We start from the raw sequence: 43,054 nt of genomic DNA on the forward strand, positions 1-43,054 counted from the left end.
GGTCCTCCGGCGGACAAGAAAACTGTCACCCATGCTATCGGTCCATTCTGTTACCTATCTATCCGGTTCGGACAAAAGCATCTTTCTCCCCGTCACTATACGGGGAGAAATGTCCGGCAAGACAATGAGGGGCGGCGCTACCCCTGGAAGAAATCATCATTTCCCCGCCGGGATCAACCTGAAATCCGGCAACTCCCGCAGCACCAGTTCGGGTCCAGCCGGCGAATAGACAACGAGGAGCTGCATCGGCCCATCGCCCGTGTTCAGTGTCGAATGGAAACGGCTTTCCGGCACATAGATGGTGCAGCCGGGGCCGACCTTGGCGACGACCGGATTGCCCTCCTCGTCCTCGACCATCTGCTCGCCATTGCCCGAAATAACGAAGATGATCTCTTCCGCGCCGGGATGGTTGTGGCGCGTGTGTCCCTTGCCTGAGGGCAGGTCGACGACACCGCCGGAAAAGCGCTCAGCGCCATTCACTTCAGGCGCCACCGTCAGCGACAGCTTGCCCCAGTCAAAGCCGAAGGCGCTCACGTCCTTCGGGTATACGAATACCTTGCTCTTGTCGGTCATGATCTCATCCCTTCTTTTTCTTCTGGTCGTGCAGCATGACGGCCTTGAAATCCGCCGTCTGCCTGGCGATCGCGGCTTCAGCCGGCAGCCGTTCCATCGAACTCGCGCCATAAAAGCCGTGCAGGCCCTTGCAGCGGTCGAGGATGTAGCGGGCATCATCCGGCATCGAGATCGGCCCGCCATGGCAAAGCAGGATGACATCCTTGCGCACCGAGCGCGCCGCGTTGGCGATGGCGTCGATCTCGACCACGCAGTCGTCGAGCGACTTGGCCGACGTGGCTCCGATCGAGCCGCCGGTCGTCACCCCCATATGGGCAACGACGATGTCGGCGCCGGCTTTTGTCATGGCGCGCGCCTCGTCGGGGTTGAAGACATAGGGCGTGGTCAGAAGATCGAGCTTGTGCGCCTCGGCGATCATGTCGACCTCCAGCCCGAAGCCCATGCCGGTTTCCTCAAAACTCTGGCGCATGCTGCCATCGAACAGGCCGATGGTCGGGAAATTCTGCACGCCTGAAAAGCCCATCGTCTTCAGCTCGGCAAGCAGCAACGGCATGATGACGAAGGGATCGGTGCCGTTGACACCGGCCAGCACCGGCGTCTTTTTGACCACCGGCAGCACCTCATAGGCCATTTCCTTGACGATCTCATTGGCGTTGCCATAGGCGAGCAGGCCGGCAGCCGAGCCGCGCCCGGCCATGCGGTAGCGGCCGGAATTGTAGATGATGATGAGGTCGATGCCGCCGGCTTCCTCGGCCTTGGCCGACAGGCCGGTGCCGGCGCCGCCCCCGACGATGGGCACGCCGTCGGCGATCATCGCCTTGAACTTCTTCAATATGTCTTTGCGCGGTATTGCGGGCATTTGTTGGCTCTCACTATCTGGCGATGTCGAGGAAGGCCGCGGTTGCGGCTTTGGCAAATTCCGGATCGTTGATGTGCAACGGCAGGCGTGTGACGCGGCGCGTGGCGCTCGGCCTAATGGTACGCTCGACGGCATCGAACAGCACGGCGTCGGCTTCGGCGTCGAAGAAGGCGCCGCCCTCGATATCGAGTGCCGAGACACCTTTTTCCGGTATCAGGAAATGTACGGGACCGCCGCAGCTGGAGAGCCGACCGCCGATCCATTCGCCGATGCTGCGGCATTCGTCCGCCGTGGTGCGCATCAGTGTGACGTTGGGATTGTGCTCGTAAAACAGCCGGCCCCTAAACTTCTCGGGAATGGTCGGCGGCGCCCAGAAATTGACCATGTCCAGCGCGCCGACCGAGCCGACATAGGGCAGCCCGGTGCGGGCGATAGCGCCGAAGCGGTCTTCCGTCGCAGGCAGCACGCCGCCGAGCAGCAGGTCGCAGACTTCCGTCGTGGTGATGTCGATGACGCCGGCGAGCAGGCCCGAGTCCGCGAGCTTCTCCATCGAGCGGCCGCCGGTGCCGGTGGCGTGGAAAACCATGCAGTCATAGTTGGCGCGCAACTGATCCGCGATGGCGGTCACGCAAGGCGTGGTGACGCCGAACATGGTGAGCCCGAGTGCCGGCTTGCCGGTGGCAGTCGGCGCCGGCTTTGCGGCCATGCCGGCGATCGCTTGCGCCGCGTTGTGCAGCACCGTGCGGGAGAGCCGGTTCAGTCCCGCCATATCGGTGACCGATGGCATCATGATGATGTCGGAGACGTCGACATAGGCCGCGGTGTCGCCGGAGGCGAGCGTCGAGACCATGATCTTGGGCAGCCCAAGCGGCAGCGCGCGCATGCCGGCAGTGATGATCGACGTGCCGCCACCGCCGCCAATGCCGATCACGCCCGATATGTCGCCGCGCGACCGAATGAAACTTGTGAAAGCGGCGCTCATGCGGGCCACTGCCGTGCCGCGATCATCGATGCCGAGCACGCCACTGGCTCCATCTGGATGATGCGCCGCGACCTCGCTGGCCGGGATATCGACCGGCACGGTGGCGCCGCGCGTTCCGATGTCGACGCGGGCAACCGAACTGCCGGTGGCGGCAATTGCGTCGGCCAGGAAGGCAAGTTCCTCGCCCTTGGTGTCGGCTGTGCCCACCACGTAGATGCGCTTCATCGCGTTTCTCCCGTCACCGGTCGACCGGCGCCGGGCCGCCTGTCGCCCTTTGCCGGCCTTTCGGTGGGCAAAGGTCATTGCAATTTTTTGAGACGCGCGTATCGTATTGACATGGAAGTCTCACGTCAACAAGCCGCTGGGAACGACGACGCCAACGAGGCTGCCGAACGCGGCCCGCGGGCCCGCACAAAACGGCTGATGCTGGAGACGGCGACGCGGCTGATGCAGGCGGGCGTCACCCCGTCTGTGAGCGAAGTGGCGGAGGTGGCGCAAGTGTCGCGCGCCACCGCCTATCGCTATTTCCCCAGCCAGGCAGCCCTGGTGCAGGCGGTGGTCGACGAGGGGCTTGGGCCGATCCTGACCTGGCAATCGACGTCCACCGATGCCGGGCGCCGCGTCGCCGAACTGTTCGACACCGCCATGCCGCGCATCGAGGCTTTCGAGGCAACTTTCAAGGCGGCGCTGAAACTGTCGCTCGACCAATGGGCGCAGCGGCAGGCGGGCACGTTGGACGGCGAGCCGCAATTCACGCGCGGTCATCGCGTCCAGCTGCTGAAGGACGCCATCGCACCGCTCAAGGGCCGGCTGCCGCCGCGCGAGTTCAAGCGACTGGCACAGGCGCTGTCGATGATGTTCGGCGTCGAAGTGCTGATCGTGCTGAAGGATATATGGGGGCTCGATAGCCGCGGCATGCGGTCGGTCGCGCAATGGGCGGCGGGCGCCCTTGTGCGCGCCGCGGTGGCGGAATCGACGGCTGAAACCGATGTGGCCCGGCCAGAGGCGTTGGCGAAATAGCGCCAATCTGGTTCGACCAGATTTCGATGCCCACTATTGATGTTAACCGGGATGGCAGTGCCGAAACAAGGCTCTTCTATATCAACGAGTAGGAAAATTCAGGGAAAACAGACGGATACATGAAGAATCCGGTTATACAAGCTCCGGTAGTGGTCCAAGAAAGAGCTTGACGGCTATCCAAAATTGGTAATACCAGATCAGGACAGAAAAAGCGGATCGAAAGTGAGAGCTGCGATCCATTTTCCGGCAAAGCGAGGAGGCTTGGAACCGGAAAGGTGCGATCTCGGGAGGAACTACCAGGGCCGGCTTCACCGCCGGCTCTCATGACAAGGTAGAATGCGCACAAGGGAGGAAATCATTATGCGCAAGACAATGACCAGCCTGCTTGCTGGTATCGGCTTAGTACTTGCCTGCGGAACGTCCGTCTACGCGCAGGACAAGGAGCTCACCATCTTTTGGGCGGAATGGGATCCGGCCAACTACCTGCAGGAACTCGGCAACGAGTACGAGAAGGAAACCGGCGTCAAGATCACGGTGGAAACCACGCCCTGGTCCGACTTCCAGACCAAGGCTTTCACCGAGTTCAACGCCCATGGCGACGCCTATGATATGGTCGTTGGCGACTCGCAATGGCTCGGCGCCGGCTCGACCGGCGGCCACTATGTCGACCTGACCGACTTCTTCAACAAGCACAAGCTTGGCGAAGTGATGGCGCCGGCAACGGTGAAATATTACGCCGAGTATCCGGGCGGCAGCAGCAAGTACTGGGCGATCCCGCTCGAAGGCGACGCTGTCGGCTGGTCCTATCGCAAGGACTGGTTCGAGGACCCGAAGGAAAAGGAAGCCTTCAAGGCCAAATACGGCTACGATCTCGACGTGCCGAAGGATTTCAAGGCGCTGCGCGACATCGCGGAGTTCTTCTATCGGCCGGATCAGAAGCGATACGGCATCGCCATCTACACCGACAATTCCTATGACGCGATGGCGATGGGCTTCGAAAACGCGCTGTTCTCCTTCGGCGGCGAACTGGGTGACTACAAGACCTACAAGGTCGACGGTTTCATCAACTCCGACAAGGCAATCGCCGCACTCGACGCCTACAAGGAACTCTACACGTTCACGCCTCCGGGCTGGGCCAAGTCGTTCTTCGTGGAGGACAATCAGGCGATCACCGAAAACCTGGCCGCGATGAGCATGAACTACTTCGCGTTCTTCCCCTCGCTGATCAACGAGGCGTCGAACCCGAACGCCAAGAACACCGGCTTCTTCGCCAATCCTCCAGGCCCGAACGGCGATCAGTTCGCCGCACTCGGCGGTCAGGGCATCTCGATCGTTTCCTACTCCAAGAAGCAGGAAGAGGCGACGAAGTTCCTTGAATGGTTCATCAAGGACGAGACCCAGAAGAAGTGGGCGGCGCTCGGCGGCTACACCTGCAGCGCTGCCGTGCTCAAGTCGGAGGAGTTCCAGAACGCCACGCCGTACAACAAGGCCTTCTACGAGACCATGTTCAAGGTGAAGGACTTCTGGGCGGTGCCGGAATATGCCGAGCTGCTGCAGCAGCTCAACCAGCGCGTCTATCCCTACATGATCGGCGGCGAAGGCACCGCCAAGGAAACGCTGGACGCGCTCGCAGGCGACTGGAACGCGACGTTCAAGAAATACGGCCGCGGCCAATAAGCAGCTTTTCTCGCGGAGGAGGCATCCGTGCCTCCTCCGTTCTTTTTTCCGAAACGGGAGCAGGGTCTTGGCGACCACGATGATCACCACGCTGGACACTTCCTCGCGGGCCGCTGCACGCGGCTTGAGCGACATGTCGATCCGCAACCTCTTCATAATCCCGACGATCCTGTTCCTGATCGTCTTCAACATTTTCCCGCTGATCTATTCGCTGGGCTATTCCTTCACCGATTTCCGCGCGTCGACCAACGCGCCGGCGAATTTCGTCGGGCTGCAGAATTATCGCGACCTGCTCAACGACCCCTATGTCTGGTCCAACTTCGCCATCACCGCGAAGTACGTCATCATCTCGGTCGCGGGTCAGCTGCTCGTCGGCTTCGGCGTGGCCATGCTGCTCAACCGGGATATTCCCCTCAAGGGTCTCATCACAACGCTGCTGCTGCTGCCGATGATGCTGTCGATGGCCGTCGTCGGTCTGTTCTGGAAACTGCTCTATGATCCGTCATGGGGGGTCATCAACTATGCGCTTGGCCTCGGCAATTTCGAGTGGCTGGCGGATCCCAAGATGGCGCTCTATGCGGTTGCGCTAACCGACATCTGGATGTGGTCGCCCTTCGTCATGCTGTTGTCGCTGGCCGGTCTTTCAGCGGTGCCGAAGCATCTCTACGAAGCAGCGGCGATCGACCGCGCCGGACCGTTCTACACCTTCTTCCGCATCACGCTGCCGCTGGTCGCGCCGATCCTGATGATCGCGGTCATCTTCCGCACCATGGAAGCGTTCAAGACCTTCGACCTCGCCTATATCCTGACCAGCCAGCCGACGGCCGAGCTGATCTCTATCCGGCTGTACAAGATGGCGTTCCAGGAATGGCAGACCGGGCGCTCCTGCGCGCTCGCCTACATCGTGCTGATCATGGTGCTGGCCATCACCAACATCTACGTCAAGTACCTCAACAAGGTGAAGGAGCGCTGAGATGGCCGCCGTCCGCACTTCTTCCGAAATAGGCTTCAATCGCGTCGCCATCGTCGCCGTCCTTTTGGTGACGATCATCTTCCTGGCGCCGATCTACTGGATCGCCTCGACGGCGTTCAAGCCGCGCAATCTTGCCACGACCATCCCGCCGACGGTGGTGTTCCAGCCCGAGATATCGCCGTTCGTCAAGCTGTTCACCAAGCGCTCGCAGATGCGCAACCCGCCGTCGCCGGAAGAGTATGCGGCGGCACCCTGGTGGGAACGTGTCGTGTTCGACGGCGGTGAAAAGATCGTGCGCGACGGCAAGGGCCAGGTGCAATGGTCCGGCTATCCGAGCCGCTTCATGAACTCGCTGATCATTGCCATCACCTCGACGGTGCTGGCTGTCGGCATGGGTACCTTCACCGCCTACGGCTTCTCGCGCTTCAAGGTGAAGGGGGAGGCGGATCTGCTCTTCTTCATCCTGTCGACGCGCATGCTGCCGCCGGTGGTGGTCGCGATCCCGATGTTCCTGATGTACCGGGCCGTCGGCCTCAACGATTCCCATATCGGGCTGATCATCCTTTATACCGCCTTCAACCTGTCCTTTTCGGTGTGGCTGATGAAGGGGTTCATGGACGAGATCCCGAAGGAGTATGAAGAGGCAGCGCTGGTCGACGGCTACACCCGCATGGAAGCCTTCTTCAAGATCGTGCTGCCGGAGGCCGCCACCGGCATCGCCGCGACTGCGGTTTTCTGCTTCATCACGGCGTGGAACGAGTATGCTTTCGCGCTGATCATGACCAACCGCCGCGCCCAGACGGCGCCGCCCTTCATCCCCAGCCAGGTCGGCGCCGGCCTGCCCGACTGGACGGTGATCGCCGCCGGAACCTTCCTGTTCCTGCTGCCGGTCGCAATCTTCACCTTCCTGCTCCGCAACCATTTGCTGCGCGGCATGTCCTTCGGAGCGATCCGCAAATGAGCTTTCGAGCCATCAACCAGAAATATCTCGAACCGGGGTCTCAGGTGCTGATGGTCCTCGGCATCATCGCGCTTTGCCAGCCGTGGAACCTGCTGCTGCACAGCTATGGCGTGACCATCATCCTGATCGGCCTGATCGGCTTCAACATCACCTCGAAGATCGCGCCGGCGGAGAAGGCCGGTACCGGCCAGGTGCGCAATCCGGGAGCAGAGCATTGACCCAGATTGAGCTTCGCGGCGTCCAGAAATTCTTCGGTGCGGTCCAGGTCATCAAGGACCTCAACCTCAAGATCGACGACAACGAGTTCATCGTGCTGCTCGGTCAGTCGGGTTGCGGCAAGACGACGACATTGAGGGCGGTTGCCGGGCTGGAGACGATCGACGGCGGTGACATCCTCATCGACGGCAAGCCGGTGCAACACCTCAAGGCCGCCGACCGCGACATCGCCATGGTGTTCCAGTCGTTCTCGCTTTACCCGCATATGAGCGTCTATGAGAACATTGCTTTTCCCTTGCGCGCGACGCGCAAGAGCAAGGCCGAGATCGATAGCGAGGTGCGCTCGGTCGCCAAGACGCTGCAGATCACGGAACTGCTGGCCAAGAAGCCGTCGGCGCTGTCGGGCGGCGACATGCAGCGTGTGGCCATCGGCCGGGCTCTGGTGCGGCGGCCGAAGGCGATGCTGATGGACGAGCCGATCGGCGCCCTCGACGCCAAGCTGCGCGAAGAGATGCGGGCCGAGATCAAGCGGCTGCACATCAAACAGGGCTCGACCACCATCTATGTCACGCACGACCAGATCGAGGCGATGAGCCTCGCCGACCGCATCGTGATCATGCATGAGGGCGTGCTGCAGCAGGTCGGTTCGCCCGACGAGGTCTATTCGCATCCGGCCAATCTGTTCGTGGCGCAGTTCGTCGGCAGCCCGGTGATGAACGTCGCCGACGCGGCGATCGCCGAGACCGCTTCGGCGGCCTCGGTCACCCTCGGTGGCGCTGCCGCCGGCTTCGAATTCCCGCGCACGCTTTTGTCCAAGCTCAACGGCCATGCCGGCGGCCAGCTTGCGCTCGGCATCCGGCCGGAAGGCGTGCTGGTGCGCCATGAAGCGGCGGAGGGTTTCGTGCCGGTCGAGACACAGATCGTCGAGCCGCTCGGCTCGTTTGACATTGTCGATCTCAAGGTCGGCTCCAAGATGCTGCGCGCGCGCACCAAGAGCGGCTTCGTCGGCGGCCCGGGCGAAAAGGTTTTCGCCAGGATCGATCCGGCGCAGGCACATTTCTTCGACACGGCAAGCGGCAAGTCGCTTGAGGTGAGGCTCTGATGGCTCATATCCAGCTCAAGAATATTTCCAAGAGCTTCGGCAACCACACCGCACTGACCGGGCTCGATCTCGAGATCGCCGATGGCGAGTTCTTCGTGCTGCTCGGCGAGACCGGCGCCGGCAAGACGACGACGCTGCGCATGATCGCGGGTCTGGAAAAGCCGACCGAGGGTCAGGTGTTCATCGACGGCGTCGACGTCGCCGACTGGGGTGCGGCCGAGCGCGACGTGGCGCTGGTGCTTCAGCAATATTCGCTCTATCCGCGCTATACGGTCCGCGAAAACCTCGAATTCCCGCTGAAGCCGAAGATACGTCGGCTGCCGGATGCCGAGATCAAGGACCGTGTTGCACGAGCGGCCAAGACACTGCGGATCGAGCATCTGCTCGACCGCAAGACCGACCGCCTTTCAGGCGGCGAAATGCAGCGCGTCTCTATCGGGCGCGCCATCGTGCGCAAGCCGCGCGTGTTCCTGATGGACGAACCGCTGTCGGCGCTCGACGCCAAACTGCGCGAGGCGCTGCGCACGGAACTGAAGAACCTGCAGATCCAGCTTGGCGCCACCTTTCTGTTCGTCACCCACGACCAGATCGAGGCGATGTCGATGGGCGACAAAGTGGGCGTGCTCAACCATGGCCGCATCATCCAGACCGGCACGCCGCACGAGATCTATAACAATCCGCGCGATACCTATGTGGCGAGCTTCGTCGGCTCGCCGCCGATGAACCTGATCGATGGCAAGCTGGTCAACGGCCGCGCGGTGATGGCGCCGCTGAATTTCGAACTGCCTTTCTCTGGGGGTGCCAAGGCGGGCGGTGCGACCGACGGTCGCCCGCTCGTCTTCGGTATTCGACCTGAGGATGTGTATCTTGAAAGCGGTGCGCCGGTCGAGGCACGCGTCCACGATGTTGAGAACCATGGCGTGGAAAAGATCCTGACTCTGCGGGTCGGCGACACGACGCTACGCGCCACGGTGCCGGCCAGAACCGATGTCCAGATCGAGCAGCCGGTGCGCTTTGCCTGGAATCAGGACAAGGTGGTGCTGTTCGACAAGGGCAGCGGCGTGAGCTTGCGGCACGCCAGCTAATTTAGACTACATCCACTCCCAGCTTGCGCAGCGGCCCATCACGGTTTTCGGGCCGCTGTTTTGGTGATGGCTGCAACGAAGCACTTGAGGCCTTCCTCGACATAGGTGGCCACCTCGATCGTCGGGTCAAAACTCCACCACAGCAGTGAGCCCTGCCAATGCGATGCCATCAGCAGGCCGATGTCGCGCGGGGTGTCGGGCGTTCCGGCCAAGCAAGCCGCAAGGGCCTCGCTCAGGAACGCTTTCCAGGCGCCGCCTCGCGCCCTGAGCACGGGGTCGCGCAGATCCTCGCGCAGGACGAGCAGGCCCTCGGCGTAGGCTTCGATGCCGCCGTAGCCCTGCGACAGCCCCACCAGCAATTCGATCGCGCCGGCCGGCGTTTTGGGAACGGTGGCTGCGAGTTCCCTCGTCTTGGCATCGAGGCCATCCCACGCTTGCAGCAAGGTGCGCTGCTTCAGCTGCGCCTTGTTGCCGAAACGCTGCACCAGTGTTGCGCCAGAGAGGCCGCACGCCTTTGCCAGCCGCTCGAAGGTGAGCGCCTCGGGTCCATGTTCGTGAATCAATCCCAACGCGGCTTCCAGCACCTGCTCGTCGGATTTGGTTTTTGGTCGCGTCACCTTGACATCTCAAATAACCGAATAATCATTTATATATAATGCGAGCGGCGTAAGCCAGATCGGTTTGGTCGATAGATTCGGTTGGGAGACTACCATGACGTTGCAAGGAAAGGTCGCCCTGGTCGCCGGCGCCACGCGTGGTGCCGGGCGGGGGATCGCGGTTGAACTCGGCGCCGCCGGCGCCACCGTCTATGTCACCGGGCGCACCACACGCAGCCAGCAATCCGACTATGCCCGGCCCGAAACCATCGAGGAGACGGCGGAGCTGGTTTGTTCGCATGGCGGCAAGGGCATTGCCGTGCAAGTCGATCATATGGTGACTGATGATGTGCGCAGTCTGGTCGAGCGCATCCGGGCCGAACAGGGTCGGCTCGACATTCTGGTCAACGATATCTGGGGCGGCGAAAAGCTGTTCGAGTGGAATAAGCCGGTCTGGGACCACAATCTGGAAAACGGCCTGCGCCTGTTGCGGCTCGGCATCGACACGCATCTGATCACCGCGCATCATGCGCTGCCGCTGATGATCGAGCGGCCGGGCGGGCTGCTGGTCGAGGTCACTGACGGCACCGCCGAGTACAATGCCGATCACTATCGGCTGTCGCCGTTCTACGATCTCGCCAAGGTCGCGGTGAACCGCATGGCATGGGCACACGCCAAAGATCTTGCTGCGCATGGCGCCACCTCGGTGTCGCTGACGCCCGGATGGCTGCGTTCCGAAATGATGCTGGAGGCGTTTGGCGTCACCGAAGACAATTGGCGCGACGCCACCGCCAACGTGCCGCATTTCGTCATTTCCGAAACGCCGCGCTTTGTCGGCCGCGCGGTCGCGTCGCTTGCGGCGGATCCGGATCGTGCGCGCTGGAACGGCCAGTCGCTGTCCAGCGGTGGGTTGGCGCAGATTTATGGTTTTACCGATCTCGACGGCTCACGCCCGGACGCCTGGCGCTATGTTCCGGAGGTACAGGACGCCGGCAAACCTGCCGATGCCGCGGGTTGCCGGTAAGCTTAGACCGAGCGGCCATCGAAGTCGAAAATCGACAGACCGACAGCATCAATATCCGCAACGCAGTTAAGGTTGACGTAGGCGCTGCGTTCGTTGCCCTGACTGACATCCTCGGCGAAGGGATGGATGCCGCAGGTCCGGCAGAAGCGATGCGCCAATACGTGATTGTTGAACGTATAGGTGCCGAGATCATCGCCCCATGCGAGCACCTTCAGGCTGTCATGCGGGATGGCGCATAACAGCACGCCCTTGCGCCTGCACATCGAACAATTGCACCGCACGGCGCCGGTCAGTTCGGCTTTGAATTCGAACGCTACCTTGCCGCAGTGGCAGCTGCCTTTGTACAGCATCAGTCTCTTCCTATCGCTGGCAGGTGCAAAGGCACGCTGTCCGGGTTATTCCTTCCGCTGACCTAGCGGCCCATATGCCTTAAAGACGCTCCACCTTGACGGAATCCGACATCGACATGCAATCAATCCGCGATCGTCTCGAGATCATCCTGTCACGTCTTGCCAGTTGCGCGGCAGGCGAGAAGGTGTTCACCAAACTCTATGCCGAGGCGGCGCGCGCAGCGGCCGAGGCCACCGATGCGCGCAAGAAGGCCGGCGTATCGCTCGGGCCGCTCGACGGCACCATCGTGTCGATCAAGGATCTGTTCGATGTCGCCGGCGAGCCGACCACGGCCGGGTCGCTGATGCTGAGGGACACCGCGCCCCGTCGGCACGACGCTGCGGTCGTCAGCCGTCTGCGCCAGGCCGGCGCCGTCATCATCGGCAAGACCAACATGACCGAATTCGCCTTCACCGCTATCGGCGACAACATGCACTACGGCACACCGGGCAATGCCGCCGACACCAGCCGCATTCCAGGCGGTTCGTCGTCGGGCGCCGCCGTGTCCGTTGGCGAGGGGACGAGCGACATTTCCATCGGCTCCGACACCGGCGGTTCGGTGCGCATCCCGGCATCGCTGAACGGCGTCGTCGGTTTCAAGCCGACGGCGCGGCGCGTGCCGCTGACTGGTGCCTATCCCCTTTCCGCGACGCTGGATTCGATCGGGCCGCTGGCGCTGAGTGTTGCTGCGTGTGCCCTGGCTGACGCCGCGATGACGGGCGAGCAGATGCCGCAACTGCACCTGCCGTTAGCGCTTGCCGGGCTTCGTGTCGGCATTCCGCGCGGCCTGCTTTTCGAAGACACGGAAACGGAGATTGCCGCCGCGTTCGATCGCAGCCTTGCCGGGATCCAGCAGGCAGGCGCGTGGCTCACGGACATTTCGATCGACGACCTCATTGCCGATCTGCGCCTGGCCACCAAACGCGGCTCGATCGCGGCCATGGAAGGTTCTGAAATCCATGCCGACTGGCTGGCGACGGGCGCATCGGTGCCGGTCGATCCCCATGTCAGCGGGCCGCTGTCGCGGGCGGCGGCCATACCGACGCCGGTTTATATCAGGGCAATGCGTCGTCGCGCGGCACTGTGCATAGCCATGGACGAGCGGTTGGGTTCGGTCGATGTGCTAGCTCTGCCGACCACGCCGGTGACAGCGCCGACTATCGTTTCGATGGCCGAGGATACGGCTCTGCGTGAACGCACCGAAGGTCTGCTGCTGCGCAATACCCAGGTCGCCAACCAGTTCGACCTCTGCGCGATCTCGCTGCCGATGCCCGGCATGACGCTGCCGGCCGGACTGATGCTGGTGGCGCGCAATGGCCACGACCACCATCTGCTGCGCATCGCGGCTGAAGTCGAGCGGCTGCTCCGATAGGCAGCGAGCCGTAGGTCGGCAGTCAACGTGCCGCGCAGCGCTTGCGCTCGCTTTTCTTGGAGGAGCGTTCGATTTTGGTAACGACCAGCATCGGCGGATCGTTCGGCTGGCCGCGATGCTGGATCGATCCTCGGACGACGAGTTTTCCAGCATAAAGCTTGTCGGAGAGGTCAGGTGCCGATCTGTCCAGCGGCGGCAATTCCGTAGTGTTGAGCTCCACGCCTTTAACGACATTGCCGGTGGTCAGATCCAGCGCATTGCCTGACGGGCAGGGCGCCATCATGCAGACGATCCCATTGCTGCAATAGACATAATCGCTGCTTTGTGCCGCCGCGAGCGAAGGTAAGGCCACGATCGACGACACTGCCAGAACCAGAGATGCGAAGCGAAAACCGGACATGGTTCACGCGTCCGCCGGGAACCGTCTGCGGTAATGCTCGACCACGTCGGGATTGCGCAGATTGACAGGCAGCCGGTTGGCCAGCACCAGCAAGGTCTCGCCGGCCGCGCCCACGCCCATGCGCATCATCGATTGCTCGGTAATCCCCGCCATATGCGGGGTGACGATAACATTGTCGAAACCGAAATAGGGATGGTTTGCCGGCAGCGGCTGCGTGGCAAAGACGTCGAGTGCGGCGCCGCCGATCCGGTCTTGGCGCAAGGCCTCGATCAGCGCCTCGTCGTCGATCACCGGTCCGCGCGAAATGTTGATCAAAAGCGCGTCCGGCTTCATGCGGGCAATGCGTTCGCGGCTGATCAGGCCGCGCGTTTCCGGCGTCAGCGGGCAGCAGAGCACGATGATGTCGCTCTGTTCGATCAGCGCATCGATCGACAGGAAGCCGATCCTGTCGGGTGCCGGCTGCATGCTGCGGGTCGTCGCCACGACGTCGAGGCCAAAGCCGTGCGCGGCGATATGGGCGACTGCCTGACCGATGGCGCCGAAGCCGATGATGCCGATGGTCTTGCCGGCAAGCTCGCTGGCATGGCTGGCGTGGTCGCGGCCGGCATTCCAGCCCTTGGCGCGCAAGTCGCGGTCGACCGAACGGAAGCGCCGAAGCAGGGCAAGGGCCGCGAACATCACATATTCAGCGACCGAACGCGCATTGACCGCCGGCACGTTGGCGACCAGCACGCCGGCCGCGGCCGCGGCCTCCATCGGCACCATGTCGAGCCCGGCGCCGTGGCGGACCGCGGCTCTGAGTTTCGTGGCGTTTTCGAACAGCGACGGCGGCAGCGGTGCGCGAACGATGATGACGTCGGCATGCTTCGCCTCGGCGGTCAGCGTTGCCGCATCGAGCGCTGAGGCGACGACGAGTTCACCGGCGCCCGCCAGCATTGCGGAGGCACGCGGATGCAGCGTGTGCGTCGACAGGATTCTGGGCATGGGGCTCTCGTGTTTGTCGCAAGGGAAAGCGCTGCGCGCTTCCCGGGAAAACCGTTTCACACTTTTCCTGGAGTTGCTCTAGGCTTTCTCAAATGCCAGGCTTTGCGCTTGCGCCTCCCGGCCCTCGATGATCCCCTTCCAGTAGCTTTCCGCGCCTTGCAGGTGGGCGCTCATCAGCGCCTGGGCGAGATTGCCGTCGCGACGCAGCAGCGCCTCGTAGATCTGGATATGCTCGGCATGCGAGCGCACTGAGCGCTCGGGATCGTTGAAGTAGATCGGCAGCCGCTGCTCGCCCATCAGGTAATAGACGCTGCAGATATTGTGGAAGACGCCGTTCTTGGTCGCCCGCACGATTTCGAGGTGGAATTCGCGGTCTTCCTTGGCGAGGCCTTCGCCGGCGGCGATGCACTCCTCCGAGGCTTTCAGGATCTCCCGCAGGCGTTCGAAATTCTCTTCGGTGGCACGCGAACAGGCAAGTTCGGCGGCCTTGATCTCGTGGATCTTGCGCAGTTCGACGGTCTCGTAGATCTGCACCGGATCGAGCGGCAGGCCCGCGCGGGCGAAAAGAGCCAAGGCTTCTACACTGGCCTGCCTGGTGTCGACATAGATGCCGGATTTGGCGCGGCGCTCGACGATGCGCATGGCCTCCAGAATGGCCAGCGCCTCGCGGATCTGGCCGCGGCTGACACCGAAATGCTCCGCCAGTTCGCGCTCCGAAGGCGTGCGGCCGGTCTCCTTGTCCGAATGGGCGAAGAGATAGGCGGCGAGTTCGGCGAGAAGGTTCTTTTCTTTCATCGTCAACCGCGTTGCGCGTGCGCCTCCAGGAACCGCTCCGAAATGGTGAATCCCAGACCCGGCTTTTCAGGGATCGCTATCATACCGTCCCTTGCTTCGACAGTCTCTTCGATAAGATCGTGGATCATCGGGTTGGCGCCGAGCGAATATTCAACGGTAAAACTGGCAGGCGAGGCCGCACAAACATGCAGGCCGGCGAAGAAGCATGGCGCGCCGGCCCACAGATGCGGGGCAAAGCGCAGATTGAAGGCACTGGCGATGGTGCCGATCTTCATCGCCTCGCTGATACCGCCGCAAAAGGCCGGATCCGGCTGGAAGATGTCGGCGGATTTCAGCACCGCGAGATCGCGGAAGGCGTAGCGCGTCGCTTCGCTTTCGCCGGTGGCGATCGGGATCGAGCCCGAGGCGCGCACCTCGGCCATACCAGCCTTGTCGTCGGCGATAACAGGCTCCTCGAACCAGGCGAGGTCGAGATCGCTGGCCAAGCTGATGAAGCGCTTGGCCTCGGCCACCGTATAGGTGCCGTGCGCGTCGACCATCAACTCGACGTCAGGACCGAGCGCCTGCCGTGCGGCGCGGACGCGGGCGGCGGAAATGTGCGGGGCGCCGTCCATGGCGCCGACGCGCATCTTCAGCGCCCTGAAGCCGCCTTTGGCGATGTAGGATTTGAGCTGCTCGCCGATAGCCTCGGCGGCAGCCCAGCCGCCGGAGGCGTAGGCCGGCATGCGGTCGAGCTTGCGGCCGCCGATGAGCCGCCACACCGGCTGTCCCAACGACTTCCCCAGAATATCCCAGAGCGCGATATCGACGGCGCTGATTGCCGCAATGCTCATGCCGCGCCGCGCCAGCTGCGGCATGGCATGGCCGGCGCGCGCGGCACTGTCATGGCGCACGCCGTTGTAGAGCATCTCCCAGATCATGCCGATGTCGGCGGGGTCGCGGCCGATCAGCTGCGGCCCGACCTCGTGATTCAGCATGTAGACCAGCGCACCATAGCTGCCGGCGCTGCCGGCGGCGTTCTTGCCCTCGCCCCAGCCGATCAGCCCGTCGTCAGTCTCAATGCGCAGGATGGCGGCGTCGAACGTCGTCACCTGGCCAAAGTCGCTGCGATGCTGCTTCGCGGCCTCAATCGGCACGCGGACCCACCACGCCTGGACCGTTTTGATGCGCATCCCGATCGGCTACTTGATCAGCGGCAGCAGCGTTTCGGCCGTGATGCGCATCTGGTCGGTGTAGAATTTCTCCGTCAGCACGCTGGAGCCGTGATCCTGGATGAACTTCAGCTGTTCGGGAGAAATGTCGACCGGATTCCGGTCGACCATGTCGGGATAGGGCGCGGCGGGTGTGCGGTCGACGGGCGCGACGAATTCGTTGGTCAGCGCGCCGTCATAGCCGACTTCCTTCAGCGTCTGCACGATCCGTGGCCAATCGATCTGGCCAAGGCCGGCGGCAAAGCGGTTGTTGTCGGCGACGTGGAAGTCGAACAGCCGTTTGCCGACCTGACGGATCGCGTCATGGACGTTAAATTCTTCCATATGGATGTGATAGGCGTCGAGGCAGACGCCGCATTCGGGGCTGACCGCATCGGCCAGGGCCAACGCCTGCGCGCCGCGGTTGAACAGATAGGTCTCGAAGCGGTTGAGCGGCTCGACCGCGATCTTGACGCCGACCTTCTTGGCATGGGTGAAGCATTCGCGGGTGGCGTCGACCACCCACTTCCATTCCTCTTCCTCGGTGCCGTCCGGCACCACTTTGCCGACGGTCGCGGGCACCAGCGTTATGATCTCGCCATCAAGTTCGCTGACCATGGTCAGCACGTCCTTGACGTACTGCACCGAGCGTTCGCGCTGGCCCTGGTCCCTGGCGGCAAGGTTGCGTTCGCCCAGCATCAGCGTCACCGACCCCCAGCAGCGGATGCCGTATTCTTTCAGCAGCGCGCGGGTCTCCTTGGTCTTGTATTGCTCGGGCTCGCCGGAAATCTCGATCGACTCGTAGCCGAATTTCTTGATGCGCTTCAGCGTCACCTCCAACGGTTCCGCGCGCATCCAGTTGTGCGTCGAAAGATGCATGGTCTATCCTTCCCAGAATTCGTCTGTGCCAGTTCGCCTGCGACGCGCCCCACAAGGCGCGTCGCGTGTTTCCTCCCCAAGGCGCTCCAGCGTTTTTGCGCAACTGGTTCGACCAATTGGGCCCTAATGGAGGTCTACAGCAATTTTTGTCGCGCGGCAAGAACCGCCGCCATGCGATATCGACATCTGTGTACCGTATTGATTATGCTGGTATATATCGCCAAAAATGGAATGCCCTGGCAGCTTTGCGCGTGAGTCAAATGGCTTGACCCATTTTCGGTATTTGGTAATACCAGAATGCCGATACGAGAATGCACATCACGAGAGACCAAAGAGGCTGGCCCTGCTTTCATCAGACGCTATGCTTTGTCCTTGGAAAAATGAATTGGGAGGATGCCGATGCCGTCGACAATGAAGGGTCCGGGGCTGTTTCTGGCGCAGTTCGCGGGGGATACCGCGCCGTTCAATTCGCTGGCCTCGATCACCAAATGGGCGGCCGGTCTCGGTTACAAGGGCGTGCAGATCCCGACCTGGGATGCACGCCTGTTCGACCTCAAGAAGGCGGCATCTTCCAAGACCTATTGCGACGAGGTGAAAGGCATCTGCGCGGATGCCGGCGTCGAGATCACCGAACTGTCGACGCATCTTCAAGGGCAGCTGGTGGCGGTGCACCCGGCCTATGATGCCCAGTTCGACGGCTTTGCACCGCCTGCGGTGCACAACAACCCCAAGGCCAGGCAGAAATGGGCGGTCGAACAGATGGAGTTCGGCGCCAAGGCCTCGAAGAATCTTGGCCTGAAAGCCTCGGTGACGTTTTCCGGCGCCCTAGCTTTCCCGTACCTCTATCCCTGGCCACAGCGGCCGGCCGGGCTGATCGAGGAGGCCTTCGCCGAGCTCGGCACACGCTGGAAGCCGATCCTGGACGTCTATGACGAAAACGGCGTCGATGTCGGCTACGAGATCCATCCTGGCGAGGACATCTTCGACGGCGCAACCTTCGAGATGTTCCTAGATGCGGTTGGCGGTCACAAGCGCTGCAACATCAACTACGACCCGTCACATTTCCTTTTGCAGCAGCTCGACTATCTCGAATTCATCGACATCTATCACGAGCGGATCAAGGCCTTCCATGCCAAGGATGCCGAGTTCAATCCGACGGGGCGGCAAGGCGTCTATTCCGGCTATCAGAGCTGGACCAATCGCGCGGGGCGATTCCGCTCGCTTGGCGACGGGCAGGTCGATTTCGGCGGCATCTTCTCCAAGCTTACCCAGTATGGCTACGATTCCTGGGCGGTGCTGGAGTGGGAGTGTTGCCTCAAGCATCCGGAGGACGGCGCGGCCGAAGGCGCGCCCTTCATCCAGCACCACATTATCCGGGTGACGGAAAAGGCCTTTGATGATTTCGCCGGCGGCACCACCGACAAGAAGATGCTGCGCGCCATGATGGGTATTTGACACAAAGCAGGAGAAAGACATGGTCGGCGCATCGAAGTCGGAAGCGGGGGGCGGCCCGATCCGCTATGGTATGGTCGGCGGCGGCCAAGGCGCCTTCATCGGCGCGGTGCACCGGATCGCGGCGCGCATGGACAATGACTTCGTGCTGGTGGCCGGCGCCCTGTCGGCCAATCCCGAGCGCGCCAAGGCTTCCGCCGCCGAACTCGGTCTCGACCCGGCGCGCAGCTACGCCTCCTATGCCGAGATGGCCAAGGCCGAGGCCAAGCGCCCGGACGGCATCGAGGCGGTGGCGATCGTCACCCCCAACAATGTGCACGTGCCGGCGGCCAAGGTCTTCCTCGAGGCGGGCATCCACGTCATCTGCGACAAGCCGCTGGCGACGACTTTGGCCGAGGCCAAGAAGCTCGCGGCCGTGGTTGAAAAGACCGGCAAGGTGTTCGTGCTGACGCACAATTACACTGCCTATCCGATGATCCGGCAGGCGCGCGAGGTGGTGGCCAAGGGGCAGCTTGGCGACATCCGCATCGTTCAGTCCGAGTACCCGCAGGACTGGCTGACCGAGGATCTTGCCGCCACCGGCCAGAAGCAGGCGGCGTGGCGCTCCGACCCCAAGCAGGCGGGCGCGGGCGGCGCGCTCGGCGACATCGGCACGCATGCCTACAATCTGGCGCGCTTCGTCTCGGGTCTGGAGCTCGATTCCCTGTCGGCCGATCTCGACGCTTTCGTGCCGGGGCGACTGCTCGACGACAATGTCAATGTCATGCTGCGCTTCAAGCCGGTCGGCAAGGTGCATCCGGCCAAGGGCATGATCTGGGCAAGCCAGGTGGCGCCCGGCCACGAGAACGGGCTGAAGCTGCGCATCTATGGCTCGAAAGGCGGGCTGGAATGGGTGCAGGCCGATCCGAACTATCTCTGGTACACGCCGTTCGGCCAGCCCAAGCAGCTGCTCACCCGCAACGGCGCCGGCGCGCTGCCGGTTGCGGGACGCGTCAGCCGCGTTCCGTCTGGCCATCCGGAAGGCTATCTCGAAGGCTTCGCCAACATCTACCAGGAGGCGGCGCGCGCGATCCGCGCGGCACGCAAGAAGGGCGGCAAGCCGGGCAAGGACGTGGTGTTCCCGACCATCCAGGACGGCGTCGAAGGTATGGCGTTCATCGAGGCCTGCGTGAAGTCGTCGAAGAAGAACGGGGCGTGGACGAAACTTTAGGTAGCGCCGGCGCCAAGTCTCTTCTCCCTTCGGGGAGAAGGTGGCCGCTAAGCGGCCGAATGAGGGCGCATGGTGCGAGGTGCGAAAGAAACCAGCGAGCGTCGTCAAATGGGGAGGGGCTGTCGATGAAAATCGGCATGTGCATGTTTTTGTGGACGACTTCCGTGTCTAAAAAACACGAGCCGTTGCTGCGCGACATCAAGGCGACCGGCTTCGAGGGCGTCGAGATACCGATCTTCTCAGGCACGCCAGAAGACTACAAGAAGCTTGGCGATTTGCTCGACCGCATCGGGTTGGAGCGCACGGCTGTTACGGCGATGGGCGACCCGGCGATGAATCTGATTTCGCCGGATGCCGCGACCCGCAAGGCCGGCATCGACTATATGAAATGGGCGATCGATTGCGCCCAGGCGCTCGGCGCGAGTACGCTGAGCGGGCCGCTGCATTCGACGCTCGGCGCCTTCTCCGGCAGCGGGCCGACGGCGGCCGAGAAGAAGCGGTCGATCGCGTCGCAGCGCGCCATTGGCGATCATGCCGGCAAGCGGAACGTTACCATCGGGTTGGAGGCGCTCAACCGTTTCGAGTGCTATCTGCTGAACACGATGGCCGATCTGTCCGAGCACGTCGACGCCATCGACCGGCCGCACATCAAGGCGATGTACGACACCTTCCACGCCAATATCGAGGAGGCCGACCCGATCGGCGCCTACATGAAGCACCGGCGGAATGTCGTGCACATCCACATTTCGGAGAACGATCGCGGCGTGCCGGGGCGCGGGAACATTCCGTGGAAAGAGACTTTCGCGGCCATCCGCAAGAGCGGCTATGACGACTGGCTGACGATCGAGGCGTTTGGCAGATCGCTGAAGGATCTGGCGGCGGCGACCAAGGTGTGGCGGGATTTTTCCGAGACGCCGGAGGCGGTTTATCGCGAGGGGTACAAGCATATCAGGGATGGGTGGAAGCGGGCGGCTTAGCCGCTCACTTACTCATCCACGGCGGAGCGGGAGCGCAGCGGACGCGGAGACCCGAGGACCCATGCCGCGACTGTCGCGCGCCGCAGCGGTGCAGGTAGGAGATGCGAATGGACGCCTCTTTTTGCACCGCTGGATTCTAGCGCAGACGTCACCGAATGAATCCTCGGGTCTGCGCCGCGTCGCTTCGCTCCTTGCTCCGCCCGTGGATGAGGAAGCGACGGGCCTTTTCGCAAATCGCCGAGGTATGCGATCTGCCTTAACTCGGCACTTATCGCTCCACCAAATTTTTCGGATGTCTTACCCCACCTCGATCACAGCCTTGATCAACCCCGATTTCTCATGCGCCCAGCGGGCGAGATCATCCGGCGTGCCGGCCAGCGTGGTGCGGTGGGTGACGAGTTTTGCCAGAGGCACGGCGCCGTTGCGTATCGAGGCGGCGACGTGGTCGAAATCGACTTTCAGCGCGTTGCGGCTGCCGATCAATGTCATTTCGCGCTTGTGGAATTCCGGATCGGAAAAGACGATGTCGTCCTTGACGACGCTGACCAGCACGAGCGTGCCACCATGCGCGACATGGGCGAAGGCCGACTGCACCGAGGCGGTGTTGCCGGTGGCGTCGAAGACGACGTCGAACCCTTCGCCGCCGGTTGCCTCGCGCACCAGTTCGGCTGCCGCTTGTTGTGAACCGTCGAGCGTGGCGAAGCCGAGTTCGCCTTTTGCAAAATCCAGCCGCTCCGTGCTCATGTCGAGCAGGCTGACATCGAGCCCGGCGATGCGGGCAAACAGCGCTGCGCCAAGGCCGATCGGCCCGGCGCCGATGACCAGCGTGCGGGCGCCTGGTTCGGCGCGGGCACGCCGCACGGCATGCGCGCCGATGGCGAGGAATTCCACCGCCGCCGCATCGGCCAGCGACAAGCCGTTTGCTGGATAAAGATTCTGCGCCGGCACCAGGATCTGCTCGGCCATGGCGCCGTCGCGATGGACGCCAAGCACTTCGATCCTGACGCAGCAATTCGGCTTGCCGTGCCGGCAGGCGATGCATTTTCCGCAAGCGAGATAGGGATTGATGATGACGGGCTCGCCCACGGCAAGATCGACATCTTCGCCGGTCTCGACGACGGTGCCCGACACTTCGTGGCCCATGATGCGGGGATAGGCGAGGAACGGGTGCTTGCCTTCGAAGATGTGGTAGTCGGTGCCGCAGATGCCGACATGGCTGACGGCGACCAGCGCCCAGCCGGCAGGCGGCGCTCCTGGCGCCGGCCGGTCTTCCAGGACAAGCTCGCCGGGCGAGCGGCAGACAACAGCTTTCATTCGGCAATTCCAGTGTTCAAAAAGGCGCCGGTCCGTTGTTGAGCGGACCGACACGGAAGGTCAGGGAGGATTACTTGCCGCGACGGCGCAGCCCGTCGAAATAGACGATGATGATGATCAACGCGCCGGTGATGATGCGCTGCCAGAACGAGTTGACGTTGAGCAGATTGGCACCGTTGTTGATGGTGGCCAGGATGAAGGCGCCGAGCAGCGGGCCATGCACCGAGCCGACGGCGCCGAATAGCGAAGTGCCGCCGATCACCGATGAGGCGATCGCCTGCAACTCCCAACCTTCGGCCTGGGTCGGGTTGCCGATGCCGATGCGCGCCGCCAGCAGCACGCCGACGAAGGCCGCGCACAGGCCCGACAGCGTATAGGCCATGTAGATGGTGCGCTGGACATTGACGCCCGAGAGGCGCGAGGCCTCGGCATTGGATCCCACAGAGAAGAGATAGCGGCCCCAGCGGCTGTGGTGCAGGAAGATGTAGGCCGGGATGCCGACCAGGATCACCATCCAGAACAGATTGGGGATGCCGACAAAGGAACTGCGCGAGAACGCGGTGAAGCTGTCGCTGTTGATGTTGATCGAGTTGCCGTTGGTCATCAACAGGCCGATGCCGCGCAACGAGGTCAGCGTCGCCAGCGTGATGATGAAGGGCGGCAGGCCCATCTTGACGATGCCGAAGCCATGGAACAGGCCGATGGCAACGCCGACCAGCAGCGTCACCAGAATGGCGACCCAGATCGGGAAGCCGGCATTGATCATCATGGCGACAATGACGGTGGCGAAGCCGACCACGGCGCCGACCGAGAGGTCGATGCCGCCGGTGATGATGACGAAGGTCTGGCCGACCGCCATGATGGCGATCATCGAGCCCTGCCGCAAAAGATTGGCGATGTTGTTGGAGGAGGCGAAGCTCGGCGTCGCCACCGACAGCACGATCCAGAGCAGAACCAGCAACGCCAGAAGCGTCAGCCCGAACAGGACGTTGTAGTTCCGTTTCGGTTTTTCGATCGCGACGGTTTCGATGCTCATGGTTCCTCCCGTTTCTTGTTTTGTCAGCCGATCGCCTGCGTCAGCACGTCTTCGTGGCTAGCGGCGCGAAAACCGTGGCTCGCCACCAGTTTGCCGCGCCGGAACACGTGCAGCGTATCGGCGAGCTCGTAAACCTCGGGCAGATAGGACGAGATCAGGATGATGCCGGCGCCCTTGGACAAGAGTTCCCCGAACAAGCGGTAGATCTCGGCCTTGGTGCCGACATCGACGCCGACGGTCGGCTCGTCGAAGATGAACAGCTTGGCGCCGTGCGCCAGCCATTTGCCGATAACGATCTTCTGCTGGTTGCCGCCGGACAGGCTGGAGGCCAGTGCGCCGCGTGTTGGCGTTTTGATGCGGAGGCCGGCGATCTGGCGATCGGCCTCGGCCTTTTCCTTCGTGTTCGAAATCAGCAGGTTGTTGGAGATGCGCTTGTAGATCGGCAGGTTGAGGTTGAGGCCGACCGGCAGGTTCAGGCACAGGCCCTGGTCGCGGCGGCTTTCCGGCGCCAGCGCCATGCCGAGCTTGATCGCGTCGTGCTCGGAATTGATCAGCACCGGTTTGCCTTGCCAGCGGATCTGGCCGGCCGACTTCTTGTGGCGGCCATAGAGCGTGGTGACGAACTCGCTCCGCCCGGCGCCGATCAGGCCATAGAGCCCGACGATCTCGCCGGCACGCACTGTCATCGAGACGTCTTCGAAGCCCTTGCCCGACAGGTTTTTCGATTCAACGATCACGGCACCGAGGGTGAAATGCTCCTTGTGGTAGACTTGCTCGATCGAGCGGTTGATCATCATCTTGACCAGCTCGGCGTCATTGGTCTCGGCAATGTTGCGGGTGCCGACCAGCGTGCCGTCGCGCAGCACCGAGACGCGATCGGCGAGTTCGAACACCTCTTCCATGCGATGGCTGATGTAGATGATGGTGACGCCTTCGCCCTTGAGCCTGCGGATCAGCGTGAACAGCTGGTCGGCTTCCTTGCGGGTGAGATAGGCGGTCGGCTCGTCGAAAATCAGGAACTTGGTGCCGCGCACGGTGGCGCGGGCGGCGGCGATCAGCTGCTGCTGGCCGATGGTGAGGTCACCCAGCATGACATGCGCCGGCAGATCGAAGCCGAGACCGTCGATGATCTTCTGCGCTTCCTTGACCATGGCGCGCTGCTGCAGGATGCCGAAGCGCGAGTTCTCCTCGCCGAGGAACATGTTGGCGGCGACGGTGAGATGGCGACAGAGCACGACCTCCTGATGCACGGCGTTGATGCCCAGCGCCATCGCCTCGTGCGGGGTTGCCAGCGCTGCCGGCTTGCCCTCCCAGATGACATCGCCGGAGGTGCGCGGCATGACGCCGGTCAGAAGCTTGATCAAGGTGGATTTGCCGGCGCCGTTCTCGCCGACGATGGCGTGGATCTCACCTGCCTTGAAGGCAAGGTGAACGGGCTTCAGCGCATGCGTGCCGGGATAGCGCTTTTCCAGTCCGTGCAGTTCGAGGATCGTCCTGCCGGGCGCTAGCGTTGGGGCCGGGTGCAGTTCCTGCGCCGTGGGCGTCATGACAATCCTCCCAGGTTGGCCTTACGGTTGGCACGTCGCGATGCAGTCAGCCACATCGCCGAGGTGATTCCAAGCCGGTGGATATTCAAGCTGGTATCCGGTGTTTCCGGGGCGCGAGGCCCCGGAAACGATTTTTGCCTGACGGGCTCAGAGCTTCGGGTTGAGCAGGGCGTCGATCTTGGGGTCTTTCATGTTTGCCTTGGTCACCAGGTTGGCGCCGGTGTCGACATTGGCCTCGACCTTCTCGCCCTTCGAGGCGGCGAGCGCGGTCTTGATGCCGTCATAGCCCATCCGGTACGGATCCTGGACGACGAGCGCGGAAATGACGCCGTCATTGAGGAACTTGATCAGCTTCTCGTCGCTGTCGAAGCCGACCAGCGCCAGCTTACCGCCAAGGTTGTTCTCGGCGACAGCCTGACCGACGCCCTGCGCCATGATCAGGTTGGACGCGAAGATGCCCTTGAGGTTCGGGTTGGCGGTGATCAGGTCGGTGGCGATGTTGAGACCGGTCGTTGCCTGGCCGTCGGCATATTTGTCCGCGACGAGCTTGAGCCCCGGATATTTCGCGGCCAGCTGCTCGGTGAAGCCCTGCTTGCGCTGCTCCAGCGAACCGGCGCCCGGCGCGTTGGTGATCAGGGCGACGTCGCCCTCGATCTTGCCGCCATTGGCTTCGCCGATGGCTGCTGCAAGACCGTCAGCGGCGACGCGTCCGCCCTGCACATTGTCGGTGGTCAGGAACGAGGTGAACGCCTTGGAGTCGGCGCCGGAGTCGATGCCGATGACCTTGACCTTGCTGGCCGCTTCATCGATCGGCTTGCCGAGCGCCTTGAATTCGGTCGGCGCGATGACGATCGCGGCCGGGTTGCCGGCGACGGCATTCTCGAGGATCGAAACCTGGCCGTTGACGTCGGTTTCAGCCTGGGCGCCGAGTTCGGGTACGTTGACGCCGAGATCCTTGCCGGCCTTGCGGGCGCCGGCCAGGACGATCTGCCAGTAGAAGGACGTGGTGTCCTTGACGATGATCGGAATGGTCACGTCCGCCGCCGAAGCCGGCGCCGTGTGCAGCGTGCCGGCAAGCATCGAGGCGGCAGCAAGTGCCATCAGTGAGCGGCGGCTGAGAATGCTGGTCACGAATTTCATTAGGAATCCTCCCTAGATCGCCCGGTGAAGGTTGCGGAAGCTCCATTTGGGAAGGCGCGGCCCAAACAGACCTTTATCAATAAAAAACAGTTGCCGCTTTTTGATAGTGCATCGGTCCGGCCGACGCAAGCGGTGTTTCATATCGGCCTGCGCATGGCTTGGCGGGGAAACCTTCCTGCCGATCCTCAGTGCCACGCCCAGACGCTCCCGGGCCTCCTCGATCGTCATGGAATATTAATTCCACTGTCTAGTCAATATGGAATATTCATTCTTTCTTGAGAGCCGCGTGAACGTGGCGTTTCGTCAGCCGAGCTCCTGCACGATGGTGTAGGGTGCGTAGCGGGCGAATTCCGCTTGCGGCACCTGGACGTCGAACAGGTCGAGGTTGCGCGTCAGGTTGGCGGGCTTGGCCGTTCCGGTCAGCACGCTGGCCACGACAGGCTCCTGAAGCGGAAACTGCAATGCAGCCGCCGCCAGCGGATATCCGCCCTCATCAGCGATTTTCTCCATCGCGCCGACACGCTCGAGTATGTCCTGCGTCGCCGGCAGATAGTCAAAATGCGCACCGTGCACCGGTCCGGTCGCCAGGATGCCGGAGTTGAAGACGCCGCCGATGATCAGCGAAGTCTGTCGCTCACGACACAGCGGCAGCAACTTGGCTTCAGCCGAGCGGTCGAGCAGCGAATAGCGGCTGGCCAGCAGGATGCAGTCGAGCGGTGCTTCGCGCAGCACGTCGAGGCAGATCTGCACCTCGTTGACGCCGAGCCCATAGGCGGAAATTACACCCGACGTTTTAAGCTCGTCCAGCGCCTTCAAGCCGCCGTCCATCAGCTGGCGAAAGTGCAGCTTCGTCTTCTCGACGCCATGTGTGTAGGTGCCGATGTCGTGCACAAACAGGATGTCTATCCGGTTCAGCCCGAGCCGCGCATAGGAGAACTCGACCGAGCGCATGATGCCGTCATAGGAGTAGTCGTAGTCGAGCGCGAAAGGCAGCGGGTCGACATAGGAATGATCGGGAACCTGGTCTTCCGGCACCGGGCGGAACAGGCGGCCGACCTTGGTCGACAGCACATAGGAATCCCGCGGCTTGTAGCGCAGGAAGTCGCCGGTCCGCCGCTCCGACAGGCCGAAGCCATAGAAGGGCGCGGTGTCGAAATAGCGCAGGCCGGCATCCCAGGCTGTCTGCAGCGTCTCCATCGCCGCTTCGCGCGGACAGGCCCGGTAGAGCCCGCCGATCGCCGCCCCGCCGAAGCTTATCTCAGTGACCTCGAGCGCAGTCGTGCCGATGCGGCGTTTGTCCATCCACAGCCTCCCCTTGTGAGCCGTCTTTGCAGCCCGCTTTTTTCGTCGGTGGTTAGAGCGTCGCGCCGAGGTGCCACGGCACGAACTCGTTGTCGCCGTAGCCGAACGCCTCGCTCTTGGTCTTGCGGCCCGATGCCGTCTCGACGATGAGTTCGAAGAGTTCCCGGCCCATGCCGGCGATGGTCTTCTCACCCGAAGCGATGACGCCGCAATTGACGTCCATGTCCTCTTCCATCTGGTGGTACATGGTCGAGTTGGTGGCGACCTTGATCGACGGCGTGGGCCGGCAGCCGAAGCAGGAGCCGCGGCCGGTGGTGAAGACGATGATGTTGGCGCCGCCCGCCACCTGACCGGTCGCCGAGACCGGGTCGTAACCGGGCGTGTCCATGAACACCAGGCCACTGCCGGTGACCTTTTCGGCATAACCGAAGACGCCGTTGAGCGGAGTCTGGCCGCCTTTGGCCACGGCGCCCAGCGACTTTTCCAGGATGGTGGTCAGGCCACCGCGCTTGTTGCCGGGCGAGGGGTTGTTGTCGATCGAGGCGCCGTGCTTGGCGACATGGTCCTCCCACCATTTGACGAAACCGTCGAGCTTCTTGGCGATCTCCGGCGTTGCCGCGCGATAGGCGAGCAGATGTTCGGCGCCATAGATCTCCGTCGTCTCCGACAGGATGCCGATGCCGCCGACGCCGGCCAGGATGTCGACCGCCGCTCCCAGCGCGGGATTGGCGGTGATGCCCGACATGCCGTCGGAACCGCCGCATTGCAGGCCGACGACGATCTCCGAGACCGGGATCGGCTCGCGCTGATACTGGCCGACTTCCTCGGCGATTTCGACGAGCACGCCCATCGCCTTTGCGACCGATTTGCGCGAACCGCCGGCGTCCTGGATGTTGAAATGGCGTTTTCCCGCCGCCGCACCCTTCTGGCCGTAAAGGGTGAGCTGGTTGACCTCGCAGCCGAGGCCGACCATCAACGCGCCGCCGAAATTCGGATGGCGGGTGTAACCGGCGAGTGTGCGGTGTAGCACCATCATGCCGTCGCCGGTGCCGCTCATGCCGCAGCCCTGGCCATGGACGATCGGGACGAAGCCGTCGATCCCCGGATATTTCGGCAACAGCACGCGGTTGGCCTCGTCGGCAATGGCGTGGCAGACGGTGGCCGAGCAATTGACGCTGGCGATGATGCCGATGAAGTTGCGCGTGCCGGCACGGCCATCGGCGCGACGATAGCCCATGAATGTCCGGGCGCGGTCAGCTTCGGTGGCATGCTCCGCTTCGCTCGGCGGCACGACCGGCAGACGGCCGGACTCGAAGACCAGATTGTGCGAATGGACGTGGTCGCCGGGCGCGATGTCCTGGGTGGCGCGGCCGATGGCCTGGGCATACTTGACCACCGCCTCGCCGGCGGCGATAGGCTTGATCGCCACCTTGTGGCCGGGCTCGATCAAGGCCGTGGCGACGGCGCCGCCGGGCAGAGGGGTGCCGATCTCGATGCGGCCATTGGCGACCGCGACATTGTCGGCGGGGGACAGAAGAATGCTGTTCGAGGCGTTCACGGGCAGTTTCCTGGGTCTGTTCCTGGGGATGCGCGGATTGACACGCGTCTGTTTACATATAATGTCTTTTATCGTGAAAAAACATTTGTGCGTCAATTGTTTTTTCAGGAGGAGACCATGCGTCCGATGGACGCTTGGCTTGTGGGGAGCGGCGTCTGACACGCAGAGCGTTTTGCTTTGCCGGGTGAGCGCCAGGACATATGTGATATCGCGCTTCAAGCCAGCCACAGCAAGCGCCGGCGCGCAACGGGGCAGGGATGTCGAAGAGCAACAACGTCTACAAGGACGCTTACAACAGGGGTCTGCGGCTGCTCGACGAGACCCAGAGCCTGCCGTCGGAGCCGGAACTGGGCACTTTGCTCGGCGTCAGCCGCACGACCGTGCGCACCATTCTGGCGCGCATGGAAGAGACCGGGCTGATCGCGTGGAACAAACGCAGCAAGACAGTGCTCAGGGCGCCGAAGGCGGATGATTTCTTCCCTGAGGAGGAGACAGACACACTGGCCCAGATCATCGAGCGGTCGTTTATGCGCCGGTTGCTGGCCGGCGGCGCCGAGGCCGGCATGCAGATCAACGAGCTCGAACTGGCGCGCGAGATAGGCGTCGGCACCACCAGCGTGCGCGAGTTCCTTATCCGCTTCTCCCGCTTCGGCCTGATCGAGAAGCGGCGCAACAGCCACTGGGTGCTGAAAGGATTTACGCGAGCCTTCGCGCTCGAACTCACTGAAATCCGCGAGATGTTCGAGATACGCTCGGCGGCGGCCTTTGCCGCCTTGCCTGGGGATAGTCCGGTCTGGGCGGATCTCGACCGGCTGGAAGACGAGCACCGGCTTCTGGCCAGCGAAATCGCCATCCGCTTCAACGAATTCTCTGAGCTAGACGAGCGCTTCCATCGGCTGATCCACCGGGCGTCGCACAACCGCTTCATCGTCGATTTCTACGACGTCATCGCCATGATCTTTCACTACCACTACCAGTGGAACAAGGCGCAAGAGCGCGAGCGCAACGAAGTCGCGGTGAGCGAGCATCTCGCCTACATCGCGGCGCTGAAATCGCGCGATCTCGGCAAGGTCGACGCCGCCTGCCGCACGCATCTGAAGTCGGCACGCCACACGTTGTTGACGTCGATCCCGGAAATCGGCGGCCGCCCGGCTTCCTGAGCGCGCGTCCGAAGGGAGGTTATGCGCACAAGATCTTTGCCTCATGCCGTTATCCCAAACCGCTGCGCCCTTTTGTGCGACATGGATCGAACGCGCCGCGTTGCCGCAGCGATGATTTGGCGATTTTCCGCCGACATGCCGCGTGCTAGATATCCAAGCGTTGCTGCGTGAAGAGGCAGGTCTTTGGACTTCCGGCGTAAGAGATGGAGCATGATGGCCGCCTTTGTCGCGGCCTGTGTGCTGCTGCTCCAGTCGACGCTCGGCGTGTTTGCTTTCGGCATTGCGCCGGATGCCTCGCAACTCGACGTTTTCGGCAACGTCATCTGTAAACATGAGGGGGCGGTCCAGCTTCCCGGCGGCGATCCGCACCAGCCGCACATGCCGGCATGCTGCATGCTCGGCTGCAGCATGGCCTCCGTCGCCTATGCGCCGCCAGCAGGCGTCGGCGTGGCGCCGGTGAGCCTGTCTTTTGAAACAGTCGCGTTTCTTCCGCCGGCAGTCAGGCATCCCGACGTTACGCGTGAGCGCTCTCCGGCCAATCCGCGCGCCCCGCCGCTTGCGGGCTGAAAAACCGCCGCTCGCTTGGCGTAACCCGCGCGGGCGATAATCATCCAATGATAAACTCGTTCGCAGCCGGACAAAGGCGCGACCTCATATTCATGGAGCCTACCCATGTCCCGTTTTCGTCATGCCGGCGCGTTGCGCCGCAGCACCCCTATCTTCACCACTATCGAGCAGCGTCTCGGCAGCGCCCTCTTTGCCTTTGCACTGTTGTTCGTCGGCGCCCATTCCGTCCTTGCGCATGAGTTCAAGGCCGGTGACATCGAGATCGAGCATCCCTGGTCCCGTGCCACGCCAGCCGGCGCCAAGGTTGCCGGCGGCTATTTCACCATCGTCAACAAGGGCAGCGCACCAGACCGGCTGCTGTCGATTTCCTCCGACATTTCGGGGAAGGCCGAACTGCATGAAATGGGGGTGAAGGATGGCGTCATGACCATGCGCCCGGTCAGTGGCGGCCTGGACATTCCGGCGGGCGGCAAGATCACGCTGGGTCCTGTCGCCTACCACGTGATGTTCATGGATTTGAAGCAGCCGCCTAAAGAAGGCCAGATGTTTGCCGCCACGCTGACTTTCGAGAAGGCCGGAACCGTGACCGTCGAGTTTGCCGTGCAAGCCATAGGCAGCGCGCCACCCCTCGAAGACAACGACTGACCAATCAATTTGCCAACCGATTTTTCGAGACCATCATGAACAAGTATCTTTTGCCGGCCGCTGCATTCCTTGTCCTGGGGACGAGCGCTGCCTTCGGCCATATCACGCTCGAAACCCAGGGAGCGCCGGTCGGTTCGACCTACAAGGCCGTGCTGCGGGTGCCGCATGGCTGCGACGGCAAGGCGACGATTGCCGTGCGCGTGCAGATCCCGGAAGGGGTGATCGGAGTGAAGCCGATGCCGAAGCCGGGCTGGACGCTGCAGGTCAAGAAAGGCAAGTACGAGAAATCCTACCAGCTCTATGGCGAGGCGGTGACCTCGGGCGTCAAGGAAGTCGACTGGAGCGGCGGCAGCCTGCCGGATGAATTTTATGACGAGTTCGTCTTCCGCGGCACGTTGGCCGCCGATCTGCCGGCCGGGCAAAAACTCTATTTTCCGGTGGTGCAGGAATGCGATGGCGCCACCGCGCGTTGGATAGAGATTCCGGCGGCTGGTCAGGATGAGGATGCGCTGGAAGATCCGGCGCCCGGCCTCAACCTGCTGCCGAAGAAATGATGCATTGGCGGCGCGCTGCCTCGAAGCGGCGCGCCACTGTTTTGGTGGATGGCATGAACGTGGCCTGTTTCCAGCGGATAGAACGGACAGCCGGCAGGTGCTTCAGCTTGCTGGCCGCGATCCTGCTGCTTGCCGTCCTTGCCACGCCAAACCAGGCCTTTGCCCATGCGGCGCTGATCAAGGCCGAGCCTGCCGACGGCGCGGTTCTGGAGCGAGCGCCGACGCAATTTTCGCTGACCTTCAGCGAGCCTGTGTCGCCGCTGGTGCTGACCTTGGTGCGGCCCGACGGTACGCCTGTCGCTTTGACCTCGTTTCGGTTGAGCGACCAAACGGTTGAGATCGACAATCCACAAAACCTCGGGCCGGGCACCCACGTCTTGAGCTGGCGGGTGATTTCCGCCGATGGCCATCCGGTCGGCGGCTCGGTGCTGTTTTCCGTTGGCGCGCCAAGTGCGGCGCCGGCGGTGGGGGAAGCTGTCGATATAGATTTGCGGTCAGCGATCTGGACCGGCAAGGTTCTTCTCTACATCGGGCTTTTCCTCGGCATTGGCGGCGCCTTCGCGCTGACATGGCTGGCGCAAGGCCAGCGCTCAGGCCAGCGCTTCGTCATTGCCGCCATCCTCTGCGGGCTGGTCGCAGCACCCCTGTCGCTCGGGTTCCAGGGGCTGGACGCGCTGGGCGCGCCACTCGCCCGGCTGGCGCAACCGGTGGTCTGGCGGACGGCGCTTGGCACCAGCTTCGGCTGGACGGTGCTGATTTCGCTGGCGGCGCTCGGGCTTGGCCTGCTGTCGTTGGTCGGATCGCGTGCCGGCGCCAGGCCGTTGGCGCTCGCCGGGCTGGCCGGTGTGGGTGCAGCCCTTGCCGCCAGCGGCCATGCCAGTGCAGCCGAACCGCAATGGCTGACGCGGCCTATGGTGTTCCTGCATGGCGCCGGCATCGCTTTCTGGGCTGGAGCATTGCTGCCGCTCGGCTTGGCGTTGAGCAGCCAATCGGTGGAAGCCGGGGCGTTCCTGCGGCGGTTTTCGCGCGCGATCATGCCCGTGGTGGTAGTGCTTGCCGCCGCCGGTGTGGTGCTCGCCATCATCCAGGTGCAGACACCGGCGGCACTGGTCAACACCGCCTATGGCCGGCTGCTGCTGATCAAGCTGGCGCTGCTGGTGTTTCTGTTCACGCTGGCGGCGGTCAATCGATGGCGGCTCACCGCCTTGGCCGAGGCCGGAGCGACGGAAGTGCGGCGACGGCTTAGCCGCTCGATCTCAGTCGAAATGCTGATCGTGCTCCTGATCTTCGGCGTTGCCGCCGGCTGGCGCTTCACGCCGCCGCCACGGGCGCTGGCAATCGCCGCGGCACAACCGACGTCGACCCATATCCACACTATGAAGGCGATGGCCGACATCGACATCACGCCCGGCCATACCGGGGAGGTCACCGCCTCCATCGTCATCATGGATGGCGATTTCGGCCCGCTCGACGCCAAGGAAGTGACGCTGGTGCTGTCCAAGCCCGATTCGGGGATCGAGCCGATCAAGCGTCCGGCGACCAAGCCAGGCGACGGCACCTGGCGCGTCGATAATCTCGTCATTCCGATTCCAGGCCGCTGGACGGCGCGGCTCGATATTCTGGTTTCGGATTTCGAAGTGGTAAAGATCGAAGCGCCGATCGATATCCGCGCCGAGTGATATTCAGCCCGCCTGCGAAGGGCGCTCAGCCGAGTTCCTGGGCTAACCCGATGAGATGCCCTTCCGGCCCGCGGATGTAGCAGAGCCGATACACGTCCTGGTAACGGACGACTTCACCGGCCAGCTGCGCGCCACGCTTGCGGAGCCTTTCAAGCGTATCGTCGATGTCGTCCACGGTAAACATGACGCGCAGGTAGCCCAGGGCATTGACCGGGGCGTTGCGGTGATCGGCGACGACCGTCGGCGTGAGGAAGCGGGAGAGCTCGAGCCGGCTATGGCCATCCGGTGTGCGCATCATGGCAATCTCGACGTGCTGATCGCCGAGCCCGGTGACACGTCCGGCCCACTCGCCTTCGATCGTCGCCCGCCCTTCCAGTTCGAGGCCGAGCTCGCGAAAGAAGGCAATCGTCTCGTCGAGGTCATCGACGACGATTCCGACATTGTCCATCCGTTTGACTGCCATAAGTTCAACCTAACGTCATATGTTCGATCGGCAAGGCGTCGCCTGGTCACCAACTGACCCTTCCTGACTCGGTCTGACACAACGCAGACGCAACACAATTCGGCGAGGCGGTTGACGTGGCGCGAAAGGCCCGTCAATCATCTCGCCGAAAAATGGGCATCCCGAAAAACGCGGCCTCAACAAAATCCGAAAGCAGGGAAGAAACGATGGAAAAAGCCGAAATAGGCCTGATCGGCCTTGGCACAATGGGCTCCAACCTCGCGCTCAACATTGCCGAGCACGGGCACCGCATCGCCGTCTTCAACCGCACCAAGGCGCGCACCGATGCCTTCCTCGAAGGCGCCGGTTCGCTCAGGGACATGGTGGTGCCCTGCTACAGCCTGGAGGAACTGGCAGCTGCGATCAAGCCGCCGCGCCCGGTCATCATCATGGTGCTGGCCGGCAAGCCGGTCGACGAACAGATCGAAGCGCTGCGCGGCGTGTTGTCTGACAACGATATCGTCATCGATGCCGGCAACGCCAATTTCCGCGATACGATGCGGCGCTTTTCGGAACTGTCGGGCTCGGGTCTCACCTTCATCGGCATGGGCGTATCGGGCGGCGAGGAAGGCGCGCGCCACGGGCCGTCGATCATGGTCGGCGGCACCGAAGACTCCTGGAAGCGCGTCGAACGCGTGCTGACCGCGATCTCGGCCAAGTTCAAGGATGAACCGTGCGCTGCCTGGCTCGGCACAGACGGCGCCGGGCATTTCGTGAAAACCATCCACAACGGCATCGAATATGCCGACATGCAGATGATCGCCGAGATCTACGGTATCCTGCGTGACGGTCTCGGCATGGGGCCGAAGGAGATCGGCAAGGTCTTTGAGGACTGGAACAAGGGCCGGCTCGATTCGTATCTGATCGAGATCACCGCCAGGGTGCTGGCCGCTGACGATGCAAAGACCGGCAAGCCGGTGGTCGACATCATCCTCGACCGTGCCGGCCAGAAGGGCACCGGCAAATGGTCTGTCATCGAGGCGCAGCAGCTCGGCATTCCGGCGACGGCCATCGAGGCGGCGGTGGCGGCCCGCGTGCTGTCCTCGATCAAGGATGAGCGGCAGGCGGCCGAAAAAGCCTATGGCAATATCGGCGTCACCAAGATCTCCGGCGACAAGGCGGCACTTCTGAAAGACCTGGAGCTGGCGCTGCTCGCCGGCAAGATTGCCGCCTATGCACAAGGTTTCGCGGTGATGAGCGCCGCCTCGAAGGAGTTCAACTGGAACTTGCCGATGCCGACCATCGCCAAGATTTGGCGTGCCGGCTGTATCATCCGCTCGCAGATGCTCGACACCATGGCGGAAGCCTTCGGCTCGGGCGGCGCGTCCACCAACCTTTTGATGGCGCCGGCTTTCACCACCATGATGCAGGAGGCGCATCCGTCGCTTAGGCGCACCGTTGCCAAGGCATCGGAAGCAGGCTCGCCGGTGCCTGCACTGGCGTCGGCACTTGCCTATTTTGACAGCTACCGCCAGGGCCGCGGCACCTCGAACCTGATCCAGGCGCAGCGCGACTTCTTCGGCGCGCATGGCTTCGAGCGGATCGGCGAGCAGGGCGCTTTCCATGGGCCATGGGGAAGTGGAGCGGCCGGATAGGGTCAGGTGAGGCGGACCTCTCAGGTCGTGCCAGTCAGCCCTGATACGCGACGACGTCGCCCGGCTTGACCACAGTCTGCAAAGAGCCAGGTGCCGCGCCGCCTATCCAGCCCAGCACGGCGCGGGCAAGCTCGGTGCCGGCGAGGCGGAAATCTTCGTTGACGATCAGCAACTCCCGGCGGAACAGATGCAGCAGTTCCGACGATTGCTTGGACACGACATCGACGTCGCGGCCGAGTTTCAGGCCGGCATCCTCGATGCCGGCGACGATGGCCAGCGTTGCTGCGGCGGCGCTGCTGACGAAACCGTCCGGCCTGACGTCGCGGCGCATCAACTGCGCGGTCCGCGTCCTGATCTGATCGATCGACTGGTCGATCGAAACAGCGTTGAACGGCACTTCGCTGGCGTCGACCTCGCTCAGTGCGTCGGCAAAGCCATTGACCGTGTGGTCGTAATAGGTGAGCCCGACCGGCGGCGCTACCAGCGCCAGCCGGCGCCGGCCGGATGGCGCACCGCTTCGGCGGCGAAGGCGTAATTGTCGAAGTCGTGATAGGGGTGGACAAGCCCCATATCGGTGCGGCCATGCGTGGCAAAGGGTATGCCACGCTCCAGCATGTAGCGGGCGCGCGGATCGTTGGGCTGCGTGCGTGAGATGATGACGCCATCGGCCGAGCCGGACTCTACCAGATACTTTACCGGGTCCAGCGGATCCTGCGAGCGCGAGTAGGGCGTGACGATCAGGTGATAGGGTGTGTCGGCAATGACCTCCGAGACGCCGTAGATGATGTCCGAGACAAAGCTCATGATCTCGCGCTCGGTATTGAGCACGAGGCTGATAACATTGGTCTTGCCAGTCCGCAGGCGCACGCCGGCGCGGTTCGGCCGGTAGCCGATCTGCCTGGCGACGAGTTGAACCCGCCGCCTGGTCTCGGCGCCGATCTCGGGTGCATCCTTGAGCGCGCGCGAGACGGTGGTGACGCCGAGCCCGGTCATGAAGGCAAGCGTTTTCAGCGTCGGCCGCTCATGCGCCGCCTCGTCGTCCTTCTCCGTCTGGTCCCTGTCCATTCGTCCCGCCCCGTCAGGCGCATAGCAGCCGCCGGACCAGCCGACAATCGCTTCGATGACGATGTGGCACGGTTCTTCGCCGTCAGGCCTCAATATACTGAAACGTTACAGATTTCCAACATCGCAGCGCGTGGGTCTCTCAAGCCATGGTTTTGGCAGGGTTTTGGCGGCCAGAAACGTTGCGCGAGAATCAGGTTCGAGACGGTTTTCTTGCGCTGCAGCATGATTTTACAGCGCAGCACCCGGTTTTGCGCGGAGTTTGCCGGTTTGCACGCAACGAATTTGTTCGCGCCTCGAAAAAACATTCGAGCGCGTTTATCTCAGGGGTTGCACGCACCGCATAATTGCCGTATCGAAAATCTGTAACGTTTCAGATTCTGGGAGGAACCGAAATGCGCTATAGACTTTTGACCGCTGCCCTTGCCGCGACGGCCGCGCTTCAGCTTGCCGGCCCGGCGGCCGCCACCGACCTGGAAGTCACCCATTGGTGGACGTCGGGCGGCGAGGCGGCGGCGGTTGCGGAATTCGCCAAGGCCTTCGACGCGACCGGCAATCACTGGGTCGACGGCGCCATTGCCGGATCCGGCGGCACGGCACGGCCGATCATGATCAGCCGCATCACCGGCGGCGATCCGATGGGCGCCACCCAGTTCAATCACGGCCGGCAGGCCGAAGAACTGGTGCAGGCCGGCCTGATGCGCGACCTCACCGATGTCGCCACCAAGGGCAAGTGGACGGAAATCGTGCGGCCGAAGAGCCTGCTCGACAGCTGCACCATCGACGGCAAGATCTATTGCGTGCCGGTCAATATCCACTCCTGGCAGTGGTTGTGGCTGTCGAACGAAGCCTTCGAGAAGGCCGGCGTGCCGCTGCCGAAGGACTGGAATGAATTCGTGGCGGCAGCGCCCGCCCTGGAAAAGGCGGGCATCATCCCGCTCGCTGTCGGCGGACAGGCCTGGCAATCTTCCGGCGCCTTCGATGTGCTGCTGGCGGCGGTCGGCGGCACCGATGCATTCCTCAAGGTCTACAAGGACAAGGACGCCAAGTTCGCCGCTGGGCCCGAGATCGCCAAGGTCTTCAAGGCCGCCGACGATGCCCGCAAGATGGCGAAGAACACCAATGTGCAGGACTGGAACCAGGCGACCAATCTGGTCATCACCGGCAAGGCCGGCGGCCAGATCATGGGTGACTGGGCGCAAGGCGAGTTCCAGGTTGCCGGCAAGGTCGCCGGCAAGGACTATGCCTGCCTGCCGGGCCTCGGTCTGAACGAAGTTATCGCCACCGGCGGCGACGCCTTCTATTTCCCGCTGCTCAAGGATGCCGACAAGTCCAAGGCGCAGGAGGTGTTGGCAGAGACGCTGCTCGACCCTAAGACTCAGGTCGCCTTCAATCTCAAGAAGGGCTCGCTGCCGGTGCGCGGTGACGTCGATCTCAATGCGGCGAACGACTGCATGAAGAAGGGTCTGGCCATCCTCGCCAAGGGCGCCGTCATCCCGTGGACGGACCAACTGCTTTCGCAGGATACCCAGAAGCAGAAGGAAGATCTCTTCGCCGAATTCTTCGCCAAGCCGGACCTGACCATCGAAGACGCGCAGAAGCGCTTCGCCGACCTCATCGCTTCGGCAGACTGACGTTGGAGGCAATACACCTCGCTCCCGGCCTTGCGAAAGCAGGGCCGGGATCGCACCGCCCTTACCCAGCCGGCTGACGAGATGAGCAAGAGCGAACGCCCCAACCCGCTGTTCCGCAACATCAATGCGAAGGTCGCCTCGATCCCGATGATCCTCACCGCGTCGGTGGTTTTCGTCGGCGGCACCGTCTGGACGGTGTTCTATTCCTTTACCAATTCGAAGCTGCTGCCACGGCTGAATTTCGCCGGGCTCGACCAGTATTACCGGCTGTGGGCGACGCCGCGCTGGCTGATCTCGATCGAGAACCTTTTGATCTACGGCGCGATTTCGCTCGTGTTCTCACTGGTCATCGGCTTCCTGCTTGCAGCGCTTCTCGACCAGAAGATCCGTTTCGAGGACACGTTCCGCACCATCTTCCTCTATCCGTTCGCGCTTTCCTTCATCGTCACCGGCCTCGTCTGGCAGTGGCTGCTCAATCCGGATTTCGGCATCCAGCATGTGGTGCGGGACCTCGGCTGGACGAGCTTCAACTTCGACCCGCTCTACAATTCCAGCATCGTCATCTACGGCATTTCGATTGCGGCGCTGTGGCAAGGCACCGGGCTCATCATGTGCTTGATGCTGGCCGGCCTGCGCGGCATCGACGAGGACATCTGGAAGGCGGCGCGGGTAGACGGGATCCCGATGTGGAAGACCTATCTGTTCATCGTCATCCCGATGATGCGGCCGGTTTTCATCACCACGCTGGTCATCATCGCGTCGGGCATCGTCAAGGTCTACGACCTCGTTGTCGCCCAGACCAGCGGCGGCCCCGGAATCGCCTCCGAAGTGCCGGCCAAATATGTCTATGACTACATGTTCTTCGCACAGAATCTTGGCCAGGGCTTCGCCGCCTCGACCATGATGCTGCTCTCGGTGGTGATCGTCGTCGTGCCGTGGGCCTACCTTGAATTCGGAGGCAGGAAGCGTGGCTGACCCGGCCGTCCCTTTGCCAGCCAGCGCGGGTGCCGCCGAGCGCGAAGCCTCCGGGCCGCGCGGGCCGAAGCCGCGGCATGTCTTCTCGCGCCGCAATATCTTCCTCTATGGCACGCTGATCGTGGTGGCGGTCTACTATCTGCTGCCGCTCTACGTGATGGTCGTAACCTCGCTCAAGGGCATGCCCGAGATACGGATGGGCAATATCTTCTCGCCGCCGCTCGAAATCACGTTCGAACCGTGGGTGAAGGCGTGGGCGACCGCCTGCACCGGCCTCAATTGCGACGGGCTTTCGCGCGGCTTCTGGAATTCGGTGCGCATCACCGTGCCGTCAGTGCTGCTGTCGATCGCGATCGCCTCGGTGAACGGCTATGCGCTCGCCAACTGGCGCTTCAAGGGCGCCGACACATTCTTCGTCATCCTGATCGTCGGCGCCTTCATCCCCTATCAGGTGATGATCTATCCGATCGTCATCATCCTGCGCGAGATCGGCCTCTACGGCAGCCTCAGCGGCCTGGTGATCGTCCATTCCATCTTCGGCATGCCGATCCTCACGCTTTTGTTCCGCAACTATTTTGCCTCGATGCCGGAAGAGCTGTTCAGGGCGGCACGGGTCGACGGCGCCGGCTTCTGGGGCATCTTCCTGCGGATCATGGCGCCGATGTCGCTGCCGATCTTCGTCGTCGCCATCATCCTGCAGGTGACCGGCATCTGGAACGACTTCCTGTTCGGCGTCGTCTACACCCGCCCCGACACCTATCCGATGACGGTGCAGCTCAACAACATCGTCAATTCGGTGCAAGGCGTGAAGGAGTACAACGTCAACATGGCCGCCACCATCCTGACCGGGCTCGTGCCGCTCATCGTCTACTTCATTTCCGGCAAGCTTTTCGTGCGCGGCATCGCCGCCGGTGCGGTGAAAGGGTGATGGCGATGATGGCAGCCAGCGGCACCAGCGTTTCGATCCAGGATCTGTCCCTGAATTTCGGCTCTGTATCGGTGCTGCAGACCCTCAATCTCGAGGTCGCAGAGGGCGAGTTCATCGTGCTGCTCGGTCCCTCGGGCTGCGGCAAGTCGACCTTGCTCAACTGCATCGCCGGGCTGCTCGATATTTCCGAAGGCCGCATCTTCATCAAGGGCAAGAACGTCACCTGGGAAGAGCCCAAGGATCGCGGCATCGGCATGGTGTTCCAGTCCTATGCGCTTTATCCGCAAATGACGGTGGAGAAGAACCTGTCGTTCGGCCTGCGCGTTGCCGGCGTGCCCAGGGACGAGATCGCCAAGCGCATCGCCCGCGCCGCCGAGATCCTGCAGATCGAGCCGCTTTTGCAGCGCAAGCCCGCGGCCTTGTCCGGCGGCCAACGCCAGCGCGTGGCGATCGGGCGGGCGCTGGTGCGCGACGTCGATGTCTTCCTGTTCGACGAGCCACTATCCAATCTCGACGCCAAGCTGCGCTCGGAACTGCGCGTCGAAATCAAGCTTCTGCATCGCAAGCTGCAGAACACCATGATCTACGTCACCCACGACCAGATCGAGGCGATGACGCTGGCCGACCGTATCGCGGTCATGCGCGGCGGCGTCATCCAGCAGCTCGACGCGCCGCAGACGATCTACAACCGGCCGGTCAACCGGTTTGTCGCGGGCTTCCTCGGCTCGCCGGCGATGAATTTCCTCGAAGGGGAGCTGGAAGCCGGTGCTGCTCCGGCGTTCAGGACCGACGGTGTTTCGGTGCCGCTCGATCGCTATACCTTTGACGGCACGGAGCGCCCGGCCGGCGCTTGCGTGCTGGGCATCCGGCCTGAACATATCGCTTTCGGTGACGCTGCAAAGTCGATGCCGTTTTCCGCCGGCGGTTCGGTCGAGATCGTCGAGCCGATGGGTTCCGACACGCTGGTGTGGACGAAGCTTGCCGGCCGCAACCTCTCCTTCCGCGTCGAGGCGGAACGGACGCTGCGCAGCGGCGATCCGATCCAGTTCGGTTTCGATCCGGCGCGCGCCTCGCTGTTCGACGCCGCGACCGGCAATCGCCTGTGACCCTCTAGAATCATCCGCAAACCATCCTCCCAAGAACGATCCCCCTAAAACGATCTCGCGAAAACGATCCCCCGAAAACATCCCCAAGCCTTAACCACCCAAGAAACGGACAGAGACGATGAACTGGTCATTCCAACTCTACAGCGCCCGCAATTTCCAGCCGTGGAAAGGCATCCTGAAAATGCTCGGCAAGCTCGGCTACAAGGAAGTCGAAGGTTTCGGCGGCGTCTATGACGACCCCACGGCGTTCCGCGCCGAACTCGACAAGAACGGGCTTTCGATGCCGACCGGACATTTCTCGATCGATGCGCTGGAGAATGATTTCGACGGCGTACGCAAAACAGCCGACGCACTCGGCATCACGCTCGTCATCTGCCCCTATCTGCTGGCCGAGCAGCGGCCGGCCGACGCTGCCGGCTGGCGCGGCTTTGGCGAGCGTCTGGCCAAGGTCGGCGAGACCGCAAAAAAAGCCGGCTACGGCTTTGCCTGGCACAACCATGATTTCGAGTTCAAGACACTCGCCGACGGCTCGGTGCCGCAGGATCACATCCTGTCGGCTGCGCCCGACATCGGCTGGGAGATGGACGTCGCCTGGGTAGTCCGCGGCGGCGTTGATCCGCTGCCGTGGATCGAAAAGCACGGCAAGCGCATCAGCGCCGTCCATGTCAAGGACATGGCCAAGTCAGGCGAAGGCCTTGACGAGGACGGCTGGGCGGATGTCGGCCACGGCACCATCGACTGGGCCGGCCTGATCAAGACACTTCGGGCGAAGAGCGCGGCCAAATATTACGTGATGGAACAGGACAACCCCAACGACATCGAGCGCTTCGCCAGCCGCTCGCTCGCATCCGTCAAGGCTTACTAGGAACAATCATCATGGCAAAGAAACTGGGTATCGGCGTCATCGGTTGCGGCAACATCTCGAAAGCATATTTCTCGCTGGCGCCGCTGTTTCGCGGCATCGAGATGCGCGCCTGCGCCGACATCAACATGGACGCGGCGAAGGCACGGGCGAAGGAGTTCAAGCTGCGCGCCGAGACCGTCGAAGAACTGCTCAAGGATGACGAGATCGACATCATCGTCAACCTCACCATCCCGGCGGTGCACTACGGGGTGTCGAAGCAGATCCTCGATGCCGGCAAGCACGTCTATTCGGAAAAGCCGTTCGTGCTGTCGGTCAAGGAAGGGCTCGACCTCAAGAGCCGCGCCGAGAAGAAAGGGCTGCGCATCGGCTCGGCCCCGGACACGTTCCTGGGCGGCGCGCACCAGCTGGTGCGCAACCTCATCGACACCGGCGCGCTCGGCAAGATCACCAGCGGCACCTGTCATGTGATGGGCCACGGCATGGAGCACTGGCACCCCAATCCCGATTTCTTCTTCCAGCCGGGCGCCGGGCCGGTGCTCGACATCGGGCCCTACTACATCACCAACCTGATCCAGCTGATCGGGCCGGTGAAGCAGGTGGCGGCCTTCGCGACAACGCCTGCCAAGGAGCGCACGATCTCGTCGAAACCGCGCGCGGGCGAGAAAATCCCGGTCAACACGCCGACAACGATCCACGGCCTGCTGGAGTTCGAGAACGGCGCCGTGATCACGCTCAACACCAGCTGGGACGTCTGGGCGCATGGTCACGCGCCGATGGAACTCTATGGCGAGACGGGCACGGTGTTCGTGCCGGATCCGAATTTCTTCGGTGGCGACGTGCGCATAACCAAGGCGGCAAAACCGGTGAAGAAACTGCCGAAATGGCAGCATCCGTTCGGCGTGCCCAACGAAATGCACGGCCAGGGCATGATGGCCAACTACCGCACCGCAGGCCTTGCCGACATGGCGCTGGCGATCGCCGAGGGCCGGCCGCATCGTTGCTCGATGGAGCTCGCGCTGCATGCCGTCGACGTCATGACCGGCCTGTTGCGGTCGGGCGAGACCGGCAAGTTCGTCGCCATGCAGACCAGCTGCGAGCGGCCGGCTGCACTCGGCGTCAAGGACGCAAAAGAACTGTTGGCGAAGCAGAAATGAGGTAGAAGGGTGGG

At 62.8% G+C, this 43,054-nt stretch carries 42 protein-coding genes and 1 pseudogene; 24 read left to right on the forward strand and 19 right to left on the reverse strand.

The window, feature by feature from the left end; translation table 11 throughout:
• Positions 1-156: 156 nt before the first annotated feature.
• Genes NKI61_RS21195 through NKI61_RS21205 form a run of 3 tightly spaced genes read right to left on the reverse strand, consistent with a single transcriptional unit; the run spans position 157 to position 2,639 of the window.
• Positions 157-573, reverse strand: a complete 417-nt coding sequence (locus NKI61_RS21195) for a cupin domain-containing protein (RefSeq protein WP_352840659.1) — start codon at positions 571-573, stop codon at positions 157-159.
• A 4-nt stretch (positions 574-577) separates the two neighbouring features.
• Positions 578-1,432: a phosphoenolpyruvate hydrolase family protein gene (locus NKI61_RS21200; protein WP_023669852.1), complete on the reverse strand. Its 855-nt coding sequence runs from the start codon at positions 1,430-1,432 to the stop codon at positions 578-580.
• Between the two features lie 13 nt (positions 1,433-1,445).
• The gene (locus tag NKI61_RS21205) at positions 1,446-2,639 is read right to left on the reverse strand and encodes a Tm-1-like ATP-binding domain-containing protein (RefSeq protein WP_023740792.1); all 1,194 of its coding nucleotides are present in this window, start codon (positions 2,637-2,639) and stop codon (positions 1,446-1,448) included.
• A 111-nt stretch (positions 2,640-2,750) separates the two neighbouring features.
• On the opposite strand from NKI61_RS21205, the gene NKI61_RS21210 reads away from it, so the two are divergent.
• From NKI61_RS21210 to NKI61_RS21240, 7 genes are all read left to right on the forward strand, one after another.
• Positions 2,751-3,434, forward strand: coding sequence for a TetR/AcrR family transcriptional regulator (locus NKI61_RS21210; RefSeq protein ID WP_352840662.1), 684 nt, complete (start codon positions 2,751-2,753; stop codon positions 3,432-3,434).
• A 360-nt stretch (positions 3,435-3,794) separates the two neighbouring features.
• Positions 3,795-5,111 carry an ABC transporter substrate-binding protein gene (locus tag NKI61_RS21215; RefSeq protein ID WP_023669849.1) on the forward strand — a complete coding sequence of 439 codons (1,317 nt, stop codon included), beginning with the start codon at positions 3,795-3,797 and terminating at the stop codon, positions 5,109-5,111.
• 67 nt (positions 5,112-5,178) lie between these two features.
• Positions 5,179-6,084: a carbohydrate ABC transporter permease gene (locus NKI61_RS21220; RefSeq protein WP_023682997.1), complete on the forward strand. Its 906-nt coding sequence runs from the start codon at positions 5,179-5,181 to the stop codon at positions 6,082-6,084.
• Position 6,085: 1 nt separating this feature from the next.
• Positions 6,086-7,045: a carbohydrate ABC transporter permease gene (locus NKI61_RS21225; protein ID WP_023682998.1), complete on the forward strand. Its 960-nt coding sequence runs from the start codon at positions 6,086-6,088 to the stop codon at positions 7,043-7,045.
• The gene (locus tag NKI61_RS21230; protein ID WP_023669846.1) at positions 7,042-7,263 is read left to right on the forward strand and encodes a hypothetical protein; all 222 of its coding nucleotides are present in this window, start codon (positions 7,042-7,044) and stop codon (positions 7,261-7,263) included. Before NKI61_RS21225 ends, NKI61_RS21230 begins: the two co-directional genes overlap by 4 nt.
• The gene (locus NKI61_RS21235; protein ID WP_023692023.1) at positions 7,260-8,363 is read left to right on the forward strand and encodes an ABC transporter ATP-binding protein; all 1,104 of its coding nucleotides are present in this window, start codon (positions 7,260-7,262) and stop codon (positions 8,361-8,363) included. The genes NKI61_RS21230 and NKI61_RS21235 overlap by 4 nt, the downstream gene beginning before the upstream one ends.
• Positions 8,363-9,448, forward strand: a complete 1,086-nt coding sequence (locus NKI61_RS21240) for an ABC transporter ATP-binding protein (protein ID WP_023669844.1) — start codon at positions 8,363-8,365, stop codon at positions 9,446-9,448. Before NKI61_RS21235 ends, NKI61_RS21240 begins: the two co-directional genes overlap by 1 nt.
• A 38-nt stretch (positions 9,449-9,486) precedes the next feature.
• On the opposite strand, the gene NKI61_RS21245 is transcribed toward NKI61_RS21240, so the two are convergent.
• A complete protein-coding gene (locus NKI61_RS21245; RefSeq protein ID WP_352840664.1) occupies positions 9,487-10,065 on the reverse strand; it encodes a TetR/AcrR family transcriptional regulator in 579 nt (192 codons plus the stop codon).
• A gap of 94 nt (positions 10,066-10,159) precedes the next feature.
• Between NKI61_RS21245 and NKI61_RS21250 the strand changes: the two genes are divergently transcribed.
• A complete protein-coding gene (locus NKI61_RS21250) occupies positions 10,160-11,068 on the forward strand; it encodes an SDR family oxidoreductase (protein ID WP_352840666.1) in 909 nt (302 codons plus the stop codon).
• A gap of 2 nt (positions 11,069-11,070) precedes the next feature.
• On the opposite strand, the gene NKI61_RS21255 is transcribed toward NKI61_RS21250, so the two are convergent.
• Positions 11,071-11,418, reverse strand: coding sequence for a GFA family protein (locus NKI61_RS21255; protein ID WP_023692020.1), 348 nt, complete (start codon positions 11,416-11,418; stop codon positions 11,071-11,073).
• Between the two features lie 116 nt (positions 11,419-11,534).
• On the opposite strand from NKI61_RS21255, the gene NKI61_RS21260 reads away from it, so the two are divergent.
• The gene (locus tag NKI61_RS21260) at positions 11,535-12,830 is read left to right on the forward strand and encodes an amidase (RefSeq protein WP_352840689.1); all 1,296 of its coding nucleotides are present in this window, start codon (positions 11,535-11,537) and stop codon (positions 12,828-12,830) included.
• 22 nt (positions 12,831-12,852) lie between these two features.
• Here the strand turns inward: NKI61_RS21260 and NKI61_RS21265 are convergent, their stop codons facing one another.
• The 5 genes from NKI61_RS21265 to NKI61_RS21285 form a co-directional block, all read right to left on the reverse strand.
• Positions 12,853-13,230, reverse strand: a complete 378-nt coding sequence (locus NKI61_RS21265) for a hypothetical protein (protein WP_023692018.1) — start codon at positions 13,228-13,230, stop codon at positions 12,853-12,855.
• Between the two features lie 3 nt (positions 13,231-13,233).
• Positions 13,234-14,214, reverse strand: coding sequence for an NAD(P)-dependent oxidoreductase (locus tag NKI61_RS21270; RefSeq protein WP_023686626.1), 981 nt, complete (start codon positions 14,212-14,214; stop codon positions 13,234-13,236).
• Positions 14,215-14,292: 78 nt separating this feature from the next.
• Positions 14,293-15,009, reverse strand: coding sequence for a FadR/GntR family transcriptional regulator (locus NKI61_RS21275; protein WP_352840668.1), 717 nt, complete (start codon positions 15,007-15,009; stop codon positions 14,293-14,295).
• Between the two features lie 2 nt (positions 15,010-15,011).
• The gene (locus NKI61_RS21280; protein ID WP_023700157.1) at positions 15,012-16,181 is read right to left on the reverse strand and encodes a mandelate racemase/muconate lactonizing enzyme family protein; all 1,170 of its coding nucleotides are present in this window, start codon (positions 16,179-16,181) and stop codon (positions 15,012-15,014) included.
• Between the two features lie 9 nt (positions 16,182-16,190).
• Positions 16,191-17,078, reverse strand: coding sequence for a sugar phosphate isomerase/epimerase family protein (locus NKI61_RS21285; RefSeq protein ID WP_023669836.1), 888 nt, complete (start codon positions 17,076-17,078; stop codon positions 16,191-16,193).
• A 399-nt stretch (positions 17,079-17,477) separates the two neighbouring features.
• On the opposite strand from NKI61_RS21285, the gene NKI61_RS21290 reads away from it, so the two are divergent.
• The 3 genes from NKI61_RS21290 to NKI61_RS21300 all read left to right on the forward strand — a co-directional run bounded on the left by NKI61_RS21290 (position 17,478) and on the right by NKI61_RS21300 (position 20,717).
• Complete coding sequence (locus NKI61_RS21290; RefSeq protein WP_023726430.1) at positions 17,478-18,533, forward strand: sugar phosphate isomerase/epimerase family protein; 1,056 nt, start codon at positions 17,478-17,480, stop codon at positions 18,531-18,533.
• A gap of 19 nt (positions 18,534-18,552) precedes the next feature.
• On the forward strand, positions 18,553-19,740 hold the full coding sequence (locus NKI61_RS21295; RefSeq protein ID WP_352840670.1) for a Gfo/Idh/MocA family protein: 1,188 nt from the start codon (positions 18,553-18,555) through the stop codon (positions 19,738-19,740).
• A gap of 125 nt (positions 19,741-19,865) precedes the next feature.
• Positions 19,866-20,717 (forward strand): sugar phosphate isomerase/epimerase family protein, encoded by an 852-nt coding sequence (locus NKI61_RS21300; RefSeq protein WP_352840671.1) that lies wholly within the window; start codon positions 19,866-19,868, stop codon positions 20,715-20,717.
• Positions 20,718-21,014: 297 nt separating this feature from the next.
• On the opposite strand, the gene NKI61_RS21305 is transcribed toward NKI61_RS21300, so the two are convergent.
• The 7 genes from NKI61_RS21305 to NKI61_RS21335 all read right to left on the reverse strand — a co-directional run bounded on the left by NKI61_RS21305 (position 21,015) and on the right by NKI61_RS21335 (position 28,614).
• Positions 21,015-22,031, reverse strand: a complete 1,017-nt coding sequence (locus tag NKI61_RS21305; protein WP_352624914.1) for a zinc-binding alcohol dehydrogenase family protein — start codon at positions 22,029-22,031, stop codon at positions 21,015-21,017.
• A 70-nt stretch (positions 22,032-22,101) separates the two neighbouring features.
• The gene (locus NKI61_RS21310) at positions 22,102-23,067 is read right to left on the reverse strand and encodes an ABC transporter permease (RefSeq protein ID WP_023683015.1); all 966 of its coding nucleotides are present in this window, start codon (positions 23,065-23,067) and stop codon (positions 22,102-22,104) included.
• Positions 23,068-23,090: 23 nt separating this feature from the next.
• Positions 23,091-24,614 (reverse strand): sugar ABC transporter ATP-binding protein, encoded by a 1,524-nt coding sequence (locus NKI61_RS21315; protein WP_352840674.1) that lies wholly within the window; start codon positions 24,612-24,614, stop codon positions 23,091-23,093.
• A 147-nt stretch (positions 24,615-24,761) separates the two neighbouring features.
• Positions 24,762-25,754, reverse strand: a complete 993-nt coding sequence (locus NKI61_RS21320; RefSeq protein WP_352840675.1) for an ABC transporter substrate-binding protein — start codon at positions 25,752-25,754, stop codon at positions 24,762-24,764.
• A 12-nt stretch (positions 25,755-25,766) separates the two neighbouring features.
• A complete protein-coding gene (locus tag NKI61_RS21325) occupies positions 25,767-25,982 on the reverse strand; it encodes a hypothetical protein (protein ID WP_352840677.1) in 216 nt (71 codons plus the stop codon).
• 75 nt (positions 25,983-26,057) lie between these two features.
• Positions 26,058-27,056, reverse strand: coding sequence for an aldo/keto reductase (locus NKI61_RS21330; RefSeq protein WP_352840678.1), 999 nt, complete (start codon positions 27,054-27,056; stop codon positions 26,058-26,060).
• 52 nt (positions 27,057-27,108) lie between these two features.
• The gene (locus NKI61_RS21335) at positions 27,109-28,614 is read right to left on the reverse strand and encodes a UxaA family hydrolase (protein WP_352840679.1); all 1,506 of its coding nucleotides are present in this window, start codon (positions 28,612-28,614) and stop codon (positions 27,109-27,111) included.
• Between the two features lie 257 nt (positions 28,615-28,871).
• Between NKI61_RS21335 and NKI61_RS21340 the strand changes: the two genes are divergently transcribed.
• The 5 genes from NKI61_RS21340 to NKI61_RS21360 all read left to right on the forward strand — a co-directional run bounded on the left by NKI61_RS21340 (position 28,872) and on the right by NKI61_RS21360 (position 33,219).
• The gene (locus NKI61_RS21340) at positions 28,872-29,774 is read left to right on the forward strand and encodes a GntR family transcriptional regulator (protein ID WP_352840681.1); all 903 of its coding nucleotides are present in this window, start codon (positions 28,872-28,874) and stop codon (positions 29,772-29,774) included.
• A 210-nt stretch (positions 29,775-29,984) separates the two neighbouring features.
• Positions 29,985-30,341, forward strand: coding sequence for a DUF2946 family protein (locus NKI61_RS21345; protein ID WP_352840683.1), 357 nt, complete (start codon positions 29,985-29,987; stop codon positions 30,339-30,341).
• 105 nt (positions 30,342-30,446) lie between these two features.
• Complete coding sequence (locus NKI61_RS21350; RefSeq protein WP_352840684.1) at positions 30,447-30,986, forward strand: copper chaperone PCu(A)C; 540 nt, start codon at positions 30,447-30,449, stop codon at positions 30,984-30,986.
• Between the two features lie 35 nt (positions 30,987-31,021).
• Positions 31,022-31,540 (forward strand): YcnI family copper-binding membrane protein, encoded by a 519-nt coding sequence (locus NKI61_RS21355; RefSeq protein WP_352840686.1) that lies wholly within the window; start codon positions 31,022-31,024, stop codon positions 31,538-31,540.
• A gap of 53 nt (positions 31,541-31,593) precedes the next feature.
• Positions 31,594-33,219: a copper resistance CopC/CopD family protein gene (locus NKI61_RS21360; RefSeq protein ID WP_352840687.1), complete on the forward strand. Its 1,626-nt coding sequence runs from the start codon at positions 31,594-31,596 to the stop codon at positions 33,217-33,219.
• 25 nt (positions 33,220-33,244) lie between these two features.
• Here NKI61_RS21360 and NKI61_RS21365 read toward each other — a convergent pair whose 3' ends face one another.
• The gene (locus NKI61_RS21365) at positions 33,245-33,682 is read right to left on the reverse strand and encodes a VOC family protein (RefSeq protein WP_023692002.1); all 438 of its coding nucleotides are present in this window, start codon (positions 33,680-33,682) and stop codon (positions 33,245-33,247) included.
• 206 nt (positions 33,683-33,888) lie between these two features.
• Here NKI61_RS21365 and gnd point away from each other — a divergent pair, with 206 nt between their 5' ends.
• Positions 33,889-35,316, forward strand: coding sequence for an NADP-dependent phosphogluconate dehydrogenase (gnd, locus tag NKI61_RS21370; protein WP_023704233.1), 1,428 nt, complete (start codon positions 33,889-33,891; stop codon positions 35,314-35,316).
• 34 nt (positions 35,317-35,350) lie between these two features.
• Here the strand turns inward: gnd and NKI61_RS21375 are convergent.
• A pseudogene (locus NKI61_RS21375) lies at positions 35,351-36,381 on the reverse strand (LacI family transcriptional regulator).
• 392 nt (positions 36,382-36,773) lie between these two features.
• Here NKI61_RS21375 and NKI61_RS21380 point away from each other — a divergent pair.
• From NKI61_RS21380 to NKI61_RS21405, 6 genes are all read left to right on the forward strand, one after another.
• Positions 36,774-38,012 (forward strand): ABC transporter substrate-binding protein, encoded by a 1,239-nt coding sequence (locus tag NKI61_RS21380; protein ID WP_023683028.1) that lies wholly within the window; start codon positions 36,774-36,776, stop codon positions 38,010-38,012.
• An 81-nt stretch (positions 38,013-38,093) separates the two neighbouring features.
• Positions 38,094-38,987, forward strand: a complete 894-nt coding sequence (locus NKI61_RS21385; RefSeq protein ID WP_023683029.1) for a carbohydrate ABC transporter permease — start codon at positions 38,094-38,096, stop codon at positions 38,985-38,987.
• A complete protein-coding gene (locus NKI61_RS21390) occupies positions 38,980-39,915 on the forward strand; it encodes a carbohydrate ABC transporter permease (RefSeq protein ID WP_023669802.1) in 936 nt (311 codons plus the stop codon). Before NKI61_RS21385 ends, NKI61_RS21390 begins: the two co-directional genes overlap by 8 nt.
• 5 nt (positions 39,916-39,920) lie before the next feature.
• The gene (locus NKI61_RS21395) at positions 39,921-41,021 is read left to right on the forward strand and encodes an ABC transporter ATP-binding protein (RefSeq protein WP_502899911.1); all 1,101 of its coding nucleotides are present in this window, start codon (positions 39,921-39,923) and stop codon (positions 41,019-41,021) included.
• 118 nt (positions 41,022-41,139) lie between these two features.
• Positions 41,140-41,886, forward strand: a complete 747-nt coding sequence (locus NKI61_RS21400; protein ID WP_352840688.1) for a sugar phosphate isomerase/epimerase family protein — start codon at positions 41,140-41,142, stop codon at positions 41,884-41,886.
• An 11-nt stretch (positions 41,887-41,897) separates the two neighbouring features.
• Complete coding sequence (locus NKI61_RS21405; RefSeq protein ID WP_023683032.1) at positions 41,898-43,040, forward strand: Gfo/Idh/MocA family protein; 1,143 nt, start codon at positions 41,898-41,900, stop codon at positions 43,038-43,040.
• The last annotated feature ends 14 nt before the right edge of the window (positions 43,041-43,054 follow it).

Origin of the sequence: Mesorhizobium sp. M0514 (assembly GCF_040321145.1) — a bacterium.
In the GTDB taxonomy this organism is placed as follows: Bacteria; Pseudomonadota; Alphaproteobacteria; order Rhizobiales; family Rhizobiaceae; genus Mesorhizobium.

What these genes read in the sequence shown, in the direction of transcription:
- NKI61_RS21195 (WP_352840659.1), bottom strand. Translation starts at nt 573, where the DNA reads ATGACCGACAAGAGCAAGGTATTCGTATACCCGAAGGACGTGAGCGCC.
- NKI61_RS21200 (WP_023669852.1), bottom strand. Translation starts at nt 1,432, where the DNA reads ATGCCCGCAATACCGCGCAAAGACATATTGAAGAAGTTCAAGGCGATG.
- NKI61_RS21205 (WP_023740792.1), bottom strand. Translation starts at nt 2,639, where the DNA reads ATGAAGCGCATCTACGTGGTGGGCACAGCCGACACCAAGGGCGAGGAA.
- NKI61_RS21210 (WP_352840662.1), top strand. Translation starts at nt 2,751, where the DNA reads ATGGAAGTCTCACGTCAACAAGCCGCTGGGAACGACGACGCCAACGAG.
- NKI61_RS21215 (WP_023669849.1), top strand. Translation starts at nt 3,795, where the DNA reads ATGCGCAAGACAATGACCAGCCTGCTTGCTGGTATCGGCTTAGTACTT.
- NKI61_RS21225 (WP_023682998.1), top strand. Translation starts at nt 6,086, where the DNA reads ATGGCCGCCGTCCGCACTTCTTCCGAAATAGGCTTCAATCGCGTCGCC.
- NKI61_RS21230 (WP_023669846.1), top strand. Translation starts at nt 7,042, where the DNA reads ATGAGCTTTCGAGCCATCAACCAGAAATATCTCGAACCGGGGTCTCAG.
- NKI61_RS21240 (WP_023669844.1), top strand. Translation starts at nt 8,363, where the DNA reads ATGGCTCATATCCAGCTCAAGAATATTTCCAAGAGCTTCGGCAACCAC.
- NKI61_RS21250 (WP_352840666.1), top strand. Translation starts at nt 10,160, where the DNA reads ATGACGTTGCAAGGAAAGGTCGCCCTGGTCGCCGGCGCCACGCGTGGT.
- NKI61_RS21255 (WP_023692020.1), bottom strand. Translation starts at nt 11,418, where the DNA reads ATGCTGTACAAAGGCAGCTGCCACTGCGGCAAGGTAGCGTTCGAATTC.
- NKI61_RS21260 (WP_352840689.1), top strand. Translation starts at nt 11,535, where the DNA reads ATGCAATCAATCCGCGATCGTCTCGAGATCATCCTGTCACGTCTTGCC.
- NKI61_RS21265 (WP_023692018.1), bottom strand. Translation starts at nt 13,230, where the DNA reads ATGTCCGGTTTTCGCTTCGCATCTCTGGTTCTGGCAGTGTCGTCGATC.
- NKI61_RS21270 (WP_023686626.1), bottom strand. Translation starts at nt 14,214, where the DNA reads ATGCCCAGAATCCTGTCGACGCACACGCTGCATCCGCGTGCCTCCGCA.
- NKI61_RS21275 (WP_352840668.1), bottom strand. Translation starts at nt 15,009, where the DNA reads ATGAAAGAAAAGAACCTTCTCGCCGAACTCGCCGCCTATCTCTTCGCC.
- NKI61_RS21280 (WP_023700157.1), bottom strand. Translation starts at nt 16,181, where the DNA reads ATGCGCATCAAAACGGTCCAGGCGTGGTGGGTCCGCGTGCCGATTGAG.
- NKI61_RS21285 (WP_023669836.1), bottom strand. Translation starts at nt 17,078, where the DNA reads ATGCATCTTTCGACGCACAACTGGATGCGCGCGGAACCGTTGGAGGTG.
- NKI61_RS21290 (WP_023726430.1), top strand. Translation starts at nt 17,478, where the DNA reads ATGCCGTCGACAATGAAGGGTCCGGGGCTGTTTCTGGCGCAGTTCGCG.
- NKI61_RS21295 (WP_352840670.1), top strand. Translation starts at nt 18,553, where the DNA reads ATGGTCGGCGCATCGAAGTCGGAAGCGGGGGGCGGCCCGATCCGCTAT.
- NKI61_RS21300 (WP_352840671.1), top strand. Translation starts at nt 19,866, where the DNA reads ATGAAAATCGGCATGTGCATGTTTTTGTGGACGACTTCCGTGTCTAAA.
- NKI61_RS21305 (WP_352624914.1), bottom strand. Translation starts at nt 22,031, where the DNA reads ATGAAAGCTGTTGTCTGCCGCTCGCCCGGCGAGCTTGTCCTGGAAGAC.
- NKI61_RS21310 (WP_023683015.1), bottom strand. Translation starts at nt 23,067, where the DNA reads ATGAGCATCGAAACCGTCGCGATCGAAAAACCGAAACGGAACTACAAC.
- NKI61_RS21315 (WP_352840674.1), bottom strand. Translation starts at nt 24,614, where the DNA reads ATGACGCCCACGGCGCAGGAACTGCACCCGGCCCCAACGCTAGCGCCC.
- NKI61_RS21320 (WP_352840675.1), bottom strand. Translation starts at nt 25,754, where the DNA reads ATGAAATTCGTGACCAGCATTCTCAGCCGCCGCTCACTGATGGCACTT.
- NKI61_RS21325 (WP_352840677.1), bottom strand. Translation starts at nt 25,982, where the DNA reads ATGACGATCGAGGAGGCCCGGGAGCGTCTGGGCGTGGCACTGAGGATC.
- NKI61_RS21330 (WP_352840678.1), bottom strand. Translation starts at nt 27,056, where the DNA reads ATGGACAAACGCCGCATCGGCACGACTGCGCTCGAGGTCACTGAGATA.
- NKI61_RS21340 (WP_352840681.1), top strand. Translation starts at nt 28,872, where the DNA reads ATGTCGAAGAGCAACAACGTCTACAAGGACGCTTACAACAGGGGTCTG.
- NKI61_RS21345 (WP_352840683.1), top strand. Translation starts at nt 29,985, where the DNA reads ATGATGGCCGCCTTTGTCGCGGCCTGTGTGCTGCTGCTCCAGTCGACG.
- NKI61_RS21350 (WP_352840684.1), top strand. Translation starts at nt 30,447, where the DNA reads ATGTCCCGTTTTCGTCATGCCGGCGCGTTGCGCCGCAGCACCCCTATC.
- NKI61_RS21355 (WP_352840686.1), top strand. Translation starts at nt 31,022, where the DNA reads ATGAACAAGTATCTTTTGCCGGCCGCTGCATTCCTTGTCCTGGGGACG.
- NKI61_RS21360 (WP_352840687.1), top strand. Translation starts at nt 31,594, where the DNA reads ATGAACGTGGCCTGTTTCCAGCGGATAGAACGGACAGCCGGCAGGTGC.
- NKI61_RS21365 (WP_023692002.1), bottom strand. Translation starts at nt 33,682, where the DNA reads ATGGCAGTCAAACGGATGGACAATGTCGGAATCGTCGTCGATGACCTC.
- gnd (WP_023704233.1), top strand. Translation starts at nt 33,889, where the DNA reads ATGGAAAAAGCCGAAATAGGCCTGATCGGCCTTGGCACAATGGGCTCC.
- NKI61_RS21380 (WP_023683028.1), top strand. Translation starts at nt 36,774, where the DNA reads ATGCGCTATAGACTTTTGACCGCTGCCCTTGCCGCGACGGCCGCGCTT.
- NKI61_RS21385 (WP_023683029.1), top strand. Translation starts at nt 38,094, where the DNA reads ATGAGCAAGAGCGAACGCCCCAACCCGCTGTTCCGCAACATCAATGCG.
- NKI61_RS21395 (WP_502899911.1), top strand. Translation starts at nt 39,921, where the DNA reads ATGATGGCAGCCAGCGGCACCAGCGTTTCGATCCAGGATCTGTCCCTG.
- NKI61_RS21400 (WP_352840688.1), top strand. Translation starts at nt 41,140, where the DNA reads ATGAACTGGTCATTCCAACTCTACAGCGCCCGCAATTTCCAGCCGTGG.
- NKI61_RS21405 (WP_023683032.1), top strand. Translation starts at nt 41,898, where the DNA reads ATGGCAAAGAAACTGGGTATCGGCGTCATCGGTTGCGGCAACATCTCG.